Source organism: Parapedobacter flavus (assembly GCF_035818675.1).
Classification (GTDB): Bacteria; Bacteroidota; Bacteroidia; order Sphingobacteriales; family Sphingobacteriaceae; genus Parapedobacter; species Parapedobacter flavus.
This window is the reverse complement of sequence record NZ_JAYKZZ010000022.1, coordinates 115,343-168,035: the sequence shown is the minus strand read 5'-3', so window position 1 is coordinate 168,035 and position 52,693 is coordinate 115,343. Positions and strand designations below refer to the sequence as shown.

At 50.4% G+C, this 52,693-nt stretch carries 48 protein-coding genes (1 of these 48 only partly in view); 26 read left to right on the top strand and 22 right to left on the bottom strand.

Annotated features, from left to right (window positions below; translation table 11 throughout):
- From U9S71_RS17630 to carA, 4 genes are all read right to left on the bottom strand, one after another.
- On the bottom strand, positions 1–4,087 hold a 4,087-nt coding region (locus U9S71_RS17630; RefSeq protein WP_326329009.1), incomplete at its 3' end, for a BspA family leucine-rich repeat surface protein.
- A 174-nt stretch (positions 4,088–4,261) separates the two neighbouring features.
- Positions 4,262–5,080 carry a helix-turn-helix domain-containing protein gene (locus U9S71_RS17625; RefSeq protein WP_326329007.1) on the bottom strand — a complete coding sequence of 273 codons (819 nt, stop codon included), beginning with the start codon at positions 5,078–5,080 and terminating at the stop codon, positions 4,262–4,264.
- A 110-nt stretch (positions 5,081–5,190) separates the two neighbouring features.
- Positions 5,191–6,483, bottom strand: a complete 1,293-nt coding sequence (eno, locus tag U9S71_RS17620) for a phosphopyruvate hydratase (protein WP_326329005.1) — start codon at positions 6,481–6,483, stop codon at positions 5,191–5,193.
- A 127-nt stretch (positions 6,484–6,610) separates the two neighbouring features.
- Positions 6,611–7,732: a glutamine-hydrolyzing carbamoyl-phosphate synthase small subunit gene (gene carA, locus U9S71_RS17615; protein WP_326329003.1), complete on the bottom strand. Its 1,122-nt coding sequence runs from the start codon at positions 7,730–7,732 to the stop codon at positions 6,611–6,613.
- 296 nt (positions 7,733–8,028) lie between these two features.
- Between carA and U9S71_RS17610 the strand changes: the two genes are divergently transcribed.
- Complete coding sequence (locus U9S71_RS17610) at positions 8,029–8,223, top strand: hypothetical protein (protein ID WP_326329001.1); 195 nt, start codon at positions 8,029–8,031, stop codon at positions 8,221–8,223.
- A 14-nt stretch (positions 8,224–8,237) separates the two neighbouring features.
- On the opposite strand, the gene U9S71_RS17605 is transcribed toward U9S71_RS17610, so the two are convergent.
- Together U9S71_RS17605 and U9S71_RS17600 are read right to left on the bottom strand one after the other, a co-directional pair.
- Entirely contained in the window at positions 8,238–9,302 is a 1,065-nt protein-coding gene (locus U9S71_RS17605; RefSeq protein WP_326328999.1) for a 3-oxoacyl-ACP synthase III family protein, read from the bottom strand.
- Positions 9,303–9,373: 71 nt separating this feature from the next.
- Positions 9,374–9,565, bottom strand: a complete 192-nt coding sequence (locus U9S71_RS17600; RefSeq protein WP_326329012.1) for a cold-shock protein — start codon at positions 9,563–9,565, stop codon at positions 9,374–9,376.
- Positions 9,566–9,882: 317 nt separating this feature from the next.
- Here U9S71_RS17600 and U9S71_RS17595 point away from each other — a divergent pair, with 317 nt between their 5' ends.
- A complete protein-coding gene (locus U9S71_RS17595; protein ID WP_326328997.1) occupies positions 9,883–10,710 on the top strand; it encodes an NYN domain-containing protein in 828 nt (275 codons plus the stop codon).
- Here the strand turns inward: U9S71_RS17595 and metA are convergent.
- From metA to U9S71_RS17580, 3 genes are all read right to left on the bottom strand, one after another.
- Positions 10,694–11,638 carry a homoserine O-acetyltransferase MetA gene (gene metA / locus U9S71_RS17590; protein ID WP_326328995.1) on the bottom strand — a complete coding sequence of 315 codons (945 nt, stop codon included), beginning with the start codon at positions 11,636–11,638 and terminating at the stop codon, positions 10,694–10,696. The two genes, U9S71_RS17595 and metA, sit on opposite strands and share 17 nt — an antisense overlap.
- Before the next feature lie 67 nt (positions 11,639–11,705).
- Positions 11,706–12,488 carry a GLPGLI family protein gene (locus tag U9S71_RS17585; protein ID WP_326328994.1) on the bottom strand — a complete coding sequence of 261 codons (783 nt, stop codon included), beginning with the start codon at positions 12,486–12,488 and terminating at the stop codon, positions 11,706–11,708.
- A gap of 5 nt (positions 12,489–12,493) precedes the next feature.
- Complete coding sequence (locus U9S71_RS17580; RefSeq protein ID WP_326328992.1) at positions 12,494–15,295, bottom strand: outer membrane beta-barrel family protein; 2,802 nt, start codon at positions 15,293–15,295, stop codon at positions 12,494–12,496.
- A gap of 383 nt (positions 15,296–15,678) precedes the next feature.
- Between U9S71_RS17580 and U9S71_RS17575 the strand changes: the two genes are divergently transcribed.
- The 8 genes from U9S71_RS17575 to trpA all read left to right on the top strand — a co-directional run bounded on the left by U9S71_RS17575 (position 15,679) and on the right by trpA (position 22,913).
- Positions 15,679–17,046: a dipeptidase gene (locus U9S71_RS17575; RefSeq protein WP_326328990.1), complete on the top strand. Its 1,368-nt coding sequence runs from the start codon at positions 15,679–15,681 to the stop codon at positions 17,044–17,046.
- A gap of 71 nt (positions 17,047–17,117) precedes the next feature.
- A complete protein-coding gene (locus U9S71_RS17570; protein ID WP_326328988.1) occupies positions 17,118–17,822 on the top strand; it encodes a lysophospholipid acyltransferase family protein in 705 nt (234 codons plus the stop codon).
- Between the two features lie 43 nt (positions 17,823–17,865).
- Positions 17,866–18,624 carry an ABC transporter ATP-binding protein gene (locus U9S71_RS17565; RefSeq protein WP_326328986.1) on the top strand — a complete coding sequence of 253 codons (759 nt, stop codon included), beginning with the start codon at positions 17,866–17,868 and terminating at the stop codon, positions 18,622–18,624.
- 221 nt (positions 18,625–18,845) lie between these two features.
- The gene (locus U9S71_RS17560) at positions 18,846–19,067 is read left to right on the top strand and encodes a DUF2795 domain-containing protein (RefSeq protein ID WP_017258669.1); all 222 of its coding nucleotides are present in this window, start codon (positions 18,846–18,848) and stop codon (positions 19,065–19,067) included.
- A 257-nt stretch (positions 19,068–19,324) separates the two neighbouring features.
- Positions 19,325–20,311 carry an anthranilate phosphoribosyltransferase gene (trpD, locus tag U9S71_RS17555; RefSeq protein WP_326328984.1) on the top strand — a complete coding sequence of 329 codons (987 nt, stop codon included), beginning with the start codon at positions 19,325–19,327 and terminating at the stop codon, positions 20,309–20,311.
- A 12-nt stretch (positions 20,312–20,323) separates the two neighbouring features.
- On the top strand, positions 20,324–20,950 hold the full coding sequence (locus U9S71_RS17550) for a phosphoribosylanthranilate isomerase (RefSeq protein WP_326328982.1): 627 nt from the start codon (positions 20,324–20,326) through the stop codon (positions 20,948–20,950).
- The gene (trpB, locus tag U9S71_RS17545) at positions 20,943–22,127 is read left to right on the top strand and encodes a tryptophan synthase subunit beta (RefSeq protein ID WP_326328980.1); all 1,185 of its coding nucleotides are present in this window, start codon (positions 20,943–20,945) and stop codon (positions 22,125–22,127) included. Before U9S71_RS17550 ends, trpB begins: the two co-directional genes overlap by 8 nt.
- Positions 22,128–22,130: 3 nt before the next feature.
- Positions 22,131–22,913 carry a tryptophan synthase subunit alpha gene (gene trpA / locus U9S71_RS17540; RefSeq protein WP_326328979.1) on the top strand — a complete coding sequence of 261 codons (783 nt, stop codon included), beginning with the start codon at positions 22,131–22,133 and terminating at the stop codon, positions 22,911–22,913.
- Here trpA and U9S71_RS17535 read toward each other — a convergent pair.
- The gene (locus U9S71_RS17535; protein ID WP_326328978.1) at positions 22,894–23,343 is read right to left on the bottom strand and encodes a PepSY-like domain-containing protein; all 450 of its coding nucleotides are present in this window, start codon (positions 23,341–23,343) and stop codon (positions 22,894–22,896) included. The genes trpA and U9S71_RS17535 overlap by 20 nt on opposite strands.
- A gap of 113 nt (positions 23,344–23,456) precedes the next feature.
- Between U9S71_RS17535 and U9S71_RS17530 the strand changes: the two genes are divergently transcribed.
- The 4 genes from U9S71_RS17530 to U9S71_RS17515 all read left to right on the top strand — a co-directional run bounded on the left by U9S71_RS17530 (position 23,457) and on the right by U9S71_RS17515 (position 28,873).
- Positions 23,457–24,068, top strand: coding sequence for a hypothetical protein (locus U9S71_RS17530; protein WP_326328977.1), 612 nt, complete (start codon positions 23,457–23,459; stop codon positions 24,066–24,068).
- Between the two features lie 26 nt (positions 24,069–24,094).
- Entirely contained in the window at positions 24,095–25,678 is a 1,584-nt protein-coding gene (locus U9S71_RS17525) for a flotillin family protein (RefSeq protein WP_326328976.1), read from the top strand.
- A 61-nt stretch (positions 25,679–25,739) separates the two neighbouring features.
- Entirely contained in the window at positions 25,740–26,195 is a 456-nt protein-coding gene (locus U9S71_RS17520; RefSeq protein ID WP_326328975.1) for an HYC_CC_PP family protein, read from the top strand.
- 116 nt (positions 26,196–26,311) lie between these two features.
- Positions 26,312–28,873 carry a TonB-dependent receptor domain-containing protein gene (locus U9S71_RS17515; protein WP_326328974.1) on the top strand — a complete coding sequence of 854 codons (2,562 nt, stop codon included), beginning with the start codon at positions 26,312–26,314 and terminating at the stop codon, positions 28,871–28,873.
- 26 nt (positions 28,874–28,899) lie between these two features.
- Here U9S71_RS17515 and U9S71_RS17510 read toward each other — a convergent pair whose 3' ends face one another.
- Positions 28,900–29,475 carry a Maf family protein gene (locus tag U9S71_RS17510; RefSeq protein WP_326328973.1) on the bottom strand — a complete coding sequence of 192 codons (576 nt, stop codon included), beginning with the start codon at positions 29,473–29,475 and terminating at the stop codon, positions 28,900–28,902.
- Positions 29,476–29,995: 520 nt separating this feature from the next.
- A complete protein-coding gene (floA, locus tag U9S71_RS17505) occupies positions 29,996–30,991 on the bottom strand; it encodes a flotillin-like protein FloA (protein WP_326328972.1) in 996 nt (331 codons plus the stop codon).
- A 185-nt stretch (positions 30,992–31,176) separates the two neighbouring features.
- On the opposite strand from floA, the gene U9S71_RS17500 reads away from it, so the two are divergent.
- The 7 genes from U9S71_RS17500 to U9S71_RS17470 all read left to right on the top strand — a co-directional run bounded on the left by U9S71_RS17500 (position 31,177) and on the right by U9S71_RS17470 (position 40,610).
- Positions 31,177–32,343: a hypothetical protein gene (locus U9S71_RS17500; RefSeq protein WP_326328971.1), complete on the top strand. Its 1,167-nt coding sequence runs from the start codon at positions 31,177–31,179 to the stop codon at positions 32,341–32,343.
- A 166-nt stretch (positions 32,344–32,509) separates the two neighbouring features.
- Positions 32,510–35,527: a response regulator gene (locus U9S71_RS17495; protein ID WP_326328970.1), complete on the top strand. Its 3,018-nt coding sequence runs from the start codon at positions 32,510–32,512 to the stop codon at positions 35,525–35,527.
- 11 nt (positions 35,528–35,538) lie between these two features.
- Complete coding sequence (locus tag U9S71_RS17490; RefSeq protein ID WP_326328969.1) at positions 35,539–36,351, top strand: CheR family methyltransferase; 813 nt, start codon at positions 35,539–35,541, stop codon at positions 36,349–36,351.
- A 49-nt stretch (positions 36,352–36,400) separates the two neighbouring features.
- Complete coding sequence (locus U9S71_RS17485) at positions 36,401–38,014, top strand: response regulator (protein WP_326328967.1); 1,614 nt, start codon at positions 36,401–36,403, stop codon at positions 38,012–38,014.
- Positions 38,015–38,149: 135 nt separating this feature from the next.
- The gene (locus tag U9S71_RS17480) at positions 38,150–38,683 is read left to right on the top strand and encodes an azurin (protein ID WP_326328965.1); all 534 of its coding nucleotides are present in this window, start codon (positions 38,150–38,152) and stop codon (positions 38,681–38,683) included.
- Positions 38,684–38,806: 123 nt separating this feature from the next.
- Complete coding sequence (gene lpdA / locus U9S71_RS17475) at positions 38,807–40,213, top strand: dihydrolipoyl dehydrogenase (RefSeq protein WP_326328964.1); 1,407 nt, start codon at positions 38,807–38,809, stop codon at positions 40,211–40,213.
- 7 nt (positions 40,214–40,220) lie between these two features.
- Entirely contained in the window at positions 40,221–40,610 is a 390-nt protein-coding gene (locus U9S71_RS17470) for an acyl-CoA thioesterase (RefSeq protein WP_326328963.1), read from the top strand.
- Positions 40,611–40,613: 3 nt separating this feature from the next.
- Here U9S71_RS17470 and U9S71_RS17465 read toward each other — a convergent pair whose 3' ends face one another.
- The 3 genes from U9S71_RS17465 to U9S71_RS17455 all read right to left on the bottom strand — a co-directional run bounded on the left by U9S71_RS17465 (position 40,614) and on the right by U9S71_RS17455 (position 41,963).
- Positions 40,614–40,910: a DUF3817 domain-containing protein gene (locus U9S71_RS17465; RefSeq protein ID WP_326328962.1), complete on the bottom strand. Its 297-nt coding sequence runs from the start codon at positions 40,908–40,910 to the stop codon at positions 40,614–40,616.
- A gap of 450 nt (positions 40,911–41,360) precedes the next feature.
- Positions 41,361–41,573 carry a DUF7660 family protein gene (locus U9S71_RS17460; protein ID WP_326328961.1) on the bottom strand — a complete coding sequence of 71 codons (213 nt, stop codon included), beginning with the start codon at positions 41,571–41,573 and terminating at the stop codon, positions 41,361–41,363.
- Between the two features lie 12 nt (positions 41,574–41,585).
- Positions 41,586–41,963, bottom strand: coding sequence for a hypothetical protein (locus U9S71_RS17455; RefSeq protein ID WP_326328960.1), 378 nt, complete (start codon positions 41,961–41,963; stop codon positions 41,586–41,588).
- Positions 41,964–42,015: 52 nt separating this feature from the next.
- Between U9S71_RS17455 and U9S71_RS17450 the strand changes: the two genes are divergently transcribed.
- Positions 42,016–42,282 (top strand): hypothetical protein, encoded by a 267-nt coding sequence (locus tag U9S71_RS17450; protein WP_326328959.1) that lies wholly within the window; start codon positions 42,016–42,018, stop codon positions 42,280–42,282.
- Between the two features lie 288 nt (positions 42,283–42,570).
- Here the strand turns inward: U9S71_RS17450 and U9S71_RS17445 are convergent, their stop codons facing one another.
- Both U9S71_RS17445 and U9S71_RS17440 read right to left on the bottom strand, forming a co-directional pair.
- Positions 42,571–42,798: an addiction module protein gene (locus tag U9S71_RS17445; RefSeq protein ID WP_326328957.1), complete on the bottom strand. Its 228-nt coding sequence runs from the start codon at positions 42,796–42,798 to the stop codon at positions 42,571–42,573.
- A gap of 4 nt (positions 42,799–42,802) precedes the next feature.
- Entirely contained in the window at positions 42,803–43,276 is a 474-nt protein-coding gene (locus U9S71_RS17440; RefSeq protein ID WP_326328956.1) for a hypothetical protein, read from the bottom strand.
- A gap of 17 nt (positions 43,277–43,293) precedes the next feature.
- Here U9S71_RS17440 and lpdA (U9S71_RS17435) point away from each other — a divergent pair, with 17 nt between their 5' ends.
- Entirely contained in the window at positions 43,294–44,682 is a 1,389-nt protein-coding gene (lpdA, locus tag U9S71_RS17435; protein ID WP_326328955.1) for a dihydrolipoyl dehydrogenase, read from the top strand.
- A gap of 44 nt (positions 44,683–44,726) precedes the next feature.
- Here lpdA (U9S71_RS17435) and U9S71_RS17430 read toward each other — a convergent pair whose 3' ends face one another.
- From U9S71_RS17430 to U9S71_RS17410, 5 genes are all read right to left on the bottom strand, one after another.
- Positions 44,727–45,743 (bottom strand): LacI family DNA-binding transcriptional regulator, encoded by a 1,017-nt coding sequence (locus tag U9S71_RS17430; RefSeq protein ID WP_326328953.1) that lies wholly within the window; start codon positions 45,741–45,743, stop codon positions 44,727–44,729.
- A gap of 95 nt (positions 45,744–45,838) precedes the next feature.
- Positions 45,839–47,293 (bottom strand): S41 family peptidase, encoded by a 1,455-nt coding sequence (locus tag U9S71_RS17425; protein WP_326328952.1) that lies wholly within the window; start codon positions 47,291–47,293, stop codon positions 45,839–45,841.
- Entirely contained in the window at positions 47,290–47,940 is a 651-nt protein-coding gene (locus tag U9S71_RS17420) for an HAD family hydrolase (protein WP_326328951.1), read from the bottom strand. The genes U9S71_RS17425 and U9S71_RS17420 overlap by 4 nt, the downstream gene beginning before the upstream one ends.
- Positions 47,941–47,987: 47 nt before the next feature.
- A complete protein-coding gene (locus U9S71_RS17415) occupies positions 47,988–48,476 on the bottom strand; it encodes a hypothetical protein (RefSeq protein ID WP_326328950.1) in 489 nt (162 codons plus the stop codon).
- Between the two features lie 8 nt (positions 48,477–48,484).
- On the bottom strand, positions 48,485–49,147 hold the full coding sequence (locus U9S71_RS17410) for an ABC transporter ATP-binding protein (protein ID WP_326328949.1): 663 nt from the start codon (positions 49,145–49,147) through the stop codon (positions 48,485–48,487).
- Between the two features lie 80 nt (positions 49,148–49,227).
- Between U9S71_RS17410 and sucC the strand changes: the two genes are divergently transcribed.
- From sucC to U9S71_RS17395, 3 genes are all read left to right on the top strand, one after another.
- Complete coding sequence (gene sucC / locus U9S71_RS17405) at positions 49,228–50,418, top strand: ADP-forming succinate--CoA ligase subunit beta (RefSeq protein WP_326328947.1); 1,191 nt, start codon at positions 49,228–49,230, stop codon at positions 50,416–50,418.
- 225 nt (positions 50,419–50,643) lie between these two features.
- Complete coding sequence (gene asnS / locus U9S71_RS17400) at positions 50,644–52,089, top strand: asparagine--tRNA ligase (RefSeq protein ID WP_326328945.1); 1,446 nt, start codon at positions 50,644–50,646, stop codon at positions 52,087–52,089.
- Between the two features lie 9 nt (positions 52,090–52,098).
- Positions 52,099–52,693, top strand: the 5' portion of a protein-coding gene (locus U9S71_RS17395; RefSeq protein ID WP_326328944.1) for an L-threonylcarbamoyladenylate synthase. Its footprint extends 26 nt past the window's final position; the window shows 595 of its 621 coding nt (coding positions 1–595); its start codon is at positions 52,099–52,101; its stop codon lies off the right edge, out of view.

Sequence of the window (52,693 nt, the reverse complement as noted above, 5' to 3'; positions counted from 1 at the left end):
AGCTGCCGTCGGCAAAGGTGATGCCCGTGATCGTGGCCGGGGTGACGGTCAGCGTGGCCGTCAGCACCAGGTTGTCGTAGTTCGTGCCGCCATTGATGGTGGCCGTAGCTGTTTGGCTGCCCGCATCCGTGCGGTTGTTATCCGCGTAGCTTACCGACGTGCCGGTAGGCAGCGTACCGGCAATGGCGAGCGACTGCGCCGTGCCGTCGTAAACGAAGCTGCCGTCCGCAAAGGTGATGCCCGTAATGGTAGCCGGCGTAACGGTCAGTGTGGCTGTCAGTACCAAGTTGTCGTAGTTCGTGCCGCCATTGATGGTGGCCGTGGCCGTCTGGCTACCGGCATCCGTACGGTTGTTATCCGCGTAGCTCACCGACGTACCCGCAGGCAGCGTGCCGCCGAGGGCGAGCGACTGCGCCGTGCCGTCGTAAACGAATGAGCCGTTGGCAAAGGTAACTCCGGTGATCGTGGCGGGTGTAACGGTCAGCGTGGCCGTCAATGTCAAATCTGCATACACGCCGCCACCCGAAATTTGGGCGGTCACGGTTTGGCTACCGGCATCGGTGCGATCATTATTCACATAGCTTACGGAAGTGCCTGTGGGTAGTGTGCCCGTGATGGCGAGCGATTGCGCCGTGCCATCGTAAACAAACGAACCATTGACGAATGTAATACCTGTTATGGGAGGCAAACAGCTGCTGGAAAGCATATCTCCAGCAATCGCCCAACTGTGGTTGTCGATCAGCGACTGCCGTTCGGTGTCAGCACAGTATTCTAAGTCCCTGGCTCCTAAGGCAACGCCCGTTTGGACGCCCTGCGCAGACCACCCGGTGAGCATGGCATCGTAGTGCGCGCGCGAAATTCCGGTATAATCGAGCATGCCCGCCATATCCGCTACCGAGGCAATATCCCAACCGCTAAGGTCTTGGTCGAACACGAGTGCATCCGTGAACATTTGAGCCATATTGGTTACGTTCGACACGTCCCAGCTGCTGACATCGCCATTGAAGGCCACCGCTGCGTAAAACATTGACTCCATATCCGTTACGGCCGACACGTCCCAATGGTTCAGGTCGCTGTTGAACGATAGTGCGTCGGCAAACATCCGCGCCGTCGACGTAACCCCGCTCAGGTCGGGCGCATCGGTCGCTGTTACCTGGAGATCCACTGCGCCGTAAAACGCATCTTCCATAGATGTCCAGGAAATGTCGCCCCATTGTTCCACCGTGCGGATCATATTCCGGTCGCCCGTGTTGTTGAAGTAAATCCGTGGGAAGTCGCCGACAATGGAAACCCGATAAGTGCCGGCCGCCGGCACGGTGAGTGTAACATCGCCCGTTTGGTTCACCACGACGCCATAGACCCGCGGATCGTCCAACGATACCCAATGGACATCATAATCGTAGCCCGTACCGGTGGTAGGGATGGTAAAGATGAAAGGGCCCACGACGCCGGGGTCCCACGTGGTCACGAACGCCCCCGGAGGAGTGCAAGTTGCATTATAAATGTCGCCGGTTATTGTCCAACCACGATCATGGATAAGCGCGTAGCGGTCCCCGGCGCTGCTACAGTAACGGTGACCGGCAGCCCCCAGCGGCACCCCCGTCTGCACGGGCTGTGCTGCCCACCCGATAAGCGTAGCATCGTAATTCGCATCCGAAAGGCCGGAATTGTCGAGCATGTGGTCCATATCGGTTACCGCGGTGATATTCCAACCGCCCAGGTTCTGGTCGAAAGTGGCAGCGCCATCGAACATGCCATTCATCGTGGCCACCTGCGACACGTCCCACGTGTTGATGGCTGCGTTGAACAACGTGGCGCCGGCAAATAGGCTGCTCATATCGGTCACCTGGCTTACATCCCAGCCACCCAGACCGGCACCGGTAAATGCACCTGCACCACTGAACATGATCGCCATATTGGTCACGTTCGACACATCCCAGCTACTTAGGTCACCATTGAAGGCCGCTGCGAGCTGGAACGTGCTTCCCATATCGGTCGCTTGCGATACGTCCCAACCGCTGATGTCGCCATTGAAGGCGGTTGCACCCCGGAAGAGGAAGCTCAGGTCGGTGACATTCCCCACGTCCCAGTCGCCCAGGTCGCTGTTGAGCGATGTCGCGCCGGCAAACATCCATGCCATCGACGACACGCCGGAGAGGTCGGGCACATCGGAGGCATTCACCTGCAGGTTAGACGCCCCGTGGAATGCGTTTTCCATCGAGGTCCACCCGATATTACCCCACTGCTCTACGCTGAGTATTTTAACCTTATCGCCCGTATTGTTGAAATAGATGCGTGGGAAATCGCCGGTGATGGAAACCTTGTAAATGCCCGCCGCGGGGAACGTGATGGTCACGTCACCGGTTTGGCCGGTCAGGGAACCGGTCACCAGGGCATCGGCTACTGATGTCCACTGGATATCGTAGTTATAGCCGCCGCCGGTGGTCGGGATAGTGATTTCATTGGGGCCTGAAGCCCCACCGGTCATGTTGGTATTCCAGGTGGTCACGAATGCGCCCGGAACGGCGCACAGGGCCGAGGCCGCATCACCAATAAAACTCCACCCATGGTTATCGATGAGTGATTGTCGCTCAGCAGTAGCGCAATACTCGAGGTTCGACGCTCCCAGGGTTATGCCCGACTGTACAGCCTGCGTAGACCACCCGGTCAATAACGCATCGTAATTGGCGCTAGAAAGTCCCGATGAATTAAACATGTTCTCCATGTTGGTAACCGCCGTGATGTCCCAGCCACCGAGGTCTCGATCGAAAGCACTTGCCAGGTAAAACATGTTGCCCATATCGGTTACGCTCGAGACGTCCCAACCGCTGATATCGGCATTGAACACCGTGGCGTTATAGAACATGAGCCGCATATCGGTTACACCTGATACATCCCAGCCACTTAAATCACTGTTGAATACTCCGGCAGTCCGAAACATGCTGTTCATCGTGGTCACCTGCGAGACATTCCAACCACTCACGCCGGTGCCCGTAAACGCCGATGCCCCGCCGAACATATCAAGCATGGTGGTCACGCTAGAGACGTCCCAACCACTTAAATCACCGTTGAACGCTGCCGCACCCGAAAACATCCGCTCCATTGTGGTCACGTTGGAGACATCCCAACCCATGAGGTCCCGGTTAAAGGCGACCGCGTTCATGAACATATAGCTCATACGGGTTACGTTGGAGACGTCCCAACCGCCGATGTTGGCGTTGAATGCGGCGGCATCGAGAAACATGGAACCCATGTTCGTTACGCTCGACACGTCCCAACCACTGATATCGGCATTGAACACGGTGGTACCGGCAAATAGGCTGCTCATATCTTGCACAGCACCCACATTCCATCCGCTTAAGCCCGTGCCCGTGAAGGCTGATGCCCCAGCAAACATAATCGACATGTTGGTTACACCGGAAACATCCCAACCACTCAAGTCACCGTCGAAAGCTGCTGCCGACTGGAACATTTGCCCCATATTGAATACATGGGAGACATCCCAACTGCTGATGTTTCCATTGAACGCACTCGCACCAAAAAAAAGCCCACCCATATCCGTCACGTTCGACACGTCCCAGTGGTTCAGGTCGCTATTGAGTGATGTCGCGCCGAAAAACATCGATCTCATCGTCGTTACCGCACTGAGGTCGGGCGCATCGGTGGCCGTTATCTGCAAGTTCACCGCGCCGTTAAACGCATTCCACATGGATGCCCACGCGATGTCGCCCCACTGTTTCACCTCAAGGATTTTCTCCCTATCGCCCCCACCATCGAAAAAGATAGCTGGGAAATCGCCTGTGATGGATACCTCGTAGATACCGTCGGCCGGGAACGTGATGGTAACATCGCCCGTCTGGCCGGTCAGCGAACCTAGTATTGTCGTCGGATCGGCTACCGAGACCCATTGGACATCGTAGTTATAGCCACCGGCGTTGGTAGGGATGGTGATCTGGTTGGTTGCCGAGGTACCGGGATTATTTGTATCCCAAACCGTGATGAATGGTGCCTGTGCCCTTGATGTGCCGATGTTCAATAAAAGAACGGCAAACGCAAAAACTATCGGTAGATACGTGTTTATCTTCATTGCTGCCTAGATAGGTTATATAAATCTGGTGCCCGGGTTCCCTTACTCATGCATTGCGCACGGGGAAACTGAGCTCGACAGCAAAGTTTTATAAAAAGAAAAAATTCCCATTGTAAAAATCCGACAATTTCAACCTATTAGCGGTTGAGGAAGGAGGGGTACACAATGAAGCGATCAGAAGAAAGCGGCAGCCGTAGCATTGGCGTGGGCTAGATACTCGCCCGGTGTTTTGCCCGAAAAACGCTTAAATTCTTTGATAAAGTGGCTTTGATCGTAGTAGCCGCTGGTAAAGGCCAGCTCCTGCCAGGAACAGCTGGGGGCTTGGTCTAAGCGGGCCTTCATGGCGTTGAAGCGGCAAATCCGGTGATAGGTTTTCGGACTCATGCCCATCCGCTGTTTAAAATGGCGCTCCAGACTGCGTTCGGAAAAACAGGTGAATTCCTTGATGTCAGCCATCGAATTCCAACGTAAGGCTTCCATCCCCGTGGCGGCGAGCAGGATGCGGGGATCTTTGGTCAAGGTTTCCCGTTGCCTCAGCTTTTCCAGCAAAAATTGCTCAAGGACCACAATCATCGATCGAGCTTCCCAACAAGCGTAGAGCTTTTCGCACAAGGTGCGAACCTCCGTTTTGGGCCACACGTCATCGATGGGAACGATATCATCAACCATGTGGTGCATGTCGACACCCGTTAATACATAGATGGCCGAAGGCTTCAACTTCACCCCCAGTATATCGATACCCTGCTGGTTACTCATGGACAGCCGATGTGCCATGGGCTGGCCGAAAAAATAGCTATGGGTAGTCATCTCCAATTTGCGATCGACAAATACCATTTCTTCTTTCAGTCCGCCCAGGTTGAATGTCATGCCCTGCATGATCGGCGTGGGTACATCCTGCACCAGGGTATCGGCTAGCTGCGCCACAGAGCGCCAGTAGTAATCAACAAGCCCAGCCAGTTTGGGCGAGGGTAGATATGTATTAAAAAAGGCCATTGGCAAGGCTAAGGTAACCAATTTATTACAAAATCAAAATACCTTAGCAGTAAAAAAGGCCGTTTCAATTATCGCTTGAAACGGCCTTCTTAATTTTAATGGATTGTACGTTACCGAGCAAACTTGAAGCTTTTACCCAGGAAGCGTGCATTGTCGCCCAGCTCTTCTTCGATACGGAGCAACTGGTTGTATTTGGCAATCCGGTCGGAGCGCGATGCCGAGCCCGTCTTTATCTGTCCGCAATTGAGGGCCACGGCCAAATCAGCAATGGTATAATCTTCGGTTTCACCACTCCGATGACTCATCACCGAGGTGTAGCCGTTGGTCTGTGCCAGCGACACGGCGTTGATGGTCTCGGTGAGCGACCCGATTTGGTTTACCTTCACCAGGATGGAGTTGGCGGTATCGGTATCAATGCCTTGTTGCAGGCGCTTGGTGTTCGTTACGAATAGGTCGTCACCCACCAACTGTACGGTGGCACCGATCTTTTCGGTGAGCTGCTTCCAGCCCGCCCAGTCGTCTTCCTGCATACCATCTTCGATGGAAATGATGGGGTATTTGGCTGTTAACTCAGCCAAGTAAGCGGCCTGCTCTTCACTGGTGCGCACCGCGCCTTTATCGCCTTCAAACTTGCTATAATCGTATTTACCGTCTTCGTAGAATTCGGACGAAGCACAATCGAGCGCCAAATAGATATCGCTACCGGCTTGGTATCCCGCCGCTTCGATGGCTTTCAAGATGGTCTCGATGGCGTCTTCCGTACCATTAAACGCAGGCGCAAACCCACCTTCGTCGCCTACGGCCGTGGAAAGTCCCCTGTCGTGCAGGATCTTTTTGAGGTTATGGAACACTTCCGTACCCCAGCGTAGTGCCTCAGAAAACGAAGGTGCGCCGGCGGGCATAATCATGAATTCCTGGAAGGCGATGGGTGCATCGGAGTGCGAACCGCCGTTGACGATGTTCATCATCGGGATGGGCAACGTGTTGGCATTCACCCCGCCAATGTAGCGATAGAGCGGCTGGCGGCTTTCTTGTGCCGCAGCTTTTGCTACAGCCAGCGAAACACCAAGGATGGCATTGGCACCCAGGTTACCTTTATTTTCAGTACCGTCCAAATCAATCATTACCTTATCGATGGCGTTCTGCTCAAACACATCGATACCCTCTAGGGCATTCGCAATCTGGGTGTTTACGTTTTCAACCGCTTTCAGCACGCCTTTGCCGAGGTAGGTGGATTTATCGCCATCCCGCAATTCCACGGCCTCGTGTACACCTGTGGAAGCGCCCGAAGGGACCGCCGCTCGGCCTACAAATCCGTTCTCTGTGGTTACATCCACCTCGATGGTGGGGTTACCGCGCGAATCCAATATCTGCCGCGCATGTACATCGATGATTAAGCTCATATATTTTAGTCTTTAATATTTAGTCTTTATTCCGTATTCAATTCTCAACACATTGCCCTTAGTGTACACATTACACCATCAAGCTTTCTATGGCAAAGATAGCCTTTTCCGGCCCATCTGCCAAACTTCAGCTTGCCAATACCGGCTTACCGCTTTCCATCAGCTGCACGAATTCATCAAATAGGTAGCGCGAGTCGTGCGGGCCGGGGGACGATTCGGGGTGGTACTGTACCGAAAACGCGTTTTTCCCTTTTACACGTATGCCTTCGATGGAGTGGTCGTTGAGATTCACGTGGGTGATTTCCACTTTATCTGACTTTTCAATATCTTCAGCCACGACACCGAACCCGTGATTCTGGCTCGTAATCTCACACCGGTTCTCGATAATGTTTTTCACGGGGTGGTTGATACCACGGTGGCCGTTGAACATTTTGGTGGTGCGTATCCCATTGGCCAGTGCCAGCAATTGGTGGCCCAGGCAGATACCAAACAACGGCTTATCTGAAGCGAGGATGTCTTTCATGGTCTGCACGGCATAATCCATCGCCGCAGGATCACCAGGCCCGTTAGACACGAAGTAGCCGTCTGCCCCCCAAGCTTCCATCTCTGCAAAGGATGTTTTGGCGGGAAATACTTTCGCATAAACCTTGCGCGCGTCGAAGTTACGCAGGATATTGCGCTTGATACCCAAATCGAGCACAGCCAGGCGTAAGGGCGCATCTTCGTTGCCGTAGTAATATGGGGTGTCTGTGGTGACTACCGACGAAAGTTCGAGGCCCGCCATGGAGGGCACGTTATCCAGTTGTTTCTTCAGCTCGGCCACGTCCAATACTTCCGATGAGATGATGGCGTTCATCGCTCCTTTATTACGGATATGGCGTACCAGCGATCGTGTATCAATATCGGAGATACCTACCAAATTGCCGTCTTCGAAATATTTCTGAATGGACGAGTCCGCTTGGTTACGGCTATAATTAATGCTGTAATTCTTGCAGACCAGCCCGGCAATCTGAATCTGCCTGGATTCCGACTCATCATCTGCTATCCCATAGTTGCCGATGTGGGCATTGGTGGTTACCATGATCTGGCCGTAATACGAGGGGTCGGTAAAAATCTCCTGATAGCCCGTGGTACCGGTGTTGAAACAGATTTCACCGGTAGTGGTGCCGATTTTTCCGGCCGCCTTACCGTGGTAGACCGTTCCGTCTTCGAGTAACAAGATGGCTGGTAGCTTACTGTAGTTTGTCATTCGTCGTTATTGTGTTGTGTTGTTCTCGTTAGTTATCTAGCCTTAACGCCATAAAAAAAGCCCGCAACGGGCCAAATGCAATTAGAAATACGACATACATCGGAAAGGTTTCCGGGTTTTGGGGATTTCGTTTGATAGCAGTGTACGCTAAATTTCACGAGGGACAAAGGTAAGGATTTTTATACTTTATAAAAGATATTTTTTTATTTCTACACATTCCGGGGTTTGCTCCCCAAACCATCGTATTTATTTAACTAAGTTTGCCAAACGAACATGCAAAAGCGAAAGATAAATTCATGAAACTGGTTTGGCTCTTTATCATCGGTTTATTTGGCAGCGGGTATGTATGTACCTACTTGCTGTCGCGAGATAGCCGCAGGCCGTTCCTTCCCCCGGCTGGCCGTAAATCGGTCCGACGGTTTGGCATCACCTGTTTCTTTATTGCGCTCGGACTGTGCCTACTCGTGCTGTATGTAAGGCTGAAACGATAAGACGGACAACCCGATTACCACTTATAGGTCACCGCATTGATATTCATCCCGGCCCCAACAGACGCCATGAGAATGACATCTCCCTTTACCAACTGGAAGGACTCCAATTGCCGCTCCACTACCTGATGGAGCAACGTCGGAATGGTGGCTACCGAACTGTTTCCCATCCACGAAATGTTCATAGGCATGATGTTATCCGGGGTTTGATCCATACCATACAGGCCATAAAACCGCTTAATAATAGCTTCGTCCATTTTTTCGTTGGCTTGGTGGAGGAACACCATTTTCAGCGCTGAAATATCCAGACCACTTTGGTCGAAGCAGTCTTTCATGGCCTGCGGAACGTGGTCAAGAACATATTCATACACCTTGCGCCCATTCATTTTAATGAATTGCGATTCATTGCCCGCCTTATCGTTACGGCCGCCAGAAAAAATAAAGCTTGTTTCTGAGGTAGTATCCGACCGCACCGCAACGCTTAAAATCCCGCTATCGTCTTCCCGATTCAGCTGCAGAAGGCAAGCACCTGCACCATCCGAAAATATCATGCTATCGCGGTCTGACGGGTCGAGCACCCTGGAAAGGGTCTCCGATCCGATAACAAGGCTGGTGCTTGCCATCCCGGCACGCAGGGCAAGGTCGGCTTGAATAACCGCCTGCAGCCATCCCGGGCATCCGAAGATAATATCGTAGGGAATGCAACGTGGACTACGAATACCCAGTTTATGCTTCACTCGGGAGGCAAGCGCCGGCACCGCATCCCGAGGTGCTCCGGGATTGCTCATATCGCCATAATTGTGTGCCACAATAATCTGGTCAATGGATTCCGGGTCGATGCGTGAATTAGCGATAGCTGTCCGTGCCGCCATCGACGCCATATCCGACGCCGTAATACCCGGTGATGCATAGCGGCGTTCCGCAATTCCGGTAATGGCTTTGAATTTCTGGATAACGGTTTCCGTTGGTTGACGGATAATCGACTGATCGCGATCGAAAAATATGTTGCTTAGAAAATAATCGTTCGAAATTATTTCCGTGGGTATGTATGCACCGGTAGCGATTATCTTGGATCGGATCATGGGATCGTTATAAATTAAAAAACCATCCGGCGGTCTTCACCGGATGGTCAATACAATATCTGAAAATGGACTTAAATCAATTTTACATTTACTGCGTTAGGGCCCTTTTGACCTTGGGCGACTTCAAATGAAACATCGTCGTTTTCGCGGATATTATCTAGCAATCCTGAAGAGTGAACGAAAACCTCACGTCCACCGTCATTGGGGGTGATGAAACCGAAACCTTTGGTTTCATTGAAAAATTTTACTTTGCCTTCTTGCATGGCACTTTGATATAAATGAATAAAATAATTAATTATGCACGAAGGTAGCAATAAATTAATGACAATCAGCTTTTTTATCTCATCGCGATAAGTCGATAACATGTAATGGGCTTTGAAGAACACCAGAAGAAACCCCATAACGATTACGGATTAAAAACACTATCTTACCAAAAATTAAATAAAAGGCCATGGCTAAAGATAAAGGAGCAAAAAAGGACAACGACAAAAAGACCGCCGTAAAAAACCTAAAAGAAAAAAGAGCAGATAAAAAACTGAAGCAGGCAGAGAAAAAAAGAAAAGATTAATCCATTCTGGATATGGATTTAAAAATAGCGGTGCTTATCGATGCCGACAATGTATCGAGTTCGACCATTGAGAATATTCTGGACGAAGTGAAGCGATATGGTATCCCTTCGATCAAACGGATCTATGCGGATTGGACAAAATCGCACGTATCGGGCTGGAAAGAACCGCTGCTCACACACGCCATCACGCCGATACAACAGTATAGTTACACCAGCGGCAAAAACTCGTCGGACTCTGCACTCATCATTGATGCCATGGATATCTTGCATAGCCAACAGGTGGACGGATTTACTATCGTATCGAGCGACAGCGACTTTACCCGCTTGGCGATTCGGCTACGGGAGTCGGGGAAAATGGTGATCGGCGTGGGAGAAAAAAAGACACCGAAACCATTCATCGCCGCCTGCGACAAGTTCATATACATTGAAATTCTGGGCAAAGAAACTGCTCCCCTACCCCCAGCCAGGGAAAAAACACCTATCGGCGCGGCAAATGCTGCAACAGATTCGACCCCTAAGCAGTCGAGCCGTGACGCAAAAACACATGAGTCAATCGGCACCGAAACAATTGAACTGCTGAAGGCGACAGTTAACGACGTAGCCGATGAAGGTGGATGGGCGCCGCTCGCTGCTATTGGCGGGTTGATCAACAAACGGAAACCTGATTTTGACCCGCGGGTCTATGGGTTTTCAAAACTCACACCGTTATTTAAATCACTGAGAAAATACTTTGAGGTGGAAGAAAAATCAACGGAAAAAACGAAAATCAAGCACGTCTATATCAAAATCAGAGAGCAGCTTAAAACCGCACGGAAAAAGTCCGCTACCCGTGCGGTTTAATTTCACCCAAATGGGCGATTTCCGCTAAGTCGTAAGGAGTTTCCTGATAAACGAAGTAATTCAACCAATTGTTAAACAATAGATTTGCATGGCTGGCCCAGCGGACAACAGGTCCGTTCTTTGGATCGTTTCCGGCGTAATAATACTGCGGCATTTCGACGGCAGCTCCCTTTTCCAAATCCCGGGTGTATTCCTCATGAAGGGTCAACGGTGCATACTCTGAATGTCCAGTCAGGTAAAATTCGCGTCCACCCCGCGATGCGGCAATGGCTATACCGGCTTCTGCTGACTTCGCAAGAATATCAAGTCCAGCCGCAACGGCGATATCATCATTGGCAAGGGTGGTGTGCCTACTGTGTGGAATGTGAAACTCATCGTCGAAACCACGGAACAAAGGGTGCCTCTTATCTAATGCGGTATGTTTGAAAACACCGAACAACTTTTTGTCCAGCGGAACTTTACGCACATCGTAGAAATGGTACAGCGCAGCCTGCGAGGCCCAGCAGATATAAAGCGTGGAGGTGACATGGGTTCTCGCCCACTCGAAAATCATCTTCACCTCGTCCCAATAGGAAACGTCTTCAAACGCCAACAGCTCTACTGGTGCTCCGGTGATGATCATACCATCGTAATAATTGTCCGTCACCTCGTTGAACCCTTTGTAAAATAGCTCCAGATGCTCTGCGGGTGTGTTTTTTGGGGTGTGGGTATCTAAACGAAGAAATTCGATCTCCACCTGCAAGGGATTGTTCGATAGCAACCGGACAAAATCGGTCTCCGTTGAAATTTTCAACGGCATCAGATTGAGGATAATGACCCGCATCGGACGGATATCCTGCGTGTTGGCCCGGAGGTCATCCATCACAAAAATGTTCTCGTTCTTCAGTTGCGCTATCGCTGGGAGATTATCGGGTATCTTTACTGGCATGCTCTTTCCTTGCACCTTAATTACGACACAAAAATAAGGAGAATTTTCGGGACATTGCGAACCGAAGTCAGAGCAGCATGGCTTTTACAATGGACTGCGCGTAGTCGCCCCAATTCTTCAGGCTTGCCTCCAACTGTTCCCGTAGCTCGCGGTAGTTTACTGCTTTCCCCTTGGTGGGTGCTGCCAACTCTTTGGCCGATACTGGCCGATCATCTACCTTGGTGGCGAAATAAGTGACGTGTTCATCTGGTAACGCCACCCCCAGAATCATACCCGGTAAACCGGTAAACGACTCCGGACCGCCCGAAATGGGAATCTGATCGGTGTAGAACGCAACGACATAGATGGAATCGAGCACGAGCGCGTTGGCACGGCGGCACTCATAACCGGCAATTTCGCGCGATTCGTTGGTAAAACGCCACTGGATCTGGCGCAGACTATCCGTAATCAAATAGGTCTCTTCATAGATGCTCTTCTGGCTGATGCCCTGCTGGGCGAGTAGGTCGGCGGCAATGATATTCCCCATATCGATAGACGGGTCGCTGCCAAAGAAGCCCCCCGAGGTGGCCGCCTCGCTGTCTTGCGGCCAGAACCGCGTTTTGGAACCGCCGAACGCCAGGTTGTATTTGAAGGCCTGGAATTGGGGATGAGCACGTTTATACTGTTCAAATGCCTGCTCCATAAAACTGCTCCCGCCCATTCGGTTTTCGATTTTGGCATACATATTTACCCGCTTTTCAAATTCGATGACGCCGCTCTCCACAAACCGGGCGTATTGTGCTTGTAGCGACTGGGCATAAAGCACCAACGCAAACACACAGGCAACTAGCGGAACTGTCTTTATCTTCATGATCTTTAGTTTTGGATGGATGGGCCGCCGCCCATTTTGTTGAAGTCCCATGTCAATGAAAACATCAGGTAACGGGTAATGGTAGTATACCGATTTTGTGTAATATAGGTGCTGCTGGCCGAACGGCTGAAGCCGGTATTTTGGTCAAAGATATCATTCACGCCCACGGAGAATTGGAGGGTTTCGTCTTTTAGGAACTTCTTGCTCACGGAAGCATCGACGGTAAAGCGCTCGAAATCTTCGTTAAACGACTGCGTAGCAGCCGTATAGGTATAGTTCCCTTCCGAACTGATCTGGAATTTCCAAGGCAGGTATATATTGAACGAATACCGGCCGTTCATTCCCCAGCCGTTATTGTTCTGATCGGGCTGCAGCGAAGACTCGCCGTAGTTATAGCTGGGGCCGAAATTGATATTGAAATCGTACTTCTTTTGGATATACTGGCGCAGATTTATCGTTGCCGAATAGTTCGAACTGATCGTTTTATTGAGCTCGCTATTGGCTAGGTTATAGTAAATGTTGCCGTTTGTATTCAGTCCCATACCAACGTTAAGATTCCACTTTTTGATGTTTTTGCTGAAATTGGAATAGAAGTAGTAATTCATTGGGGTTCTATTGTCCAAATTGGCATATTGGAAGGTATTGCGCCCTACCGAATCGGTGTGTGTGTTACTTACTATCGCATTGTTGGTGTTGGAGAAACTACCCGAGAAATACATGTATTGATTGCCCAGCACCTTAAATGAATGGTACGACATATTGAATCGATTGGTATACGATGGCTTGAGGTCGGGATTACCCAATACGATATTCATGGGGTCATCGTTTACCCGCACGGGCTGTATCTGGTTAATGTTAGGCTGTGTATTGCTACCATTGTATGAAACACTGAACGACTTTTGCTGCGAAAACCGGTATTGCCAACGGAGTTGCGGGTTATAGTTGGTAAAACTCCGCTCAAACTGGTTGTTGATATACCGGTCGGTCTGGTCAAATTGCACCCGGCTTACCCGCGTACCGAAGTTGAGCGTGGATTTTCCTTTCTTGAAATTGAAGATGGCGCCCAGTTGGTTGGCCAATTGGTTTAATTTGAAATCATTGCTGTATAGCGAGTCGAGATCCGTATAGTCGCCGGCACCCATCGGATTGAAGGATTGGCGGAGCGAGGTGCCGTTGTTGGCTGTGAGACGGTAGTTCAACACCAACGATAGCGTATTGGTAAACGGCTCAGAGTAGGTGATATTTGAATTAAATACCGAGTTCTTGCTATCATTGATTTTCATCTGGTCTACCAACAGCACACTGTCGACGTCGCCCGCATCGTTATAAAATGAGTTTTCGGAGTACAGGAACCCGTTTGCCTTGCTCTGGTTGATGGTTTCGTTGACCTCCCAAGAGAGGGTACGGCCTTTCTTACGCAGCTTCTTCGTCCAAAGCGCCGATAGATATACATCCTGCCCTTCCGTCTTGTTGTTCGTATTGCGCATCGAAGCATTGAGCATCTGCCCGGCCCCATCGGTACCTTCCGATTCGTTAAGCTCCGTGGTTTCTCCATTTTTTAGTGAGCCATTGAGCGTTAGTTTTAAATTGGATGTCGAATCGAATTGTGTCTCGAAAATGGCCCCGCCACGCTGACGGAATATCCGACGGTCGAATTCTTGGCCAGACTCCGTATGGATGGTCCCGGTAGGCAGGTTATTCTGGCTTATCGTGTTACTGGTTCCTTTTACGCCGAGTTCACCGATTTTGTAATTCCCATTGATCGACTGTTTGCCATCGTTCCACTTGTTGCTATAGAAAACACCCCCATTCAGCACCGAAGGTATGCCACGCCCATCATATCGCCCGCTCCACGACTCAATCTCGTCTTGCCCACCGCTGAAAGAAATCATGATGCCACCATTATCCATCAAGGTCGTCGTTCCCGATGATGCATATTTGTCGGCGTCTTGCCAATTGAGCCCCGTGCGTCCCGTATTGCCGATGGTACCGAACGCTGAAAACCGTTGCTTATTATTAAAGCGGTTGAACATGGCCTGCCCTTGGTACATTTCATTGGTGCCGGCACCCGCATCGACCTTGCCGAAATATCCCTTTTTCTTGTCTTCCTTCAGCTTGATGTTAAGTGTTTTCGAGCGCTCACCATCGTCCACGCCGGTAAACTCGGCTTGATCGCTTCGTTTATCGTACAACTGCACTTTATCTACCATGTCTCCGCGAAGGTTGCGGGTTACCAGTGTAGGGTCATCGCCAAAAAACTCCTCCCCATCTACCAGCACCTTATTTACCGTCTGCCCTTGTGCCGTGATCTTGCCATCCTGGTCTACCTGGATGCCCGGCAGCTGTTTGAGCAGGTCCTCCACTTTCGCATTGGGTTGTATCGTAAAACTGGCGGCGTCGTACTCCGTCGTATCACCCCTGATGGTAATGGCTTGACTTCGGTTCACCAACACCTCTTCCAATAGCTTGGACCGCAGTACCAGTCCCAAATTCCCAAAATCCATCACCTTCGTGGAACTATCCAGCGTGAAGCGCTCTACATAGTCTGCATATTCGGGGAAGGTAGCGAATAACATATATGCTCCCGTATCCAGGTTGGCGAGCCTGAACTTACCAGCCTCATCCGAACGGGTAAACCGGTATAACATCGAATCTTTAGCGTGGACCAATACAATGGAAGACATCGCCAACTTTTGGCCGGAAGCGGTGTCAATGACCGTTCCCGTTACGGAAAAGCCTCCATCTTGGGCGGATACGAAATACCCGCATGCGCAGGCCATAATGAGCGTAACGAGCAATCTCTTCATAGTTGGCTTTATGCTATCAGTTAACTTCCCCCCATCTTTCCATTCGACTTTGATCGTAACAAATATAAAACTAAAAAAATAGTTTTTGTTTCCTTCGCTGTTATTTAATGTTTTTTAGCAAATCTGTTACATCCTTGACCGGAACGCCAATTTGCCGCGAAATGATTACTGGTCTGACGCCATTGAATAGGATATGTTGCATTGCCGACTAACTTTTCTTCATTTCTGACCGGAGAGCTCGCTAACGGAGAGATCACTAATTTGCCTATTCTTGGCAAATTAGCTAAGTTTCACCTAGCACATTGGCTTTTATAAGCAGGTGAGAGATCACTAATTTGCCTATTCTTGGCAAATTAGCTAAGTTTGCGGCAAAGCCTTAGGATATGCACACAATCAAAACATACGTAGAAGCGAATACCCAACGCTTCCTGGACGAATTAATCGAACTGCTTCGCTTCCCATCGGTAAGTGCCGACCCCAAATATAAGGGTGACGTGAAGAAGACAGCCGAATTCGTCGCTCAAAAATTACGCGACGCGGGCGCCGACAATGTGGAAGTATGCCCCACGGCGGGCCACCCCATCGTGTATGGCGAAAAAATCATCGACCCCGCCAGGCCTACGGTACTGGTATACGGACACTATGACGTACAACCGCCCGATCCGCTGGAGCTCTGGGACACCCCGCCGTTTGAGCCTACCATACGCGATGGCAAAATATTTGCCCGAGGTGCGTGCGACGATAAAGGCCAGTTCTACATGCATGTGAAAGCTTTTGAACTGATGCAGTCTACGGGTACCCTGGCCTGCAACGTCAAATTCATGATCGAGGGGGAGGAAGAAGTGGGATCGGACAACCTCGGCGTTTTCATTAAAGCCAACAAGCAACGGCTGGAAGCCGATGTGGTGCTGATTTCCGACACGGCCATGATCAGCCTCGATACGCCTTCGCTGGAAACCGGGTTACGTGGACTGTCATACCTCGAAGTGGAGGTAACCGGCCCGAACCGCGACCTGCACTCCGGCGTGTACGGTGGCGCAGTGGCCAACCCCATCACCATCCTGGCCAAGATGATTGCATCCCTCCACGACGAAAACAACCACATCACCATTCCCGGTTTCTACGACGCTGTCGCCGAATTGGATGCGGCCGAACGGAAAGCGCTGAACGAAGCGCCATTTGACGAATCGGAATATAAAGCAGATTTGGGCATCAAAGCCGTCTGGGGCGAGAAAGGATATACCACCACCGAGCGTACCGGCATCCGCCCTACGCTGGAACTCAATGGCATCTGGGGCGGCTATATCGGCGAAGGCGCGAAGACCGTATTGCCATCAAAAGCGTACGCCAAAATCTCCATGCGCCTGGTGCCCAACCAAGATACAGACACCATCACCAAGCTCTTTGCCAGCCATTTCGAAAACATCGCACCGGATTATGTATCCGTGAAAGTAACCCCTCACCACGGTGGGCAACCGGCGGTAACGCCAACCGATAGCACGGCATACCGTGCGGCAGAGAAAGCCATTGAAGAAGCTTTTGGCAAGAAACCAGTCCCTACACGGGGTGGCGGCAGCATTCCCATTGTTTCCCTGTTCGAAGATGAACTCGGACTGAAAACGGTATTGATGGGCTTTGGGCTGGATAGCGACAACCTCCATTCGCCCAACGAAAAGTACGACATCGCAAACTACCTCAAAGGGATTGAGACCATCCCGCTTTTCCATAAGTATTTTGCGGAGTTGAGTTAACGACACGAAAAAAAATCGCACACGTGAACGGGATCCTACATTTGCTGAGAAAAACACACAGATGCCTCTATTTGGCATCTGTTTTATTTTTCTTTGCATGCTGCTACCCCCTGTTGTATGTGCTGGCCAAAAACCCCGAGCGGCACTACCGCCGTATTGCCCGGTGCCGCCGCATTATTGGCTGGCTGAGTTCCACATGCGTAGGGATACGCTATCGGTTCAGCTATGAAAAGGCCATCGACTGGTCTGCTCCCTGCATCATCTGCGCCAACCACACGTCCAACCTAGATATTACAGCGATGGTACTCCTCGGCCCAGCTAATTTCTCGTTCATCGGGAAAATCGAACTCCTTGATAATCCGGTTACAGGCATGTTTTTCCGGACGATAGACATTCCGCTGAACCGCAAAAGTAATAGATCGGCTTTTACAGCATTCAAACAAGCCAACCGCCACCTGCGCAACGGACGAAGCATGGTCATTTTCCCGGAAGGGCTTATCGGCGAGGAGTTCCCCCCGCGCCTGTACGATTTCAAAAACGGCCCCTTCAAACTAGCCATCGAAACGAAGGTACCTATCGTGCCGGTAGTGATCCATAACGCATGGAAAATCTTCTGGGACGATGCCAGACAATTCGGCAGCCGCCCGGGCATCGTGCAGGCTGATGTGCTCGAACCGATAAACACAGCCCACCTCCAATTGGAACAGGCCGACCAACTACGCGATGAGGTGCATGCCCTTATAAAAAAACACTGGAACAGGACCGGCGGACTGTAACTTTTCCTATATTAGCACGTCTTACCACAAAAAAGAACGTTATATGTCGCAACAGTCGCTCATTGAAATAACGGATATCGGACGTAAGTATGTCATCGGTTCGGAAGTGATCCATGCACTGAAATCAGTAACTCTTCAAATCAACAAAGGAGAGTTCGTTGCGCTCATGGGTCCTTCGGGCTCAGGCAAATCAACACTGATGAACATCCTCGGCTGCCTGGACACCCCTACGCGCGGAGAATACATCCTCAACGGCATCAACGTGAGCGAAATGACCGACGATGAGCTTGCCGATGTACGCAACAAGGAAATCGGATTTGTATTCCAGACGTTCAACCTGTTGCCCCGCTCCACGTCGCTCGATAATGTAGCCCTGCCGCTTATCTATGCAGGTTACAACAAGAAAACACGGAGCGAGATGGCACAAAGTGCGTTGGAGAGTGTGGGACTGGGCAACCGCGTGGACCATAAACCCAACGAACTCTCGGGCGGCCAACGCCAACGGGTGGCTGTGGCACGGGCGTTGATTAACAACCCTTCTATCATACTGGCCGATGAACCGACGGGTAACCTGGACACCAAGACCTCGGTGGAAATCATGGAGCTACTAGAAGAAATACACGATAAAGGCAATACAATTATCCTCGTCACCCACGAAGAGGATATTGCTCAGCATGCGCATCGTATCGTACGCATGCGCGATGGACTCATCGAAGACGACTACCCCAACGAAAATATCCGGAACGTATCGCCCCGGCTCGCGTCAATGCGCGAAAAAGGCTCGGATTTCGAGAACATTTAGGCATCACGGCTTCCCCGCTGCTTCATGCTTTCGATGACGGAAAACAGAGCCAGCCACTGGCCAAAAGCCATATTTTTGTAAAAATGACATCCAACCAAAACATTAAGACACTATAATACAGCCCTTTAAATCAATGTTATAAATTATTGGCAAAAAATTTAAAAATCATACTATAAATATTATATTTTTGCGCAAAATTGAAAAGCTTAAATTGAAAGGTTATGTACTGGACATTAGAGTTAGCCTCACATTTGGAAGACGCACCTTGGCCTGCCACGAAAGACGAGCTGATCGACTATGGCATACGCTCGGGCGCCCCGGTGGAAGTGATTGAGAACCTGCAAGCCCTGGAGGATGACGGTGAGCCTTATGAAAATATAGAAGAGATTTGGCCGGATTATCCTACCAAGGATGATTTCTTCTTCAACGAAGACGAATACTAAAAATAGCTGCCCCGCACCTCATCGTACGGGGCAGTTTTGTTCATACATCCAATAAAACACGTTTCCACGCCTTGTATCTTTCAAAACAAAAACCCATATTTGCCTCACAACGAAATGAACGTAGCAAAAGGATATATTACTTGGTGGTGGCATAGCATGTAACGCTGTGGCAACCTCCTATTTGTAAGTAATAGTTACTGAACTGTATAGCGGCTTGCCCATCATCGGCAGGCCTTTTTTTATGGATATTAGACGATATGAAGAAAATACTAGCGCACCTCTTCGAATTCAAAACCTTCACCCGGCGTGAAGCGTATGAAATATTGACCAACATCGCGTCGGGAAAATATAACAACTCCCAGATTGCAGCATTCATGACGGCCTACGGCATGCGGAGCATCCGTGTGGAAGAGCTGGAAGGTTTCCGCGATGCCATGTACGACCTCTGTCTGCAGTTAAACTTCCCCGGTTATAAGCTCATCGACCTTTGTGGCACGGGAGGCGATGGCAAGAACACATTCAACATTTCCACCCTGGCCTCCTTCGTGGTGGCAGGTGCAGGCTATCACGTAGCTAAACATGGCAATTATGGGGTGTCATCGGGTTGCGGATCCTCAAACGTGATGGAATACCTGGGCTATAAATTCACTAATGATAAGGATACGATCAGCCGCCAATTGGAAGAGACCAATATCTGCTTCCTCCACGCCCCGCTTTTCCACCCGGCCATGCGGACGGTAGCGCCAATTCGCCGCGAATTGGGCGTGAAGACTTTTTTTAACATGATTGGGCCGCTGGTTAACCCAACCAACCCCGAATACCAATCCGTAGGGGTCTTTAGTTTGGAATTGGCCCGCCTTTATGGCTATCTTTATCAACAAACCGACAAACAATATACCATCCTCCATGCACTAGATGGATACGACGAAGTTTCCTTAACAGGCGATTTTAAGACCATCAGCAATAAAGGGGAACACATCCAAGACATCGAAGAGTTGGGTTTTACGCCGATACTGGCCGAATGCATTCATGGTGGAGAAACCGTGGAAGAGGCCGCTAAGATATTCGCAACGGTACTCGGTAGTGAAGGCACAACGGAACAACACAATGTGGTATTGGCTAACGCCGCCATCGCTATCCAGACCATCCACCCGGGAAAAAGCTTTGCCGACTGCTATTACGAGGCAGAAGTGTCCCTGATGAGCAAAAAAGCGCTAGCGAGTTTTAAGAAATTAATAGCATAGAGCAAGTAAAACATGAACCCGAAAATAAAAATATGTGGTTTAAAGCATCTCGGCAACATCCAGGACGTGATGGCTTTACGGCCCGACTACGTAGGTTTTATCTGCTACCCCGGCTCCAAGCGCTTTATAGGCGAATTGGATGAAACATGGGTAGCCGGGCTGCAAGGTGCAAAAAAAACGGGTGTCTTTGTAAATGCGGCCATCCATGAGGTAAAAAAAAACATCCGGCGATTCGGGTTCCAGGCAGTGCAGTTGCATGGAGCCGAAACCCCAGCATACTGCGCGGAATTAATGGATGGTGGCGTGGAGATCATCAAGGCTTTCGGCATCAGTGAACAGTTTAACTGGACAATATTAGAAGGGTATCAAACGGCTGTGGATTATTACCTTTTTGACACCAAAAGCAGTCAGCACGGCGGCACAGGCAAGCGCTTCAACTGGACATTACTGGACGACTACACGGGAGACAAACCCTTTTTCCTGAGCGGCGGCATCAGTGCCGAAAACATGGCAGATGCACTACAGCTTGGCGACAGCCGTCTCTACGCCCTCGACTTGAACTCACGGTTCGAAACCGCTCCGGGCGTCAAAGACATTGCATTATTGAGAAACACGTTACAGACCATCAACGATGAGTAAATACCAAGCAAACGATAACGGCTATTATGGCGATTTCGGTGGGGCGTATGTTCCCGAAATGCTATACCCCAACGTGGAGGAACTGCGACAGCAATACCTCACCATCACCCAAAGCGACGACTTCCAGCAGGAATTCGACCAGCTACTACGCGACTACGTGGGCCGCCCGTCGCCACTGTACCTCGCGGAGCGGCTTTCGGACCGATACGGGGCCAACATCTTCCTGAAGCGGGAAGACCTCAACCACACCGGCGCCCATAAGATAAACAATACCATCGGCCAGATACTGCTCGCCGCGCGACTGGGCAAAAAGCGCATCATCGCCGAAACCGGCGCCGGTCAGCATGGGGTGGCCACTGCCACCGTATGCGCACTCAAAGGCCTTCAATGCGTGGTCTATATGGGCGCTATCGATATCGAGCGGCAAGCCCCCAACGTAGCTCGCATGAAAATGATGGGTGCCGAGGTCGTGCCTGCAACATCGGGTAGCAAGACCCTCAAAGATGCCACTAATGAGGCCCTCCGCGACTGGATAAACAACCCTGTAGACACCCATTACATCATCGGCTCGGTGGTAGGGCCCCACCCCTACCCGGATATGGTAGCCCGCTTCCAATCAATCATCTCTGCCGAAACGCGGAAGCAATTGCTGGAGAAAACCGGTCGCGAGACACCAGATTATGCTATCGCCTGCGTAGGCGGCGGCAGTAATGCCGCAGGCATGTTTTATCATTTTCTCGACGAACCGCAGGTGAAACTAATAGCGGTGGAAGCAGCCGGGAAAGGAGTCGAGTCGGGCGAGTCGGCCGCAACGACCGTACTCGGTCGCGAAGGCGTGCTGCATGGGAGCAGATCTATTCTGATGCAGACCGACGATGGGCAAGTGGTAGAACCGTACTCCATCTCGGCGGGCCTGGATTACCCGGGCATTGGTCCGCAGCATGCTTGGCTGTACAAAACGGGCCGGGCGACCTACGCCAGTGCCACCGACGACGAGGCTATGCAAGCCGGCTTGTTGCTCACCCGACTGGAAGGCATCATTCCGGCCATTGAAAGTGCCCATGCGTTGGCCCAACTAGAGAAAATGGCGCTCGCCGCTAACGACAACGTCGTGGTGTGCCTATCAGGTCGAGGCGATAAGGATTTGGACAATTACATGAAGTACTTTGGATTTTAGACAATGAACCGTATCAAAAAATTATTTACCAACAAAGGCGACAAACGTATACTATCCATTTATTTTACGGCAGGTTACCCCACACTCGACAGCACGCTGGACATCGCAGCGGCATTGGAAACTGCTGGGGCAGATTTCCTCGAAATCGGCTTCCCTTACTCGGATCCTGTGGCCGATGGCCCGGTCATCCAGCACAGCTCAGCGGTCGCGTTGCAGAACGGCATGACGCTAGATATACTGTTCAACCAGTTACAAGATTTACGCAAACGGGTGAACATCCCCGTATTACTTATGGGGTATGTAAACCCGGTGCTGCAATATGGTATGGAAAACTTCTGCAAAGCATGCGCAGAAGTTGGTGTGGATGGTGTAATCGTACCCGATCTACCGATGTATGAATACGAGGCACATTACCAATCGGTATTTGATGCCCACGGATTGAGCAACATTTTTCTGGTGACACCACAGACGTCAGAAGAACGCATTAGGAAAATCGACAGCCTCTCTACCGGCTTTATTTATCTGCTGTCTTCATCGGCTACCACCGGAAAAAACCTCGCAGTTTCGGAAAGTACGGAAAGCTATTTTTCCCGTATCCGGGCTATGGAGCTTGAAAACCCGACGGTTATCGGGTTTGGCATATCCGACCGAAGTACGTTTGTACATGCTACGGACCATGCCGACGGTGCTATCGTAGGGAGCGCATTTGTAAAATTACTGAGCGACCCGGCATACCGCACGGAAATAACACCGTTTATCCAGCGTCTCAGTCCATCCGCTCTTTGATGATATCGCCATCGGCAGCGAAAACAACATCCAAGTCGCCATACCTGCTGTCTAACTCAACAGCATAGGTAATAGTGCCACTGGTATCGATTTTCTTCACATCGCCTACGCGGTAGCCATCAAATTCAGTCTTGATTTGTTGCTTCACCGCGTCGGGCAATGAATACGACGCCAATTCTTCTTCGTGGCGTAGCACTTTCCCCTCCGGGCTAATGATCGCCTGATGGTCGCGGCTGAATAAGCCGTTATCAAACTCCACCTCATAATTCCCATTACGTTCCTTTTCCCATTCCACTTGCCGCGCCTTTGGGAATTGTTGTTGGAAAGCATTCAACACCACGGCGGGTACACCACGCTTCTGCACCCCCTGCGCAACGACAGGTAGATAAGCTATGGATAAAATAGCTAGGCCAAACAATAATTTTTTCATAATATTACCTTTTTGTTTTTCCTACAAAAAACGCGCACAAAACAGGAAAAACTTTGGAAATTAGGAATCGTTGTAACATCTTACCGAATTTGACATCAAATAGACAAACACATATGACTACAACATTATCCATAGCTACTTGGTGGCAAGCCCTTGGTGGCATTGAGAAATTCTTTTGGGCAATCGCTTTACTCTTTTCCTTCATGTTTATCATCCAAACGATCTTCGCATTCATCGGCGGCGGCGACAGCGATGATGGCGCGTTTGGAGATGCTGAGGAATACATTGATGGTGATGGAGGTATCGACTTCCAATTCTTTACCATCAAAAACTTCATCACGTTCTTCACCGTTTTCGGCTGGGTAGGACTGGGCTGCCTGAAAAGCAATCTACCCCTCGGGCAGGTCATCCTGTGGGCTACCTTATCGGGGGTCGCTATCGTACTGATCATGTTTTACCTTTTCTCGAGGATGGCAAAACTTCGTTCAAGCGGCACATTGCAGATACAAAATGCCATCCATAAACAAGCGGAAACATACCTACGGATACCGGCGGGGCGCAGTGGTTATGGCAAGGTACATATCCGCGTACAAGGGTCACTTCGTGAACTCCGGGCGCTCACCGACGATGAAGATGACATCCCAACCGGGAAACCGGTAACCGTGATTGGCATCGTCAACGAAAGCATCCTATTGGTGACGGGAAAAGCGACAATTAACCATTAACAATTAACCATTAACACACAATCCGTATGGAATTTTACTTAATCGCCATTGCCGTTGGCATCGTTATTATCTTCGTATTTATCGTTTCGCTGTTTAAGCGATACAAGCGCTGCCCATCAGACCGGATTTTGGTGGTCTACGGAAAAGTAGGGAAAAACGCCGCCGACCTCACCCGCGCCGCCAGATGCATACATGGTGGCGCCGCCTTTATCTGGCCAGTTATCCAAGACTACGCCTTTCTTGACCTTACCCCCATTTCGATAGAGGTGAACCTCACCAGCGCTCTTAGTAAACAAAATATCCGTGTGGATGTACCGTCACGGTATACTGTGGGTATCTCCACCGAACCAGCGGTAATGATGAACGCCGCAGAGCGCCTGCTTGGGCTGCAACGCCCCGAAGTCCATGAATTGGCCAAAGACATCATCCTCGGACAAATGCGCTTGGTAGTCGCCATGATGGATATTGAGGAAATAAATAATAACCGCGACAAGTTCCTGCACAATATCGCTACTAATGTAGAGGCAGAACTCAATAAGATTGGGCTGAAGATGATCAACGTGAACGTCACGGACATCAAAGACGAAAGCGGCTATATCGACGCGTTGGGTAAAGAAGCTGCCGCGAAAGCCATCAACGACGCCAAAATCCGAGTGGCCGAGCAGGAACGATTCGGCGACGTCGGAAAAACGGAAGCCGAAAAGGAGCGCGACATCAAGGTGGCGGAGATGCAACGTGACCGTGATACCGAGGTGGCTATCGCCGAAAAAGACAAAGAGGTGAGCATCGCCGGTGCCGTAAGGGACGAAAACATCGGTAAGGCCGAGGCCGAGCGGGATACTCGGGTAAAAATAGCCGATGCTAATGCTATCGCCGTGCAGGGGGAAAACCTTTCCAAAATACAAATCGCAGACTCCGAGGCCCAACGCCGGGAGCGGGAAGCGGAAGCATTGAAAAAGGCCGTTGCTGCCGAAAAAGTGCAACAGGCCCAGGCATTGGAAGAAGCGTATAAAGCCGAGCAACGCGCGGAGGATGCACGTGCAGAGCGCGACCGTGCCGCCCAAAATGCCACCATTGTGGTGGCCGCAGAAATCCAAAAACAAAAGGCCATCATCGAGGCGCAAGCTGAAGCTGAACAGTTGCGTGAGAAAGCGCGGGGCGAAGCCGATGCCATCTTCGCCAAGCTGGAGGCCGAAGCCCGGGGTGTGTACGAAATGCTCACCAAACAAGCCGAAGGGCTTAATGAGATCGTCAAATCGGCCGGAAACAATCCGAAAGATGCCGTGCTGTTGCTAATTACGGATAAGCTCCCAGAGCTTGTTAAATTGCAGACCGAAGCGATCAAAAACATCAAGATTGATAAAGTAACCGTCTGGGATGGTGGCAATGGGAACAACGAAGATGGCAAAACATCAACCGCCAACTTCGTATCGGGATTGTATAAATCCGTACCGCCGCTGAAAGATATCTTCGACATGGCCGGGATGGAACTGCCCAATTACCTTGGCGAGGCCAAAGGCCAGCAGAAAACAAGCGGTGTACCGCCCGCGAAAAAACGGATGGACGGCGGTCCTGACGATAACATACAGGATGCTGAAGAAGTGAAGTGACCCACAAAACCCCGCAAGCACCTTGAAACCTGCGGGGTTTTTACTTACCTTTGCAACGATCATGGTAAAAGTGTTCACCATATGGCTCATGCTCGTGTATGCGTTCTCAGCAACGGGAGCAAGCGTACACCTCCATTACTGCTGCGGGAAATTACAGCATTTGACCATGGAGAACGAGCATACGACCGACCATGACGATTGTACGCTTTGCCTGAACCACCACAAAAAGAAGAACCATACAACAGATTGCAACGACAGCCAGCATTGTGCTGCCGATGTACAATCACACAACCACTGCCAAGACATACAGGTAGACGCGCAGAAAACCACGGGCGACCACCTACCTAGCAGCGACAAAAACCTACTGAAAATCCAGTCGCTGGAGTTACTGGTCTTTTCATTAGTCCGTATTGCGAATTTCCCGCTGGAAAATACCACAGCCGTGGAAATGGCCAATTCACCACCGCGTGTCGAATCCACCCCCCTCTTCATCCGACTCTGTACCTATCGTATCTGATTCAAATCTGTTTCATCCATGGCCAATGAACTGAGCCAGACACTCTGTTCACCAGGCCGTCGTGCCACGCTGCACGATATTTTAAAAGATGTTTAAGATTAAAATCAAATATGACAATGACTCATTTTATTAAAACGAATATCATCTTAGGTATGTTGTTGGTCGCTACTGTTTGGTCGGCTACAGCGCAAGATAGTACATCCTCCTTTGCAGTCGCAGGCGTTTGCGGCATGTGCAAAGCTCGGATTGAAAAAGCTGTTGAGGGCAGCGGATTAACAAACGCCAATTGGGATACAAACACGCGGCTACTCACCCTCACCTATACCGGTGCATTCGATCTGGAAGCTGCCAAGCAACGCATCCTGGCCGTAGGCCATGATGTGGAGAATCGTGCTGCGGCACAAGATGCCTATGGGAAGCTGCCGGCTTGCTGCCGGTACCACGACGAGAAAAACGTACATAAAACGGGTGGTCAGGACGAGCACGGAGACCATACCGTAACCGGCGTAATTATGCAGGAAAATAACCGTGGCGAACTCAGCCCGATTGTGCACGCCAACGTGCATTGGCTGGAAGACGCATGGGTGAATGCGCGTTCTGACGAGTCGGGGGTATTCCGGATTGCGCATGCGGCACACCGTAAGCAGCTGGTAATCTCCTATGCCGGCCTCCAGCCCGATACGGTAGCGGTGACCGACCCCCACGAAGTGGTGGTGGTGACGGCCAAAGACAACGTCTTGGCAGAGGTGACCGTATCAGCACGGCGTCGCTCGAACTACATATCGGCGCTAAGCCCCACGCGGCTTGAAGTGTTGACAGGGCAAGAGCTTTTCAAGGCCGCCTGCTGCGACCTGAGCGAAAGTTTTGAAACCAATGCCTCCGTCGATGTGGTGAGCAGCGATGCAGTAACCGGCAGCAAACAGATCCAAATGCTGGGCCTCAGCGGCAACTACACCCAGCTTACCGTGGAGAACCTCCCCGGACCGCGGGGCCTAGCCATCCCACTCGGCCTGAACAGCATCTCAGGCGCATGGATCGAATCCATCCAGATTGGAAAAGGTATCGGCTCTGTGGTAAACGGATTCGAAAACATCGCCGGACAAATCAATGTGGAACTGAAAAAACCCGGCACATCTGAGAAACTATTTTTCAACGCCTATGGCAACAACATGGGCCGCACCGACGTGAACCTCAATCTCGCACACCATTTCAATGAACGATGGGCGGGAAGCATCCTGCTGCATGATAATTTCATGTATAACAAACACATGAATTTCAGCAATAGTGGCTTCCGGGATGCGCCTGTGGGCAATCTCTTCTCGGGGGTGAGCCGCTGGAAATACGAAGATGGCAAGGGCCTTATCCTGCAATTCGGCGTCAAATTCCTCAGCGATGACCGCACGGGGGGAGAAATCGACTTTAATCCGGCCACCGATAAGCTCACACAGAATAAGTACGGACTTGCTTTCGACATCGAGCGCTATGAGGCATTTGCCAAAATCGGATATGTCTTCCCCCACCATACCCAACGCAGTATCGGGTTACAACTGTCGGGCTCATCGTTTAACCAACAATCTTATTTCGGCTTGCGCACCTACGATGCCAAGCAACAGAACGCTTATGCCAACCTGATTTACCAAGATGTGATCGGCACGGTTGTGCATAAGTACCGCACAGGACTGAGCATGCAATACGACCGTTACGATGAACGGTACCTGGCCGAACCATTCGGACGTACGGAGATGGTACCGGGCGCCTTCTTCGAATACACCTATAGCCCGTCAGACAAACTCGACGTAGTAGCTGGTATCCGGGGCGATTACAACAACTTGTACGGCTGGTTTGCCACACCAAGGGTACACCTGCGCTACCAGCCCGTAGCGGGAACCACCTTCCGGTTAAGCGGTGGTCGCGGACAACGGACCGCTAATATCTTCGCTGAGAATACAGCGGCCCTGGCTAGCGCCCGAATCGTCCGCATTGTGGCCGCTAACACAGCGGAAAATGCCTATGGCCTTAAACCGGAGGTTGCTTGGAACACCGGCATCAGCTTCGATCAGTCGTTCCGCATGTTCCAAAGGGAAGCATCTTTCAGTACCGAGTTTTTCCGGAATGACTTCACCAACCAAGTGGTGGTCGACTACGAAAACCCACGGGAGCTGACTTTCTATAATCTCGATGGACGGTCGTATTCGAACAGCCTGCAAACGGAGTTCCGATTCATGCCCTTCCCCCACTTTGAAACCCGGTTGGCTTACCGCTTCTTCGACGTGAAGGCAACCTACGGCGACGAATTGCTGCAAAAACCGCTCGTGGCGCGCCACCGGGGTTTTGCAAATCTAGCTTACAATACCCATGGCGGCGGATGGCATTTCGATTACACGTTAAATGTGACCGGGCAAAAGCGGCTGCCATCCACGGCAGCCAATCCGGTCGATTATCGGATGTCCGACTACTCAAAAGCATATGTGACGATGAACGCCCAAATAAGCAAAACAATTGGTAAAACACGGCCTTTCGACCTTTATATCGGGGGTGAGAACCTGACCAACTTCTTCCAGCAAAACCCGGTGCTGGCGGCCGACCAGCCTTTCAGTGAGTTTTTTGACACCTCGTTGCTGTGGGGCCCACTCACCGGCAGGATGTTTTATGCTGGGGTAAGGTTTAGTATCCACTAACAACCTTACGCCATTTGGCGAGACCATCAGGTCGGCAGGGCTTCTGGGAACGATGTTTTGAGCACGTGGTAGAGCTGCTGTGTTGGCAGTCCTACCACGTTCGTATAAGAGCCTACAATTTTTTCGACGGCTACCGTACCGATCCACTCTTGGATGCCATAGCTACCCGCCTTGTCATAAGGCCGATACCCGTCGATGTAGTGATCGATTTCCCATCCAGATAATCGCCCGAAGTGCACCTCGGTAATCTCATGGAAGGTGTGAATAACGCGGTTGTGGAGCAACGATACCGCCGTTATTACCTCATGCTTCCGGTCCGATAGACGTTTTAGCGTACCAATAGCCGCTACCCGGTCCCTCGGCTTACCGAGGATTTGACGATCAACCGTCACTACGGTATCTGCAGCAATAACGAGCTCATCAGTGATTTCTTCTTTAAAAACCGTCGCTTTCTTTTCGGCAATATAGCGTACGGCATCAACCGGATCCAACTGCCCAGGAAACGATTCGTCTACAGACCGCACCACCACTTCGAATGATATGCCCATGAGCGATAACAATTCACGGCGGCGGGGCGATTGTGAAGCGAGGATGATTTTCATATTAACTTTCAATTTTAGCGCGTGCGACCACGTGAACCAACGGAAGCCAAACTTAATACAAAATCGGCAAGCCCAAACGGTTTGGATAAAAAAACTTGCTGTCGACAAAGTCAGACAGCGTGTTGGGTTTGCTGGCCGTCGGCCGTAGCGGGAACGCGTGATTACTCGTAAAATCAGTGTTGCACAAACACTAAGCAGGCGAATCACGATTTTTGGCACAACATTTGAACAGACTACTATAAATGCTCAAAAAATAGTATTCGAGCATATTAAGTGGCCGTTCTTTTGACAATTCGCAAACAAAACGAAGGCTGGAAATAAAAAAAAGTAGTTATCTTTGCATAAAGATTTAGACCCGGGTAACACCGGGAAATTAGGTTGTCTTTTCATAATTTAGGTTTATAATTGGTTAGTAAACAAGCCCCGGTGCCCATCATCGGGGTTTTGTTTTTCTGGGTGCCGCCAAAAAAACCGCTTGTTTAACTATACAAGCGGTTCCTCATCAAGTTCTTCCGTTAATTTAGCTCTTTTTTCCGTTATCCTTTCCTTGGTTATCGCCTGGTTTGGCAATAGATCCACGCATATCGGTATCGGCTTGGATGTTCTGCATCCGGTAGTAGTCCATCACCCCGAGATTGCCGCTACGGAATGCCTCGGCCATCGCGAGCGGCACCTGTGCTTCCGCTTCGATTACCTTCGCTCGGGCCTCCTGTGCCTTCGAGCGCATTTCCTGTTCGGATGCCACGGCCATAGCCCGGCGCTCTTCCGCACGTGCGTTAGCCACTTTCAAGTCAGCCTCCGCTTGGTCTGTCTGCAATTTTGCACCGATGTTTTCGCCAATATCGATATCGGCGATGTCAATGGAGAGGATTTCGAAGGCCGTGCCGCTGTCGAGCCCTTTTGCCAACACGGTTTTGGATATACGATCGGGATTCTCCAGCACCTCCTTATGGTTTGCGGCCGACCCGATGGTTGTCACGATTCCCTCTCCCACCCGGGCAAGGATGGTCTCTTCACCGGCACCGCCTACCAATTGGTTGATATTGGCGCGCACCGTTACGCGCGCCTTGGCAATAAGCTGGATCCCATCTTTGGCCACGGCCGCAACCGGCGGGGTATTGATCACCCTTGGGTTTACCGATAGTTGCACGGCGTCAAACACATCACGGCCGGCCAAATCAATCGCCGTGGCTAATTTGAAGTCCAGCGGAATGTTGGCCTTATCTGCAGAAATCAATGCTTTAATCACATTGTTGGCATTACCGCCGGCCAAAAAATGGGTTTCGATTTCGTTTGAGGTGATATCCAATCCAGCTTTGGTTGAAGTAATCATGGCGTTGGTAACCAATGCTGGCGGCACCTTACGCAACCGCATCAACAACAGATTGAGCAGGTTGATGCGAACGCCCGACAGCTGGGCAGTAAACCACAGGTTTACAGGAAGGAGGTATAGCAGCACGAAAAAAGCTACAATAGCTCCGACGATAATCAAAATAGGGGTGAAACTTGGATCCATAAGGTTCAATACGTTTTATAATGCATTTAATGTTTCTAAAGATAGAACTTTTTTGCCGCTATCTCAAAAAAAATGACCTTTTCAGCTCGGCCACCGCTTTTTCGCCAGCCGCCCGCGTTCAACACTTGGAGAAACGGAAGCAAAACGCTATTTTTAGCACCGATAGAATCGATTCTACAGCAACTATGGATATCATACCCGTTACCGGAGCACAATTAACCCGATCGTTTGTAACCATGGCCCCCGCGATTTACAGCCATGACCCGAACTACATCCGGCCGTTCGACAGCGACGTGCAGCAGGTATTCGACCCGAAAACCAACCCGCGGTACCGTACCGGCAATTGTGTCCGTTGGCTGCTGCGCGACCATACAGGCCGCTTTATCGGCCGCATCGCCGCATTCTACAGCAATAACACCTTCGAACGCGACGAATTTCCGGTGGGCGGCTGCGGCTTCTTCGAATGTATCGATAACCAGGAGGCCGCCAATATGCTTTTCGACACGGCAAAAGCATGGCTCCAAGAAAAGGGGATACAGGCCATGGATGGACCGATTAATTTCGGCGACCGCGAGCGCTGGTGGGGCCTTCTAGTTGAAGGCTTCCACCCGCCGTGCTATTGCTGTAATTACAACCCGCCATATTATCAACAACTTTTTGAGCGGTACGGTTTCCAAACGTACTTCAAACAGTTTACTTATAGGCGTAAAATTGCGACCGAACTATCAAAGAGGGTGAGCGAGAAGGCGATGGACACCCTGCAAGATTCGGGCTACACGTTCAGCCATATAGACGGCCGGAAACTCGATAAAGCTGCCGACGATTTCTGCACGGTATACAACGAGGCGTGGGCAAGGCACGAAGGTGTAAGTCCGATGAGCATCGAAAATGCCCGTAAACTCATGCAAAGCATGAAACCCATCGTTGACCCGAAAATCATATGGTTTGCCTACTATCATGGTAAGCCGGTTGCTTTCTGGGTAAATATCCCAGACGTGAACCAACTCATCGTGAAATACATGAATGGGAAACTCACCTTATGGGGAAAGCTCCTTTTTGTCTGGAACCGGTGGCAGAAGCGTTGCGACACGATGTTTGGCATTGTATTCGGCGTCGTACCCGACCACCAGCGGAAAGGCGTAGAGGCTGCACTCATTATAGCGGGAACGAAAGTCGTACGAGACCCAACGCAAGTAGGGTACAAAGACATCCAAATGAACTGGATTGGCGATTTCAATCCGAAAATGATGAACGTAGCGCGGTATATCGGCGGCACCATTTATAAAACGCATCATACATACCGTTACTTATTTGACCCTACCCAACCGTTCGAAAGGCACCCCATACTTTAGACCAGCCATGTTAAACTGTGTTGCACATATCGTTCGTGTCTTGACTTTTCGTACTTTTGCAGCAAATTAGGAAACGAGTTGATTATGAACCCGACATGACTAATTCGCCAATTGGCAAAATTAGTCATCTAAGGCTCCATCTGCAACTGAAAGTAAATAAGAACAGATGAAAAGACTAACGTTCAGCGGGCATATCTATTTAGGTTTCTCTCTCTTGATTGCTATCCTAATCGTTAGCTTGTTTTACCTCATCTTATTATTCAAACAAATAGACATCGGCCACTCCACGCTTACGAGCATTAAGACTACCTATATCGTCACGGCCATACTGGTCTTTGCGCTCATCATATGGCTGCTGGTTTACATCACGAAATCGTTTGAACACAACAAGAAGATTGCCTACCGTATCCGTCAGTCCAATCGCGATCTGAGCAGGCTATCGAAAGAAAAAGAAATTGATAATTGGATACTCAGCGGTTTAGCTGCGCTTGACAACCAGACACGTGGCGGGCGCAGTGAAAAAGAAATTGCGACAAATGCCATCCGGACGACCTGCCAGCATGTACAAGCGAAAGTCGGCACGATCTACCTCAAAAGTGCATCGCACGAAGACGTATATATCCACGCAGGGTCATATGCTGTTGAGACAGAAGACATGCCCTCCAAGATTATGGGTGGGCAAGGTATGGCGGGCGAAAGTATCACATGTCAAAAACAGCTTGTCTTATCGGATATACCGGAAAATTACCTTACTGTTACCTCATCATTGGGCCGTACCACGCCAAAAAACATCGTTGTCCAACCCCTCATTTACGAAGAAGAGGTTCTCGGGGTTATGGAAATCGGCTTTTTCCGCGAAATAGACCAAGAAACCCTTCAATTCCTACAACGGGCTGGGATTTCCTTGGCGGTAGCCAGCAAAGTGGCGCAGACACACGCTGCGCTCGTCCACCTTTATGAAGAAACCCAGCAACAAGCGGAAGAGCTGGAAGCACAGCAAGAAGAACTGCGGGTACAACAGGAGGAGCTCAAAAACGCCAACCTCGAGCTCGAAGAAAAAGCCCGCTTATTGGAAGAGCGCAACATCTCCCTCGACCTGGCACGCCAATCCATTGCCCTGAAGGTGGGCGAACTGGAACAATCGGGCAAATATAAATCGGAATTCATGGCTAATATGAGCCACGAACTACGCACCCCCCTCAACAGCATCCTCATCCTTGCCAAGCTATTGGAAGAAAACAAAACCGGAAACCTCCTAGCGGAACAGGTGAAATATGCTTCGGTCATTCACCATGCAGGCTCCGATTTACTCGATCTTATCGATAACATCCTCGACTTATCAAAGATTGAATCGGGCAATATCGAACTGTTGTTGGAAAACATTACCCTGTCGTCCATTGCCGAAGACATGCTCGACCTGTTCGGCAGCGTTGCAGACAGCAGGGGTCTCGACTTCCGCATCACGGTAAACGAAGGACTTCCGGTGGGTATCATGACAGACGAACAACGGTTAAGGCAGATACTTAAAAATCTTCTCTCCAATGCGTTCAAATTCACGAAAGAAAAAGGCCGTGTGGAACTACAGTTCATGCGGGCAAGTGAATCACCCGATTGGAGACCCGGCTTATTGAAGGATGTAACGTCAGACCAGGCCATCGCCATCGCGGTGACCGATACGGGTGTCGGCATCGCGCCAGAAAAGCAACAACTGATTTTTGAAGCGTTCAAACAAGCGGATGGCTCCACGAGCCGCCAGTTCGGAGGCACGGGGTTAGGGCTATCCATTTGCCTGGAACTCGCCACCTTACTCAAAGGCAGTATACACGTAACCAGCGCAATAGCCAAAGGCAGCGCCTTTACCTTGTTCCTCCCACTGCACAACAATCCTGAAACGGCAGCCTGTATTCCTGAGGCAAATACAGCATCGCTATCGGTTCCATCTGAGGACCGGAAAGAACAGCACACACCAGCACCAGAAAAGGTGCTCGATGCAGGCGGCCCCAAACGGCTGTTGATTGTAGAAGACGACCGGAACTTTGCAGACATCCTAGAAAGCTACGCCCAGGAGCAGGGATTCGATACACTCGTCGCCCGCCGCGGAGACGCCGGTCTACAAATGGCCCTAGACGCCATACCACATGCCATTATCCTCGACATCATGCTCCCCGTCATGGATGGCTGGACGGTGCTCAAAAAATTGAAAAGCAACCCTACTACCCAGGATATTCCCGTCCACCTGATGTCGGCACACCGACCGGAAAAACACCCGATTGGTACTGAAGCCGTTGGTTTCCTGGTAAAACCGGCCAGCAAGAAATCGCTCGATGAAGTATTCACTCATTTGCATAAGACCATCGCTTCGCCACTCAAGAAAGTGCTGGTTGTAGAAGACCACGAAATTCAAAGCGACAACCTTAAATCGTTCCTGGAAGATGGTGGCGTGGATGTAAAGCAGGCATTTACAGGAGCTGAGGCGCTGGCATACCTGAAGGAGGGCGAGCGTTATGACGGCATCGTGCTGGATATCGATCTACCAGACATATCGGGGATTGACCTACTCGACGAGATCAAACAGACCCAGCCATATGCCGACATACCAGTCATCATCAACACGGCCATGGAGCTCACCACCGAAATGGCCCGACGCATTTTGCAACACGCGAAAACCATGGTATTGAAGTCGGAAAAGTCCAACAGCCGTATCCTCGATGAGGTGAAGTTGTTCATAAACCGACTAAATCGCGATAAGCTGTCTCCAATCCGCGTATATTCCACCGGGCCGGAATCGAAAACGATCCACATGCACGATATCCTGACGGGAAAGCACATCCTGCTCGTTGACGATGATATGCGGAATATTTTTGCACTAAGCACCGTGTTCGCTCCTTACGAGCTCACCATCGATACGGCCAACAATGGCAGGGAGGCGCTGGATATATTAAAAGACAGTCCGGGTATCGATCTGGTTTTAATGGATATCATGATGCCGGAAATGGACGGTTACGAAGCCATCATGAAAATCCGGGCTAACAAACAGTTTGCTGCGCTGCCGGTAATCGCCGTTACGGCCAAGGCGATGCAAGGTGATCGGCAACGCGTTCTCGATGTTGGCGCAAGCGATTACATTGCTAAGCCAGTGGATGTAAACAAATTGTTGTCTTTGTTGCGGGTTTGGTTAAGTTAAATGGCAAACAAATGGCGGTATCATTCGGAAACGTGGAAGAGCTGATAACCTTGATAAATAATGTCCATGGCCTGGATTTGGGGGGTTATTCAAGGGCATCGTTAAAGCGGCGTATATCGCGCATCCTGGCGATTTACCAGATTGATTTCATGGCCCTAAAGGACCACTTGGTAAACGCACCGGGCTTTTTCAATACGTTTCTTATTGAGGTAACGGTTACTGTAACAGCAATGTTCCGAGACCCCGCATTCTATAAGGCCCTGCGCGAGGAGATCACCCCCTACCTTGCCACCTTTCCGCACATCAAGGTTTGGAGTGCGGGGTGCGCTACCGGCGAAGAGGTTTACTCCCTCGCCATCCTGCTCGCCAAAAGAGGGTTATACAACCGTACTTTCATCTATGGAACCGATATCAACGCGGAGGTTATCGAACGTGCAAAGCAGGGCATCATTGATCTGAAAAAGATGAAAATCTATTCCGACAATTACCTACAAACAGCGTCGGACGACTCGCTATCTGAATATTATACAGCCAAATACGATGCCGCCGTTTTCCATCATGAGTTGCGCAAAAACATCTTATTTTCCACACACAACCTCGTATCCGATGGTGTTTTCAACGAATTCCACTTGATTACCTGCCGCAACGTGCTTATTTATTTCAATACCGACCTGCAGCGCCAGGTTGTGGGCCTCTGCTACGCGAGCCTCGCACTATTTGGCTTCCTTTGCTTGGGAGCGAAAGAAACGCTCCCGCCCAACGGCATAAAAGACAAATTCAGAATCATTAGTAAAACACACAACATCTATCAAAAAATTGCTTAAGCTAAGTAACCATGGCACTAACAGTCGAATCATTTTTAGTCATTAGTTTATGGAGAAATTGAAGTTAGTCATCGTAGACGACAAAGAAGAAAACGTACTGAGCCTTAAGGCGCTGCTAGCGGATATCGACAATTTGGACATCTGGGGAAGCACCTCGCCCAACGAAGCACTTCGGTATTGCTGGAACAACGACATCGCTATTGCTATGGTAGACGTACAGATGCCCGAAATCAATGGTTTTGAGTTTGTCTCACTACTCCAGAGTAATCCAAAAACCTGGCAAATCATGGTGATTATGGTTACGGCCATTTCCAAGGAAGATAAGTTCTTGCTCAAAGGACTGCATAGTGGGGCCGTAGACTACCTCTATAAACCCCTTAATGCAGACATCACGGTAGCGAAGGTAAAATCATTCATGCAACAGGTGTACATCCAGCGAGAACTGAAACGCAAAAACGAAGAACTCGAGCGCTCGCACATCGAGCTGGTCAAGGCCAAAAAGGAAGCCGACCAGGCCCGTAGCTCCAAGGAGAACTTCCTCGCCAATATGAGTCATGAAATACGTACACCCATAAACGGCATTACCGGCATTACGGCGATGTTACGCAACTCACCGCTTAACGAACAGCAGTCGGAGTGGTTGGATTACCTCGAAAACGCGTCGCAACAACTATTGCTCATCATCAACGACATCCTGGACCTATCGAAAATCGATTCGGGGAAAATGCGGCTCGATTATTCGCGGACATCGTTACCCAGCATCATCGAGGAACTCAACAGCCTGTTCAGCTACAAGGCCGAACAGAAAGGCATCGTTTTCCATGCCATTACAGATAGCAAACTACCTAAACAGGTACTGGCCGATTCGCTGCGGCTCACGCAGATATTAAGTAACCTGATCTCAAATGGCATCAAATTCACCGAGCAAGGCAGTGTTACACTGGAAACGAAACTGCTTAACCGCGCGCAGCAACGGCTCCATATCCAGTTTTCGGTAAAAGATACGGGTATTGGTATCAACAGCAATGCCATCGATAAGATTTTCCAATCGTTCGAGCAAGGCGAAGAAGGGATTACCAAACGTTTCGGTGGCACCGGCCTGGGGCTGGCAATCGTAAAACGGTTGGTGATTCTGCACAAAGGCCAGATACATGCATATAGTGAATTGGGTAAAGGCAGCGAATTTGTATTCCAATGCTGGTTCGATGAGGCCGATTCAGAAACGGCATCAAAATCGGACAAAAAGCAATACACGGATATGCCGGCCCTCAACAACGTGAATGTACTTCTTGCCGAAGACAATGAACTGAACAGCTTCATGGTTACGCACATGTTGAAAACATGGGGTATCGCAGTTGATACGGTTAAAAACGGAAGAGAGGCCCTGGATAAGGTCGAAAGCTCCCCTTACAGCCTCATCCTCATGGATGCCCACATGCCCGTAATGAGTGGGTTTGAAGCCATCAAGGCCATCAGAAGCGACGAGCGGGAATACATCCGGCAGATTCCCATCATTTCCATTTCAGCGTCTGTATTGCAGCGCGAACAACAGGCTGCCTATGCAGCAGGGGCCGATGCGGTAGTGGGCAAGCCGTTTGATCCCGTATCACTTTACCAGCTCATTAAAACACTCACCGAGGCGAAACGTAAAACCGACACGTAATGCTAAATTTACAATTTAGTGATAAATACACTTTTGTTACGTTCCAAATTCAACTACCTTTGGGCCGCAAACAAATCAGTTCGCTGTATGTTTGCATAGATAACGTACTATCTGAACATTAGATTTATACACAAAATGAAACAGTTTTTTTTAATCCCCGTAATGGCGGGTGCAGTTCTAGCCGCTGCTTGCGGTGGCAACCAAACAAATGAAGAATCGACCGAAACCACGGAAACCACCACCGAGCAGCAAGCGCCGGCAGCAGACATCCCGGGCTTGGCAGATGTGGCCGTAAGTAACGAAATCGCGCTGGAAGGCAACGATATGATGCAGTACAACGAAACACTTTTCCGGGTTAAAGCCGGCGAATCTGTAAAGCTGACCTTCAAAAATGTTGGTGAAATGCCTAAAGAATCGATGGGGCATAATGTAGTGGTATTGCAACCGGGAGTTGACCTACCTGCTTTCGGTGGTGAAGCCATTAAGGCCGTTGATTCCGAATACATTCCTGCAACCTTCGCTTCCTCTATCGTCGCGCACACCAAATTACTGGGACCGGGCGAAACAGATGTGATTGAATTTACGCTGGACGAGAAAGGTGTTTATCCGTTCGTCTGCAGTTTCCCTGGCCACTACGGGGTGATGAATGGAAAAATCGTAGCTGAATAATCGGTTACAGAACATAGGATATCATGAAAGAAGACAGTCAACCGGCTGTCTTTTTTTGTTCCTTTTTCTGCGCATGCGCAATTATTATGTACCTTTGGTCATCGAATTGATTAACTTCATCACATGCAGTACGACGTCATTATCATCGGCAGTGGACCCGGTGGATACGTTGCCGCCATCCGTTGCGCGCAACTTGGTTTGAAAACAGCCATTATCGAAAAATACAGCACGTTTGGAGGCACCTGCCTAAACGTAGGGTGCATCCCATCGAAAGCACTATTAGACTCCTCCGAACATTACCATAATGCTGCCCATCACTTCGGGGGGCATGGCATCAATGTCAGCAACCTGGCGTTGGACGTAAAGCAGATGATGGCCAGGAAAGACGACGTTATTGCCCAAAATGTAGCGGGCATCGCCTTCCTATTTAAAAAGAACAAAATTGACAGCTTTGTAGGTGTGGGTTCCTTTGTCGATAAAAACACGGTGAAGATCACCGGCGAGAAAGGAAAGACCGAACAGCTGACGGGAAAGCATATCATTATCGCGTCGGGCTCCAAGCCCACCGCCCTCCCCTTTCTACCCATCGACAAAAAGCGGATCATCACATCCACGGAAGCTTTGGCTTTGAAAGAGGTCCCTACCCACCTGATCGTCATCGGCGGTGGCGTTATCGGGCTCGAGCTGGGTTCGGTATACGCGCGGCTGGGCGCCAAGGTGTCGGTAGTCGAATATGAAAAGAGCATCATCCCAACCATGGACGGCGGACTGGGCAAGGAGCTGCAACGCGTACTGAAGAAGTCGCTCGGCATGGAATTCCACCTGGGCCATAAAGTAACCGGTGCCACAACGAAAGGGAAAAAAGTTACCGTCAGCGCAGAAAACCCAAAAGGCGAATCCGTTTCTTGGGAAGGCGATTATTGCATCGTGGCCGTGGGCCGTACTGCGTATACCGAAGGCCTCGGGTTGGAAAACATCGGCATTACCCTGGAAGAACGGGGGAAAAAAATACCGGTTAACGAGCACCTTGAAACCCCCGTAGCCGGGGTGTATGCCATCGGCGACGTGGTGAAGGGGGCCATGCTGGCCCACAAAGCCGAAGACGAAGGGGTCTATGTGGCCGAACGGATTGCTGGCCAGAAACCCCATATCGATTACAACCTCATTCCGGGTGTGGTGTATACCTGGCCCGAAGTGGCCAGTGTGGGCAAAACCGAGGAGCAGCTGAAAGCAGATGGCCGCCAATACAAAACCGGTTCTTTCCCCTTCAAGGCTAGCGGCCGCGCCAAGGCAAGTGGCGACACCGATGGTTTCGTAAAAGTGCTCGCCGATGCCAGCACCGATGAAGTATTGGGTGTACATATCATCGGGCCCAGGGCCGCAGACATGATTGCCGAAGCCACCGTAGCGATGGAATATCGGGCCTCGGCCGAAGATATCGCACGCATCTGTCATGCCCACCCGACCTATACGGAGGCACTCCGCGAAGCGTCGCTCGCCGCAACGGATAATCGCGCCATACACATGTAAATACTTTATGAATTTCCATACCCGAAAATGGGTTAAACCCGAAGACCTGAACCCGAACGGGTCGCTGTTCGGTGGTACGCTGCTCCGATGGATAGACGAAGAGGCCGTCATATATGCCATTGTTCAGCTGGGCAATCCGTATGTGGTCACCAAATTCATTTCTGAAATCAATTTCGTGAGTTCGGCCCGCCAGGGCGACATCATCGAGCTGGGTATCACCGCCACGGAGTTTGGCCGTACATCCATCACGCTCACCTGCGAGGTACGCAATAAAATCACCCGGAAAAGCATCCTGACGATCGACAAACTGGTGTTCGTCAACCTGGATGAAGATGGTAACCCCACCCCGCACGGCAAAACGGAGATTACCTACGCATACGCCGGGAATAAGCCCTAACGGCTAACCCTCATGGCGTAGTCGCTTCTCTACGACAAAGGGAGCAAAGGGGATCAGCGAAGCGATGAAATACACAGCCACGCGCTTGAATTTCCACTTGTAGGTGGTCCAACAGAGGACTAGCAGACCGGCATAGGCAACGAAAAGCACACCGTGCGCCCATCCCACATAAGTGACTGCCAAAGGCATACCTGCAAAATACTTCAGTGGCATCGCGACAAAAAACAGGATAATGGTAGAAATGCCTTCGATGATGGCCACGTTTCGGAAATACACAAGTGTCTTTTTAGTTGTATGCATTCTCTGGTATTTTTTGAGGCGCAAGATAGCCAATTATTCGACCCGGCCTGTGGCGTTGCCGCCCTTTGACTGAAATGTGACGATACATCCGGGAATCTGGGGCTTAGCGCCTCAGTAAACTAGCGGAATTTAAAAACTATTGCTCATCCAGAGTCCCCGTGCAGTATCGGACTTTGATTTGTCATGCAATCTCATCCGGTCTCCATAGGCCTTATACGCAGTCCCTGTTCGTCAGGCCGGAACTTTGCCGCCAGCTTCCTTCAGATTATCTTCGATGAGCCCTTCGGGGTTCCACCTCACGGTGGACACCGTTGCCTTGGGCTAACACTTGCTACTGCCAGCGTGTTCGGGACTTGCACCCTAGCGTTATCGCCCATGCCAGGCGCACATGAAAAAGCCCGGCGCAAAGGCGGGACTCAGTACACATATGGTAATTACATGTTAAACCAGCTATTCATAGACCCTTGCCGCCAATAAAATTTCAGACAACATCCTCCATGAAAGTTCCTCTTGTACACTATCTAATGAATAACCTGTTACACCCTTGATAAAACTTGCCAAGTCATTATTTCCCCATTCTTCTGGAGTTTCTTCAAGATTTCTTTTAAATAATTTCAGAAACTCAACGAACTCGACTTTTTGGGCTTGCTCAAATATATTCATTTTCAAAACGATTTATTGGCGTATTTCAATTGACGCTCCTTGATTTGTTGTTGTAAATTTAAATTGCTCACTTGGAGGAATTGCATCTAACTTTTGATAGTTAACAGGGATACCTGCATCTTGAAAGGCTTTCAATCGTCTATTATCCAGTGTATAAATCAACCCATCTTTTTCAACTATCCGTATTGGCCCCACCGCATCGGGCGAAACAGCTCCACTCTTTAGCTTCGGGGTCAAATCGGCCGCACTCTTTTTATTCTTAAAGTTACCGCGCATGTTATCCTGACTAAACCGAACCTTTTCGGGGTCGATTTTGCCCTTTATTGGCAGGTTACGGAATTTAATCGCACTTACACGAGGCCCCTTCCCGCCCCAGTACTGCCCCATCATGCTGAACATGGCATCCCTGTGGGCACTCCCTATCTGGCTTTAAATATACGAGTTGAACCCTTCCGTTTCATACAGGTTCAGGGAGTGTTCCATATCGGCCACCTGCCCTACCGTCCACCGAGGTGGCAAGGAAGATAGCGGCAAACTCGACGTGTCGCTCGACTACCTCTCCGGAAAGACCGACGACCAGCTGGACGCAAGGACGTTCGACCGTGTCCTTGAGGTGCAGAAATTCCCCGAGGACATCCGCGAAAAGCTCTTCTACTTTATCGACATGTCAATCCGGGACAGCAGGGCCAAACAGGCTTATGCACAGTAACAAAAAAAGCCCGGCTCGTTTGGACGGCCGGGCTTGGATTAGACGCCCAAAATCGGTAATGATTTCTTTTATCCCCTTATACCTAATTTATTGGTCAGGGCACCATCAATATCAAAATTCTTTATGGTTGACGTACCGTTTGACTTCGTAAAATTACCTCCAAACTCTATTACGTCATCCCCAACCTTTGTTGAATAAAAAATTAAATCACCTTCCTGTGCCGTCTTTGTAAACACTCTCCCGGAAGATTTGCCGAACGTTTTTATCGTTTGGTTAGTTTATAGCGCTTCATTCGTTTTCCAAAGCTGTCAATGCTTCTTCAAAAGGGACAGCAATGTGGCGATTTGCTTTATATTCAGCAAGACGATCGCGCACAATACGCTTGTGCCATTCCGGCATTGCCTCCGCTGTTTCTTCAAGACCCTCATACTTTTCTTTGAGTTTTTCCCATTCCCTAACGGGTATAAAAACTCCAGTCGTCTTGCCCTTACTATCAGAGATATATTGAACTGACATAATCTTACCTCCTTTGAACGGTAAAGATACAGAAACATTGATGCGAAACCAAACCTAGTTTTGAGGTCCGCTCCTCATTGAGTTTCACGTACTTCAGATACTGCGCCCGCTCGTCGGTGTCCAGCCGGAACTCCAGCGCACCGATGAAGATAACTTCGGAAAGTTCGAAGTCCCTATGCTTGGCGCCTTTGGATTCACGCAAGATAGCAGAAGAAAGTAGCGGGTTAGCCGGGGGAAGAAACCGACTTCGCGCTGTGCCTCGTCTAAGACGATGGACCGCTGCTTGGAAAAACGGAACCTGCGAAGCAAGCTTGAGTGCCGTTGAAAACAAACAGGCAACGAAAAACCACGAAGTGCTCACCGAAGGTAATCTGTCGTGCACCCGTACACCCCCGCTGCGGATTTTCTTAAAAAAATACGTAAGTTTGTAGCCACCGTACATGTTCGGAACAGCAACAGAAACGTGAATCAATCTCAAGAAAGCAACTAAGATATATGAACTACGACATCATTGTAATCGGAAGTGGACCGGGTGGTTATGTAGCTGCCATCAGGGCTTCCCAACTTGGATTTAAAACCGCTATTGTAGAACGGGAATCACTTGGGGGCATCTGCCTCAACTGGGGCTGTATCCCTACAAAAGCGCTACTCAAAAGTGCCCAGGTATTTGAGTACCTCAACCATGCCGCAGATTATGGCATCAAGGTTAATGGTGGCGAAGCTGATTTTGGCGCCATCGTGAAGCGTAGCCGCGGTGTAGCCGACGGCATGAGCAAGGGGATCCAGTTTCTGATGAAGAAAAACAAGATCGACGTGATCATGGGTGCCGCCAAAATCAAAAAAAGCGGCCAGGTCGAAGTCAAAGGTTCGGGCGGTGATACCAAGACCTACACCGCTAAGCACACGATACTGGCCACCGGGGCGCGGTCGCGCGAGCTACCCAACCTCAAGCAGGATGGCAAGCGCATCATCGGATACCGGCAGGCTATGAGCCTCGAAAAGCAGCCCGAGTCCCTCATCGTTGTCGGCTCCGGTGCCATCGGCGTTGAGTTCGCTTACTTTTACAGCGCCATCGGCACGAAAGTTACCGTGGTGGAATACCTCGACCGCGTAGTGCCGGTAGAAGACGAAGAGGTATCCAAGCAATTGGAACGTAGCCTCAAAAAAGCAGGCATCAATATCCTCACCAGTGCCGAAGTGCAGTCGGTCGACACGTCGGGCAAGTTATGCAAAGTACAGGTAAAAACAGCTAAGGGCACCGAAACCATCGAGGCGGAGACCGTCCTATCTGCAGTTGGCATTACCCCCAATATCGAAAACCTCGGCTTGGAAGAAACGGGGGTTAAAACCGACAAGGGTCGCGTGGTGGTAGACGACTTCTACAAGACCAACGTAGCCGGCGTTTATGCTATCGGCGATATCGTTAAAGGCCAAGCCCTTGCACACGTCGCATCGGCCGAAGGCATTATCTGCGTGGAAAAAATTAAAGGGCAGGATGTATCGCCCATCGATTACAACAATATTCCCGGCTGTACGTATTGCACCCCCGAAATAGCCTCGGTGGGTTATACCGAAAAGGCGGCCAAAGATGCTGGTTACGAAGTAAAAGTGGGTAAGTTCCCCTTCTCCGCCTCAGGAAAGGCAAGTGCGGCCGGAGCGAAAGACGGATTTGTAAAGGTCATTTTCGATGCCAAATATGGCGAGTTCCTCGGCGCGCACATGATCGGAGCCAACGTAACGGAGATGATTGCTGAGGTAGTGGTAGCACGTAAGCTCGAAACTACCGGACACGAAATCATCAAAACCGTGCACCCACACCCCACCATGAGTGAAGCAATCATGGAAGCTGCCGCCGATGCATACGGCGAGGTAATCCATTTATAGGCATTAGCCGTACGTCGTGAGCCGTAAGTACGTTCCTTAACGACTTACGGCTTACTTTGGTTAACCAACCGCGATTTAAAGGTAACCTTTACCGGGGCTGGCCGTTCCACGGCGTCTATCAGTTCAAAAAGCGTTTCAGCGGCCTTTTTCCCTTGTTCTCCCGGAAATTGTTCAATGGATGCCATCGGTGGGTTTTCCATATATGTCCAAAGCGGATAGTTGGCATAGCTGATAAAATGAATATCCTGATTGAGGGTTACCCCCCGCTCACGAACGATTTTCATCACGTCCAATGCGACGTAATCATTAAAAGAGACAACGGCCGATGGGCGTTCCGGCAAGGCTAACAATTGCGATATGGCTGCCTCATTACCCTCAGCAGTTAGGTCGGTATTCACCATATACTCCTCCCTAAACGGAATATCAGACTTGCGTAGCCCTTTGAGGTAAGCCCGCTTGCGTTCCATGCTTGCGGGTAAAAGAGGCGGACCGTTGATGAGCGATATGGCATGGTGCCCGCAAGAGACGAACACATCAATAGCCTCGAGCATACCCGTTTCCAAGTCGCTGACCACCTTATTGATATGCTCCAGATCGGGTACACAATCAAAAAAGACAATAGGTATACCCGCCCCCTCCAGGAGTTCAATGAATGCATAATCACGGGTATTCTTACCGATAGACATGAGCACACCGTCCACCCGGTGCGCTTTCAATGTTTGGAGGATACGGAGTTCACGGTCGGCATCGTCGAGCGACTGCCCCATGATGACCGTGTAGCTCTTTCCGTTGGCTACATTTTCAATTTCACTGATCGCGGCCGAAAAGAAGGGTTCGGACAAGCGTGGTAGCACCACGCCGATGGTAAATGTTTTACGTTGTTTAAAAAAAATGGCCGTCTGGTTCGGTTCATAATTCAATTCCTCGGCCACTTTCTTTACACGCATCGTTGTCACCAAACCAATACTCGGATGATCATTCAGTGCCCTCGATACTGTCGATGGCGAGATCTTCAACCGCTTTGCAATTTCTTTAATCGTTGCAGGCTTCCCTTCCTTCATCAGTTTCCCCTTTTTATGGTCAGTTCCAACAATTGTTGGAGCCTGCAATATACGAATTATTAGTAGAAGGAAAATACAATCGAATAACGTTCCTGTTACGGTGTAACGCGTTTACGGAAAGTAAACATACCTTTTCGGCCATGCCGGTCAAGCCTCCGGTTAAGCTGTTCAGACCGGCTTCCGGATAGACGTGTACGGGTATTAGCCTGCCGGTTTTGCACGTTCGACGAGAAGCTACCATTTTCGGCATAATATAATGCTTCGGCAATCATATCTTCCTGGGCATCGCCGAAATCTTTGGTCAAATCATCGATAACTACTTTGTCAACAGGCATGCCCGAAAAGTAATCGCCATGCCCGGCCGAATTAAAGGTCTGAAACGAGACGGCATAGAGGTCTACCCCGAGGATGTTCCAGTTGAAAAACCCAACCGGTTTACCGTAAGTAGTATGCTCGCCGATCAATTTCACGTCGATATGGGGTTTCAGGTTATTGATGAGCAGTTCACTGGCGGATGCCGTCCCCTCCGTAACCAGAAAATAAATCCGGTTGAGATGGAGATTTTTCACTTTATTGAAATGTACGTCCGAAAAGTCAAGCTGAACCCCGTAGCTACGGAGAAAATCATCTAAACCGCTGTTCACCTTATTGGTGTACATCAGGCCATGCCCAACACCAGCGGGGACGAGAAGGTTCGAAAGGTATTCGGCAGTAACCACCGCACCGCCCCCATTGTACCGGAGGTCCACGATCAGTTCCTCCACCCCTTCCGCTTCGAATTGATCCATCAACTCGTCGAGCTGGCCTTTTACATACGTGGGGTTACCCCGATTATCGAGCGTAGACACAAAAATATCAAACATAAAATAGCCCACCTTTTTACTCCCCGCGTTGTAAATACGCCGACTCATAATCGGCTGTAACTGATAATTACCCCGTTTCAACGTCATGTCGACCTCCTCGCCATCCGGCTTGCGGAGCACCAAACTGATCGCACTGGCATCCAATGCATCGAAAAGAAAGGTAAAATTATCCTGCTCCATTGACGAGAGCGACAAGTCACTGGTTCCGTTTACCTGCAAGATTTGCCAACCTCGCCGTATACCGAGCTGGTCGGCCGGCGAGCCTGCATCCACTTTTTTCACGTAGAGGTCGGTGTCGTTGTTATACCGTACATCAAATCCAAAGCTACCGGCATATCCCTGCTGTATCTCGGCGTCTACGGTGCCCCAACGATCCAAGAAACTAAACCGGTCGTAGGGATTCCCCTCGTCGTCCAGCGCGTATCCTTTCAACGCCTCCAACACGGCATCCGCCGAGTTGTATTGCTGGGTATGGTTACGTATATCACCGAACCAATCGGGCAGGTCGGCTTGCCATAAATAAAACCCATGCGTAAAGAAATAAACAGAGTCCTTCAACAGGTCTTCCTGGCTATCGGGCCGTGCGGGTCGCTCCAACTCAGGAACGACCGTCTGCCGATTACATGCGGCATTGGTGCCCAATGCGAGCAACACGATAGCCAAGCGTATCAATTGGGATATATTCATTCCTTATTACGTTGAGAGGTGCGTGAAACGGCTGGAGATTCAAAAAAGCGATTGGCGGCCAGGCAATCCACCCTATTCGATATCGCTGGGTCAGGATCTCCTGGGGCGTGGACGTAAAGCACATCTCCTGCATGCCACCCATTCTCCTGCAGTAAATAATCAAGTGGCTCATGGCCCTTTGCCCTGAGCTCCGCCCGGAAATACACCTTTATCTGTTGGTCCAGCCCATTCCATTCCACGTGTCGGAGTTTATTCAACTGCATGGTGGGGTCACCCTCCGTAAAAACCAACAGTTGCCTTCCGTGTTGATGAGCGTCGCGCATAAAGTCCAGCATGGCCTGATAAAGCAAAAGCTTCGCCGGAAGCCGTGCCGTCTTGTGCATACCTTCAAACTGCACCCGGTATTTGGTATCGATAGCAAACGCTTCCGCTGCACGTTCAAAAAGCCCCGCCTCGCCGTGGTGTTCATAAGCGGTCTTCAGGAAGTCGATGAGTTCCGCTGCCGGCGGCACGGTCTCCGTGTACTCCAACAGGTGGGCAAACAAATAATATACTTGTAGTAGGTAGTCCTTTTTTGGAAACAGCACATCGTCCACCTCAAAGAGCAGCGCTTTCTTGTTCGCGTCGATATCAGCGTATGTCAACATATATCGGTTTGATTAAAAACAATTGTATTGGTTTAACGTCACTTCCATTAGCCCGCGATGCAACACAGTGCCAACGCTTCCGTGGGGCTTGGTCGTGTAAATACGCCAGACAACGCGGTCGGTTGCTCCTCTAGCTGCGCTCCGGCCACAGCAACACCGTGGTCTAGTACAACCAACGGCCATTGCCTTTCTGGGTTCCTGAGCAGGTTAAGCCCGCCCAGATACCCCCCATCGGGCATCCAAATGGCGATACTGTATTCGGCGAATAGCAGTTGCGCCCGGGCCAGCAAACCCATCTCTTTCTCACCGAGCGGAACCACCGCATCGATGTGGTTATCCAAACAGGTGCGGAGCAACTCATGCTCGAAAGCCGCGGTGTCTACACCTGGAAACTGGATGTAATTACCCGTCTGCAGCAACACGTGCGGAACGTCGTCGGCCGAGCCGAATCGAACCTCATACCGGTCGCGCAGCAGCTTACCTACCCGTTGGGCGAATGGCCGCGTACCGTGTGTAATCAATATCCTGCTTGCCATTTCGGTTTCTATTGCTGATCCGGTTCGATTACGCCATCCTTGATATGCACCACACGATCGGCAATCGCGGCCAATTCTTCGTTGTGGGTAACCACCACAAAGGTTTGGTTAAGCCGGTCGCGCAGGTCAACAAACAACTGATGCAGCGCCGTGGCATTTTCCGAATCGAGGTTGCCCGAAGGTTCATCGGCTAACACAACGGCCGGCCGGTTTACCAGCGCACGCGCTACAGCGACCCGCTGCTGCTCGCCACCGGAAAGTTCGCTGGGTTTATGGCCCCTACGGTGCGCTACCCCCAATAACTCCAGCAGCTCGACTGCTCGCTGTTCGGCCTCTTTGGGAGCTACCTTTTTGATGTACGCCGGGATGCACACATTCTCCAAGGCCGTAAATTCGGGAAGCAGGTGGTGGAATTGGAAAACAAAACCGACATGTTCGTTGCGGAAAGCGCTCAACTGCTTAGCATTGAGCGCCCCGATATCCGTACCATGGAGGGACACCGTGCCACGATCGGGCTTATCCAGGGTACCTACGATATGGAGCAGGGTACTCTTGCCTGCACCGGATGCTCCGACAAGGCTAACAATCTCGCCCTGAGCCACGTGCAGGTCTATCCCCTTCAAGATAGGCAGGGTGCCGTACGATTTGTATATGCCCGTTGCTTGTAGCATGCCGCGAAGGTAGGGATTTTTAGCGGTTTGGCTTGACCATTCCCGATTAAAACCCTACTTTTACGCCAAATTTCACGCAAATGAACATTCACGAATATCAAGGGAAACAAATACTGAAAAGTTTCGGCGTTCGGGTACAAGAGGGTATCGTTGCCGATACGCCGGAACAGGCTGTAGAAGCTGCCAAGCAATTGAAGGAGGACTACAATTCGGACTGGGTGGTGGTAAAAGCCCAAATCCATGCCGGCGGCCGCGGCAAAGGTGGTGGCGTCAAACTGGCGAAAAACCTTGATGAAGTGAAGCAACGGGCTACTGACATCATCGATATGCAACTCGTTACCCCACAGACCGGCCCGGAGGGCAAGAAGGTCAGCAAGGTTTTGGTTGCGCAGGATGTGTACTACCCCGGCGAGAGTGAGACGAAGGAGTTTTATATGAGCGTACTGCTCGACCGCGGTCGTGGCCGCAACATCGTCATGTATTCTACCGAGGGGGGCATGGATATCGAAGAGGTAGCAGAAAAAACCCCTCAACTCATTTTCAAAGAAGAAATTGACCCGAAGGTAGGCCTTCAGGGTTTCCAGGCACGCAAAATAGCCTTTAACCTGGGGCTGAGTGGTGCGGCACTTAAAGACATGACCAAGTTTGTGGCCGCATTGTATAAGGCATACGAAGCCACAGACTCTTCCATGTTTGAAATCAACCCCGTGTTGAAAACATCCGATGATAAGATACTGGCCGTGGATGCCAAAGTAAACCTGGATGAAAACGGTTTGTTCCGTCATCCGGATTACGCAGCCATGCGCGACGTTACCGAAGAAGACCCCACTGAAGTGGAAGCAGGCGAGTCAAACCTCAACTACGTGAAACTCGATGGCAATGTGGGCTGTATGGTCAATGGCGCCGGATTGGCGATGGCCACGATGGACATCATCAAGCTTGCGGGCGGTGAGCCAGCCAACTTCCTCGATGTGGGTGGAACGGCCAATGCGCAGACCGTAAAAGCTGGGTTCAATATTATCCTGAAAGATCCGAATGTAAAAGCGATATTAATCAATATCTTCGGTGGTATTGTCCGTTGCGACCGCGTGGCACAGGGCGTTATCGATGCGTACAAAGAGATCGGTGATATCCCCGTTCCCATCATCGTGCGCCTGCAGGGCACCAATGCCGAAGAAGCAAAACGGCTGATTGACGAATCCGGATTGGAGGTGTACTCCGCGATTCTGCTCAAAGAAGCTGCCGACTTGGTAACGAAAGTCCTGGCTTGATTTAGATTTTAGATTTTAGATTTTCTAGCAAAGCCTCCAGTTATTATGGGGGTTTTTGTTTTTATAAAATTGTGAGCAAGTGAATCTGTGAACAGGTGAGTAAGTGAACAAGTGAGTAAGTGAGTAAGTGAACGGGTGAGCAGGCAGAACGACGTGACGTCGCGAAAGCGAAACGCGACCGACCTCACAATTTCACAGGCTCACAAGCTCACAAAAAAACAACAAATGAAACATACACGCATAAAGGACCTGCTGAACGCTACCGAATATGGGCAGCAGATCACGGTGAAAGGATGGGTACGGACATTCCGGAACAACCAATTCATCGCCATCAACGATGGTTCTACCCTGGGCAACATCCAGGCCGTGGTCGACTTCCACAACACAGACGAAGCATTGCTCAAACGGGTCACCACAGGTGCTGCTGTGGCTGTTACCGGACCATTGGTCGAGTCGCTAGGCAAAGGGCAGCGGGTAGAGATTAAAGTCGAGACACTCGAAATTTTGGGCGACAGCGACCCCGAAAAATTCCCGTTGCAACCCAAAAAGCATAGCCTGGAGTTCCTGCGCGAAATTGCCCACCTGCGTTTCCGCACCAACACCTTCAACGCCATCTTCAAGGTACGCACGGCCCTCTCGTATGCGATACACCAGTTCTTTTACGAACGCGGATTCGTGTATCTGCACACGCCCATCATCACCGGGTCGGATGCCGAAGGTGCCGGCGAGATGTTTCAGGTAACCACCCTCGACTTCGACAACACGCCGCGCAACTCCGATGGATCGGTGGACTATAGCGAAGATTTCTTCGGGAAGCAGACCAACCTCACCGTCTCAGGGCAGCTGGAAGGTGAACTTGCCGCCATGGCCTTGGGCAACATCTATACCTTCGGGCCGACCTTCCGGGCCGAAAACTCCAATACCACGCGCCACTTGGCGGAGTTTTGGATGATTGAGCCTGAAATGGCTTTCTATGAGTTGGACGACAACATGGACCTGGCAGAGGAACTGCTCAAATACGTCATCCGCTTTGCTCTTGATCATTGCTTCGACGAAATCGAGTTCCTACGCAGCCGGTTGCTGGAGGAAGAAAAAAACAAGCCGCAAAAAGACCGGTCGGAGATGGATCTCGTAGAGAAGCTCAATTTCTGTCTGGATAATAGCTTCGAACGGCTCACCTATACGGAGGCCATCAGCATCCTTGAGCGCAGCAAGCCCAACCAGAAGAAACAATTCAAATACCTCATTGAGGGCTGGGGTGCCGACCTCCAGTCGGAGCACGAGCGGTACCTTGTTGAAAAACATTTCAAGAAACCGGTGATCCTGACGGACTACCCCGCGGATATCAAGGCGTTTTACATGCGGCAGAACGAGCCCGACACCGAAGGGCGCCGTACGGTGCGCGCAATGGATATCCTCTTCCCCGGCATTGGCGAAATGGTAGGCGGCTCCCAGCGCGAAGAACGCTTGGATAAATTAACGCAACGGATGGAAGAGATGGACATTCCGGCAGAAGAACTGGACTGGTTCTTGGATACCCGTCGTTTCGGAACGGCACCCCACTCGGGTTTCGGTGTCGGTTTTGAGCGGCTCGTGCTATTCGTCACCGGGATGACCAACATACGCGATGTCATCCCCTTCCCGCGCACACCACATAATGCGGAGTTTTGATCATTAGCCATGTTGATACGTATTTACGAAGAGAATCCCAACCCTAGGGCCATCCAGCAGGTGGCGGCAACACTCCGTCGTGGTGGACTCATCATCTACCCCACCGACACGGTATATGGTCTGGGTTGTGACATCAACAACCATAAAGCCATCGAGCGCGTCTGCGAACTGCGCGGCATCAAACCGCAGAAAGCGAACCTATCGTTCATCTGCTACGACCTCACCGCCATATCGCAATATACCAAGCCGTTCGATACCGCTACCTTCCGGGTACTGAAAAAGGCGATGCCGGGGCCATTCACCTTTATCTTCAATGCCAGTGGACAGGTACCCAAATTACTAAGCTCAAAAAAGAAGACGGTGGGTATCCGGGTGCCCGATAATCCTATTGCCCGCGAAATCGTGCGGGAACTGGGCAACCCGATAGTATCGGCATCCATCCACGATGAAGACGAAATCGTGGAGTATGCCACCGATCCGGAACTCATCCACGAGAAATTCGGCGACCTGGTTGACATCGTCATCGATGGTGGCTATGGCGGCAACGTGGCCTCCACCGTGGTGGACACCACGTCGGGCGATTTTGAAATCATTCGTGAGGGCA

Excerpts from the sequence above, each read along its gene's own strand:
- U9S71_RS17560 (WP_017258669.1), top strand. The coding sequence starts at position 18,846 with ATGTACTGGACATTAGAGTTAGCCTCACATTTGGAAGACGCACCTTGG.
- lpdA (WP_326328964.1), top strand. The coding sequence starts at position 38,807 with ATGCAGTACGACGTCATTATCATCGGCAGTGGACCCGGTGGATACGTT.
- U9S71_RS17425 (WP_326328952.1), bottom strand. The coding sequence starts at position 47,293 with ATGAATATATCCCAATTGATACGCTTGGCTATCGTGTTGCTCGCATTG.
- U9S71_RS17515 (WP_326328974.1), top strand. The coding sequence starts at position 26,312 with ATGACTCATTTTATTAAAACGAATATCATCTTAGGTATGTTGTTGGTC.
- U9S71_RS17445 (WP_326328957.1), bottom strand. The coding sequence starts at position 42,798 with ATGTCAGTTCAATATATCTCTGATAGTAAGGGCAAGACGACTGGAGTT.
- U9S71_RS17580 (WP_326328992.1), bottom strand. The coding sequence starts at position 15,295 with ATGAAGAGATTGCTCGTTACGCTCATTATGGCCTGCGCATGCGGGTAT.
- U9S71_RS17605 (WP_326328999.1), bottom strand. The coding sequence starts at position 9,302 with ATGATCCGATCCAAGATAATCGCTACCGGTGCATACATACCCACGGAA.
- sucC (WP_326328947.1), top strand. The coding sequence starts at position 49,228 with ATGAACATTCACGAATATCAAGGGAAACAAATACTGAAAAGTTTCGGC.
- U9S71_RS17595 (WP_326328997.1), top strand. The coding sequence starts at position 9,883 with ATGGATTTAAAAATAGCGGTGCTTATCGATGCCGACAATGTATCGAGT.
- U9S71_RS17465 (WP_326328962.1), bottom strand. The coding sequence starts at position 40,910 with ATGCATACAACTAAAAAGACACTTGTGTATTTCCGAAACGTGGCCATC.
- U9S71_RS17530 (WP_326328977.1), top strand. The coding sequence starts at position 23,457 with ATGACTACAACATTATCCATAGCTACTTGGTGGCAAGCCCTTGGTGGC.
- trpB (WP_326328980.1), top strand. The coding sequence starts at position 20,943 with ATGAGTAAATACCAAGCAAACGATAACGGCTATTATGGCGATTTCGGT.
- U9S71_RS17415 (WP_326328950.1), bottom strand. The coding sequence starts at position 48,476 with ATGGCAAGCAGGATATTGATTACACACGGTACGCGGCCATTCGCCCAA.
- U9S71_RS17430 (WP_326328953.1), bottom strand. The coding sequence starts at position 45,743 with ATGAAGGAAGGGAAGCCTGCAACGATTAAAGAAATTGCAAAGCGGTTG.
- U9S71_RS17550 (WP_326328982.1), top strand. The coding sequence starts at position 20,324 with ATGAACCCGAAAATAAAAATATGTGGTTTAAAGCATCTCGGCAACATC.
- U9S71_RS17535 (WP_326328978.1), bottom strand. The coding sequence starts at position 23,343 with ATGAAAAAATTATTGTTTGGCCTAGCTATTTTATCCATAGCTTATCTA.
- U9S71_RS17455 (WP_326328960.1), bottom strand. The coding sequence starts at position 41,963 with ATGATGGGGCAGTACTGGGGCGGGAAGGGGCCTCGTGTAAGTGCGATT.
- U9S71_RS17525 (WP_326328976.1), top strand. The coding sequence starts at position 24,095 with ATGGAATTTTACTTAATCGCCATTGCCGTTGGCATCGTTATTATCTTC.
- U9S71_RS17500 (WP_326328971.1), top strand. The coding sequence starts at position 31,177 with ATGGATATCATACCCGTTACCGGAGCACAATTAACCCGATCGTTTGTA.
- carA (WP_326329003.1), bottom strand. The coding sequence starts at position 7,732 with ATGACAAACTACAGTAAGCTACCAGCCATCTTGTTACTCGAAGACGGA.
- U9S71_RS17410 (WP_326328949.1), bottom strand. The coding sequence starts at position 49,147 with ATGCTACAAGCAACGGGCATATACAAATCGTACGGCACCCTGCCTATC.
- U9S71_RS17495 (WP_326328970.1), top strand. The coding sequence starts at position 32,510 with ATGAAAAGACTAACGTTCAGCGGGCATATCTATTTAGGTTTCTCTCTC.
- U9S71_RS17480 (WP_326328965.1), top strand. The coding sequence starts at position 38,150 with ATGAAACAGTTTTTTTTAATCCCCGTAATGGCGGGTGCAGTTCTAGCC.
- U9S71_RS17470 (WP_326328963.1), top strand. The coding sequence starts at position 40,221 with ATGAATTTCCATACCCGAAAATGGGTTAAACCCGAAGACCTGAACCCG.
- U9S71_RS17460 (WP_326328961.1), bottom strand. The coding sequence starts at position 41,573 with ATGAATATATTTGAGCAAGCCCAAAAAGTCGAGTTCGTTGAGTTTCTG.
- U9S71_RS17485 (WP_326328967.1), top strand. The coding sequence starts at position 36,401 with ATGGAGAAATTGAAGTTAGTCATCGTAGACGACAAAGAAGAAAACGTA.
- U9S71_RS17565 (WP_326328986.1), top strand. The coding sequence starts at position 17,866 with ATGTCGCAACAGTCGCTCATTGAAATAACGGATATCGGACGTAAGTAT.
- lpdA (WP_326328955.1), top strand. The coding sequence starts at position 43,294 with ATGAACTACGACATCATTGTAATCGGAAGTGGACCGGGTGGTTATGTA.
- U9S71_RS17610 (WP_326329001.1), top strand. The coding sequence starts at position 8,029 with ATGAAACTGGTTTGGCTCTTTATCATCGGTTTATTTGGCAGCGGGTAT.
- U9S71_RS17420 (WP_326328951.1), bottom strand. The coding sequence starts at position 47,940 with ATGTTGACATACGCTGATATCGACGCGAACAAGAAAGCGCTGCTCTTT.
- U9S71_RS17520 (WP_326328975.1), top strand. The coding sequence starts at position 25,740 with ATGGTAAAAGTGTTCACCATATGGCTCATGCTCGTGTATGCGTTCTCA.
- U9S71_RS17625 (WP_326329007.1), bottom strand. The coding sequence starts at position 5,080 with ATGGCCTTTTTTAATACATATCTACCCTCGCCCAAACTGGCTGGGCTT.
- trpA (WP_326328979.1), top strand. The coding sequence starts at position 22,131 with ATGAACCGTATCAAAAAATTATTTACCAACAAAGGCGACAAACGTATA.
- metA (WP_326328995.1), bottom strand. The coding sequence starts at position 11,638 with ATGCCAGTAAAGATACCCGATAATCTCCCAGCGATAGCGCAACTGAAG.
- U9S71_RS17575 (WP_326328990.1), top strand. The coding sequence starts at position 15,679 with ATGCACACAATCAAAACATACGTAGAAGCGAATACCCAACGCTTCCTG.
- U9S71_RS17585 (WP_326328994.1), bottom strand. The coding sequence starts at position 12,488 with ATGAAGATAAAGACAGTTCCGCTAGTTGCCTGTGTGTTTGCGTTGGTG.
- asnS (WP_326328945.1), top strand. The coding sequence starts at position 50,644 with ATGAAACATACACGCATAAAGGACCTGCTGAACGCTACCGAATATGGG.
- floA (WP_326328972.1), bottom strand. The coding sequence starts at position 30,991 with ATGGATCCAAGTTTCACCCCTATTTTGATTATCGTCGGAGCTATTGTA.
- U9S71_RS17510 (WP_326328973.1), bottom strand. The coding sequence starts at position 29,475 with ATGAAAATCATCCTCGCTTCACAATCGCCCCGCCGCCGTGAATTGTTA.
- U9S71_RS17600 (WP_326329012.1), bottom strand. The coding sequence starts at position 9,565 with ATGCAAGAAGGCAAAGTAAAATTTTTCAATGAAACCAAAGGTTTCGGT.
- trpD (WP_326328984.1), top strand. The coding sequence starts at position 19,325 with ATGAAGAAAATACTAGCGCACCTCTTCGAATTCAAAACCTTCACCCGG.
- eno (WP_326329005.1), bottom strand. The coding sequence starts at position 6,483 with ATGAGCTTAATCATCGATGTACATGCGCGGCAGATATTGGATTCGCGC.
- U9S71_RS17490 (WP_326328969.1), top strand. The coding sequence starts at position 35,539 with ATGGCGGTATCATTCGGAAACGTGGAAGAGCTGATAACCTTGATAAAT.